General features: G+C 64.5%; 53 protein-coding genes and 1 tRNA gene (2 of these 54 cut by a window edge). 37 read left to right on the top strand and 17 right to left on the bottom strand.

What is annotated here, in order from left to right; all coding sequences use genetic code 11:
- Positions 1-84: the 5' portion of an ROK family transcriptional regulator gene (locus tag ACX80G_RS00530; protein WP_459305018.1), read on the bottom strand. It extends 1,119 nt beyond the left edge of the window; only the first 84 of its 1,203 coding nucleotides appear in the window; it begins with the start codon at positions 82-84; its stop codon lies off the left edge, out of view.
- Positions 85-116: 32 nt separating this feature from the next.
- Complete coding sequence (locus ACX80G_RS00525) at positions 117-638, bottom strand: gamma carbonic anhydrase family protein (RefSeq protein ID WP_459305017.1); 522 nt, start codon at positions 636-638, stop codon at positions 117-119.
- A 242-nt stretch (positions 639-880) separates the two neighbouring features.
- Between ACX80G_RS00525 and ACX80G_RS00520 the strand changes: the two genes are divergently transcribed.
- Positions 881-1,852, top strand: coding sequence for a hypothetical protein (locus ACX80G_RS00520; RefSeq protein ID WP_459305016.1), 972 nt, complete (start codon positions 881-883; stop codon positions 1,850-1,852).
- A 154-nt stretch (positions 1,853-2,006) separates the two neighbouring features.
- On the opposite strand, the gene purU is transcribed toward ACX80G_RS00520, so the two are convergent.
- On the bottom strand, positions 2,007-2,855 hold the full coding sequence (purU, locus tag ACX80G_RS00515; protein WP_459305015.1) for a formyltetrahydrofolate deformylase: 849 nt from the start codon (positions 2,853-2,855) through the stop codon (positions 2,007-2,009).
- Positions 2,856-3,160: 305 nt separating this feature from the next.
- On the opposite strand from purU, the gene glyA reads away from it, so the two are divergent.
- The 6 genes from glyA (at position 3,161) to ACX80G_RS00485 (ending at position 8,295) form a co-directional block, all read left to right on the top strand.
- Entirely contained in the window at positions 3,161-4,468 is a 1,308-nt protein-coding gene (glyA, locus tag ACX80G_RS00510) for a serine hydroxymethyltransferase (RefSeq protein WP_459305014.1), read from the top strand.
- A complete protein-coding gene (locus tag ACX80G_RS00505; protein ID WP_459305013.1) occupies positions 4,462-4,614 on the top strand; it encodes a hypothetical protein in 153 nt (50 codons plus the stop codon). The genes glyA and ACX80G_RS00505 overlap by 7 nt, the downstream gene beginning before the upstream one ends.
- Complete coding sequence (locus ACX80G_RS00500; RefSeq protein WP_459305012.1) at positions 4,611-5,513, top strand: bifunctional methylenetetrahydrofolate dehydrogenase/methenyltetrahydrofolate cyclohydrolase; 903 nt, start codon at positions 4,611-4,613, stop codon at positions 5,511-5,513. The genes ACX80G_RS00505 and ACX80G_RS00500 overlap by 4 nt, the downstream gene beginning before the upstream one ends.
- A gap of 85 nt (positions 5,514-5,598) precedes the next feature.
- Positions 5,599-6,540, top strand: coding sequence for an ABC transporter ATP-binding protein (locus ACX80G_RS00495; protein ID WP_459305011.1), 942 nt, complete (start codon positions 5,599-5,601; stop codon positions 6,538-6,540).
- The gene (locus tag ACX80G_RS00490) at positions 6,533-7,429 is read left to right on the top strand and encodes an ABC transporter permease (protein WP_459305010.1); all 897 of its coding nucleotides are present in this window, start codon (positions 6,533-6,535) and stop codon (positions 7,427-7,429) included. Before ACX80G_RS00495 ends, ACX80G_RS00490 begins: the two co-directional genes overlap by 8 nt.
- A gap of 44 nt (positions 7,430-7,473) precedes the next feature.
- On the top strand, positions 7,474-8,295 hold the full coding sequence (locus ACX80G_RS00485) for an ABC transporter permease (protein ID WP_459305340.1): 822 nt from the start codon (positions 7,474-7,476) through the stop codon (positions 8,293-8,295).
- Between the two features lie 117 nt (positions 8,296-8,412).
- Here ACX80G_RS00485 and ACX80G_RS00480 read toward each other — a convergent pair whose 3' ends face one another.
- Positions 8,413-9,099: a class F sortase gene (locus tag ACX80G_RS00480; protein WP_459305009.1), complete on the bottom strand. Its 687-nt coding sequence runs from the start codon at positions 9,097-9,099 to the stop codon at positions 8,413-8,415.
- Positions 9,100-9,115: 16 nt separating this feature from the next.
- Positions 9,116-9,895, bottom strand: coding sequence for a GVDTG sorting domain-containing protein (locus tag ACX80G_RS00475; RefSeq protein WP_459305008.1), 780 nt, complete (start codon positions 9,893-9,895; stop codon positions 9,116-9,118).
- Between the two features lie 185 nt (positions 9,896-10,080).
- On the opposite strand from ACX80G_RS00475, the gene ACX80G_RS00470 reads away from it, so the two are divergent.
- The 5 genes from ACX80G_RS00470 (at position 10,081) to ACX80G_RS00450 (ending at position 14,273) form a co-directional block, all read left to right on the top strand.
- Positions 10,081-10,617 (top strand): hypothetical protein, encoded by a 537-nt coding sequence (locus ACX80G_RS00470; RefSeq protein ID WP_459305007.1) that lies wholly within the window; start codon positions 10,081-10,083, stop codon positions 10,615-10,617.
- A 96-nt stretch (positions 10,618-10,713) separates the two neighbouring features.
- Positions 10,714-11,529, top strand: coding sequence for an exodeoxyribonuclease III (locus tag ACX80G_RS00465; protein ID WP_459305339.1), 816 nt, complete (start codon positions 10,714-10,716; stop codon positions 11,527-11,529).
- A gap of 18 nt (positions 11,530-11,547) precedes the next feature.
- A complete protein-coding gene (trpS, locus tag ACX80G_RS00460) occupies positions 11,548-12,582 on the top strand; it encodes a tryptophan--tRNA ligase (RefSeq protein ID WP_459305006.1) in 1,035 nt (344 codons plus the stop codon).
- A 4-nt stretch (positions 12,583-12,586) separates the two neighbouring features.
- On the top strand, positions 12,587-13,219 hold the full coding sequence (locus tag ACX80G_RS00455; protein WP_459305005.1) for a 2'-5' RNA ligase family protein: 633 nt from the start codon (positions 12,587-12,589) through the stop codon (positions 13,217-13,219).
- A complete protein-coding gene (locus ACX80G_RS00450; protein ID WP_459305004.1) occupies positions 13,167-14,273 on the top strand; it encodes a YihY/virulence factor BrkB family protein in 1,107 nt (368 codons plus the stop codon). The genes ACX80G_RS00455 and ACX80G_RS00450 overlap by 53 nt, the downstream gene beginning before the upstream one ends.
- 16 nt (positions 14,274-14,289) lie before the next feature.
- Here ACX80G_RS00450 and ACX80G_RS00445 read toward each other — a convergent pair whose 3' ends face one another.
- Genes ACX80G_RS00445 through sdhC form a run of 4 tightly spaced genes read right to left on the bottom strand, consistent with a single transcriptional unit; the run spans position 14,290 to position 17,765 of the window.
- The gene (locus ACX80G_RS00445; protein ID WP_459305003.1) at positions 14,290-15,078 is read right to left on the bottom strand and encodes a succinate dehydrogenase iron-sulfur subunit; all 789 of its coding nucleotides are present in this window, start codon (positions 15,076-15,078) and stop codon (positions 14,290-14,292) included.
- Entirely contained in the window at positions 15,078-16,856 is a 1,779-nt protein-coding gene (sdhA, locus tag ACX80G_RS00440; protein ID WP_459305002.1) for a succinate dehydrogenase flavoprotein subunit, read from the bottom strand. The genes ACX80G_RS00445 and sdhA overlap by 1 nt, the downstream gene beginning before the upstream one ends.
- A 60-nt stretch (positions 16,857-16,916) precedes the next feature.
- Complete coding sequence (locus ACX80G_RS00435; RefSeq protein WP_459305001.1) at positions 16,917-17,384, bottom strand: succinate dehydrogenase hydrophobic membrane anchor subunit; 468 nt, start codon at positions 17,382-17,384, stop codon at positions 16,917-16,919.
- A 3-nt stretch (positions 17,385-17,387) separates the two neighbouring features.
- Entirely contained in the window at positions 17,388-17,765 is a 378-nt protein-coding gene (gene sdhC / locus ACX80G_RS00430; protein ID WP_459305000.1) for a succinate dehydrogenase, cytochrome b556 subunit, read from the bottom strand.
- A gap of 222 nt (positions 17,766-17,987) precedes the next feature.
- Between sdhC and ACX80G_RS00425 the strand changes: the two genes are divergently transcribed.
- The 23 genes from ACX80G_RS00425 to ACX80G_RS00315 all read left to right on the top strand — a co-directional run bounded on the left by ACX80G_RS00425 (position 17,988) and on the right by ACX80G_RS00315 (position 45,810).
- On the top strand, positions 17,988-19,127 hold the full coding sequence (locus ACX80G_RS00425; RefSeq protein ID WP_459304999.1) for a mannose-1-phosphate guanylyltransferase: 1,140 nt from the start codon (positions 17,988-17,990) through the stop codon (positions 19,125-19,127).
- Between the two features lie 184 nt (positions 19,128-19,311).
- Positions 19,312-20,526, top strand: a complete 1,215-nt coding sequence (locus ACX80G_RS00420) for an amidohydrolase (RefSeq protein WP_459304998.1) — start codon at positions 19,312-19,314, stop codon at positions 20,524-20,526.
- Between the two features lie 126 nt (positions 20,527-20,652).
- Positions 20,653-21,687 carry an LLM class flavin-dependent oxidoreductase gene (locus ACX80G_RS00415; protein WP_459304997.1) on the top strand — a complete coding sequence of 345 codons (1,035 nt, stop codon included), beginning with the start codon at positions 20,653-20,655 and terminating at the stop codon, positions 21,685-21,687.
- 190 nt (positions 21,688-21,877) lie between these two features.
- Positions 21,878-23,011, top strand: a complete 1,134-nt coding sequence (locus ACX80G_RS00410; RefSeq protein ID WP_459304996.1) for a BMP family lipoprotein — start codon at positions 21,878-21,880, stop codon at positions 23,009-23,011.
- 163 nt (positions 23,012-23,174) lie between these two features.
- The gene (locus tag ACX80G_RS00405; protein WP_459304995.1) at positions 23,175-24,710 is read left to right on the top strand and encodes an ABC transporter ATP-binding protein; all 1,536 of its coding nucleotides are present in this window, start codon (positions 23,175-23,177) and stop codon (positions 24,708-24,710) included.
- Positions 24,707-25,948: an ABC transporter permease gene (locus ACX80G_RS00400; RefSeq protein ID WP_459304994.1), complete on the top strand. Its 1,242-nt coding sequence runs from the start codon at positions 24,707-24,709 to the stop codon at positions 25,946-25,948. Before ACX80G_RS00405 ends, ACX80G_RS00400 begins: the two co-directional genes overlap by 4 nt.
- A complete protein-coding gene (locus ACX80G_RS00395) occupies positions 25,945-27,231 on the top strand; it encodes an ABC transporter permease (protein WP_459304993.1) in 1,287 nt (428 codons plus the stop codon). Before ACX80G_RS00400 ends, ACX80G_RS00395 begins: the two co-directional genes overlap by 4 nt.
- Before the next feature lie 2 nt (positions 27,232-27,233).
- Positions 27,234-27,653 (top strand): cytidine deaminase, encoded by a 420-nt coding sequence (locus ACX80G_RS00390; RefSeq protein ID WP_459304992.1) that lies wholly within the window; start codon positions 27,234-27,236, stop codon positions 27,651-27,653.
- A 54-nt stretch (positions 27,654-27,707) separates the two neighbouring features.
- Positions 27,708-29,000 carry a thymidine phosphorylase gene (locus ACX80G_RS00385; protein WP_459304991.1) on the top strand — a complete coding sequence of 431 codons (1,293 nt, stop codon included), beginning with the start codon at positions 27,708-27,710 and terminating at the stop codon, positions 28,998-29,000.
- Between the two features lie 303 nt (positions 29,001-29,303).
- Entirely contained in the window at positions 29,304-29,963 is a 660-nt protein-coding gene (locus ACX80G_RS00380; RefSeq protein WP_459304990.1) for a DedA family protein, read from the top strand.
- Between the two features lie 52 nt (positions 29,964-30,015).
- Positions 30,016-31,152, top strand: coding sequence for an adenosine deaminase (locus ACX80G_RS00375; protein WP_459304989.1), 1,137 nt, complete (start codon positions 30,016-30,018; stop codon positions 31,150-31,152).
- Positions 31,145-31,942 carry a MazG nucleotide pyrophosphohydrolase domain-containing protein gene (locus ACX80G_RS00370; RefSeq protein WP_459304988.1) on the top strand — a complete coding sequence of 266 codons (798 nt, stop codon included), beginning with the start codon at positions 31,145-31,147 and terminating at the stop codon, positions 31,940-31,942. The genes ACX80G_RS00375 and ACX80G_RS00370 overlap by 8 nt, the downstream gene beginning before the upstream one ends.
- Positions 31,943-31,988: 46 nt before the next feature.
- A complete protein-coding gene (eno, locus tag ACX80G_RS00365) occupies positions 31,989-33,269 on the top strand; it encodes a phosphopyruvate hydratase (protein ID WP_459304987.1) in 1,281 nt (426 codons plus the stop codon).
- Between the two features lie 82 nt (positions 33,270-33,351).
- Complete coding sequence (locus tag ACX80G_RS00360) at positions 33,352-34,122, top strand: FtsB family cell division protein (RefSeq protein ID WP_459304986.1); 771 nt, start codon at positions 33,352-33,354, stop codon at positions 34,120-34,122.
- 76 nt (positions 34,123-34,198) lie between these two features.
- Positions 34,199-34,888 carry a DUF501 domain-containing protein gene (locus tag ACX80G_RS00355; protein ID WP_459304985.1) on the top strand — a complete coding sequence of 230 codons (690 nt, stop codon included), beginning with the start codon at positions 34,199-34,201 and terminating at the stop codon, positions 34,886-34,888.
- Positions 34,885-35,853, top strand: coding sequence for a Ppx/GppA phosphatase family protein (locus ACX80G_RS00350; protein WP_459305338.1), 969 nt, complete (start codon positions 34,885-34,887; stop codon positions 35,851-35,853). The genes ACX80G_RS00355 and ACX80G_RS00350 overlap by 4 nt, the downstream gene beginning before the upstream one ends.
- Before the next feature lie 56 nt (positions 35,854-35,909).
- A complete protein-coding gene (locus tag ACX80G_RS00345) occupies positions 35,910-37,310 on the top strand; it encodes a S8 family serine peptidase (RefSeq protein ID WP_459305337.1) in 1,401 nt (466 codons plus the stop codon).
- 77 nt (positions 37,311-37,387) lie between these two features.
- Positions 37,388-38,824, top strand: a complete 1,437-nt coding sequence (locus ACX80G_RS00340; RefSeq protein WP_459304984.1) for an NAD(P)/FAD-dependent oxidoreductase — start codon at positions 37,388-37,390, stop codon at positions 38,822-38,824.
- 225 nt (positions 38,825-39,049) lie between these two features.
- Entirely contained in the window at positions 39,050-40,735 is a 1,686-nt protein-coding gene (locus tag ACX80G_RS00335) for an HNH endonuclease (protein ID WP_459304983.1), read from the top strand.
- Positions 40,736-40,963: 228 nt separating this feature from the next.
- A tRNA-Leu gene (locus ACX80G_RS00330) sits at positions 40,964-41,036 on the top strand.
- A 188-nt stretch (positions 41,037-41,224) separates the two neighbouring features.
- Positions 41,225-42,445: a DUF1611 domain-containing protein gene (locus ACX80G_RS00325; protein WP_459304982.1), complete on the top strand. Its 1,221-nt coding sequence runs from the start codon at positions 41,225-41,227 to the stop codon at positions 42,443-42,445.
- On the top strand, positions 42,442-44,148 hold the full coding sequence (locus ACX80G_RS00320; RefSeq protein WP_459304981.1) for an ABC transporter transmembrane domain-containing protein: 1,707 nt from the start codon (positions 42,442-42,444) through the stop codon (positions 44,146-44,148). Before ACX80G_RS00325 ends, ACX80G_RS00320 begins: the two co-directional genes overlap by 4 nt.
- Before the next feature lie 279 nt (positions 44,149-44,427).
- Positions 44,428-45,810: an ABC transporter substrate-binding protein gene (locus ACX80G_RS00315; protein ID WP_459304980.1), complete on the top strand. Its 1,383-nt coding sequence runs from the start codon at positions 44,428-44,430 to the stop codon at positions 45,808-45,810.
- A 327-nt stretch (positions 45,811-46,137) separates the two neighbouring features.
- Here the strand turns inward: ACX80G_RS00315 and ACX80G_RS00310 are convergent, their stop codons facing one another.
- The 5 genes from ACX80G_RS00310 to ACX80G_RS00290 all read right to left on the bottom strand — a co-directional run bounded on the left by ACX80G_RS00310 (position 46,138) and on the right by ACX80G_RS00290 (position 52,029).
- Complete coding sequence (locus ACX80G_RS00310) at positions 46,138-47,559, bottom strand: IS1380 family transposase (protein ID WP_459304979.1); 1,422 nt, start codon at positions 47,557-47,559, stop codon at positions 46,138-46,140.
- A gap of 249 nt (positions 47,560-47,808) precedes the next feature.
- Positions 47,809-48,549 carry an ABC transporter ATP-binding protein gene (locus ACX80G_RS00305; protein ID WP_171586476.1) on the bottom strand — a complete coding sequence of 247 codons (741 nt, stop codon included), beginning with the start codon at positions 48,547-48,549 and terminating at the stop codon, positions 47,809-47,811.
- The gene (locus tag ACX80G_RS00300) at positions 48,546-49,562 is read right to left on the bottom strand and encodes an ABC transporter ATP-binding protein (protein ID WP_459305336.1); all 1,017 of its coding nucleotides are present in this window, start codon (positions 49,560-49,562) and stop codon (positions 48,546-48,548) included. Before ACX80G_RS00300 ends, ACX80G_RS00305 begins: the two co-directional genes overlap by 4 nt.
- Before the next feature lie 119 nt (positions 49,563-49,681).
- On the bottom strand, positions 49,682-50,662 hold the full coding sequence (locus ACX80G_RS00295) for a branched-chain amino acid ABC transporter permease (protein WP_459304978.1): 981 nt from the start codon (positions 50,660-50,662) through the stop codon (positions 49,682-49,684).
- 11 nt (positions 50,663-50,673) lie between these two features.
- Complete coding sequence (locus tag ACX80G_RS00290; RefSeq protein ID WP_459304977.1) at positions 50,674-52,029, bottom strand: branched-chain amino acid ABC transporter permease; 1,356 nt, start codon at positions 52,027-52,029, stop codon at positions 50,674-50,676.
- Positions 52,030-52,281: 252 nt separating this feature from the next.
- Between ACX80G_RS00290 and ACX80G_RS00285 the strand changes: the two genes are divergently transcribed.
- On the top strand, positions 52,282-53,151 hold the full coding sequence (locus ACX80G_RS00285; RefSeq protein WP_459304976.1) for a Bax inhibitor-1/YccA family protein: 870 nt from the start codon (positions 52,282-52,284) through the stop codon (positions 53,149-53,151).
- An 88-nt stretch (positions 53,152-53,239) separates the two neighbouring features.
- On the opposite strand, the gene galK is transcribed toward ACX80G_RS00285, so the two are convergent.
- The 3 genes from galK to ACX80G_RS00270 are packed head-to-tail and all read right to left on the bottom strand — an operon-like array spanning position 53,240 to position 56,438.
- Positions 53,240-54,406 (bottom strand): galactokinase, encoded by a 1,167-nt coding sequence (gene galK / locus ACX80G_RS00280; RefSeq protein ID WP_459304975.1) that lies wholly within the window; start codon positions 54,404-54,406, stop codon positions 53,240-53,242.
- Positions 54,403-55,566 (bottom strand): galactose-1-phosphate uridylyltransferase, encoded by a 1,164-nt coding sequence (galT, locus tag ACX80G_RS00275; RefSeq protein WP_459304974.1) that lies wholly within the window; start codon positions 55,564-55,566, stop codon positions 54,403-54,405. Before galT ends, galK begins: the two co-directional genes overlap by 4 nt.
- Positions 55,563-56,438 carry a DeoR/GlpR family DNA-binding transcription regulator gene (locus ACX80G_RS00270; protein ID WP_459304973.1) on the bottom strand — a complete coding sequence of 292 codons (876 nt, stop codon included), beginning with the start codon at positions 56,436-56,438 and terminating at the stop codon, positions 55,563-55,565. The genes galT and ACX80G_RS00270 overlap by 4 nt, the downstream gene beginning before the upstream one ends.
- A gap of 154 nt (positions 56,439-56,592) precedes the next feature.
- Here ACX80G_RS00270 and ACX80G_RS00265 point away from each other — a divergent pair, with 154 nt between their 5' ends.
- Positions 56,593-57,671: the 5' portion of an AI-2E family transporter gene (locus ACX80G_RS00265; protein WP_459304972.1), read on the top strand. Its footprint extends 175 nt past the window's final position; 1,079 of the gene's 1,254 nt are visible here — the first part of the coding sequence; the start codon lies at positions 56,593-56,595; its stop codon lies off the right edge, out of view.

Genomic DNA, 57,671 nt, shown 5'->3' with positions numbered 1-57,671 from the left:
GCGCTGCCGAAGAGCCGACTGGGAACCCGGGCTGGGAGGATTGCCGTCGAAGTCACGCTTGGTCCTCGGGCGTCCTGCGGGCATGTACTACAGGGTGCTACACAGCCACCTTGTAGTCAAGAAGTTAACGCTTGGCGGTGGGATGTGGCCAACACTTGATAGGACGATGCGTTCTGCCGGACCTTCTCGAACTCGTTGTCGGTCAGTTCGCGCCTGACCTTTGCCGGCACCCCGGCGACGAGCGAGCGGGGTGGGACTTGCATTCCTTCCAACACGAGGGCCCCCGCAGCAACCAGCGACCCGGCACCAATGACCGCGCCGTTCATCACGGTGGCGCTCATGCCGATCAGGCAGTCGTCGCCGATGGTGCAGCCGTGGATCACGGCCGTGTGGCCGACGCTGACCCGGTTGCCGACCGTCGTCGGAAAGTCTGGGTCCGCGTGAAGCACCACGTTATCTTGCAGATTGGTGCCGTCGCCCACGCGGATGGCGGCGGTGTCGCCGCGGACCGACACGCCGTAGAAGGCGCTGGAGTCCTCGCCAAGGACCACATCGCCGATGATCGACGCCGTCGGAGCGATGAAGCAGGAATCACTGATGGTGGGAGTTTTGCCGAAGATCTCGATGATGTGGGCCATGGACCTCAGCCTAGCTGGCTGGGTTGCCGGGGCCACCGCGGTGAGCAACCTGGACTGCGGGGGTCAAGGTGGACGGACGGGACGGAAAAGTTGACCCTGCCGGTCCGGGTTGATCCTGCCGGTCCGGGTTGATCCTGCCGGTCCGGGTTGACCCTGCCGGTCCTGCCGGACGACTGCGCAGTTTATCCACATACCGGGGGAAGGCGCTTCCTCCGGGGGAACGCAACGGATTAGCTGGAGCCATGGCTCTGAGCATCATCTCCATCGCGGACCACCCCTTCGACGAAACCTGGCCCAGGCAGCTGGCGCGCCGGACGGTACAGGGCGAGCTACTACGGATTCGGCACGGGTGTTATGTCGAGGCGAGGAAGTGGGGGGAGCTCGACGACGACGCCCGGTATCGAGTCCGGCTCGACGCGGTCCGGCGGACGGCGAAACTCGCGCCGGTCTTCGGTGGGGAAACCGCAGGACTCCTGTGGGGCCTGCCTAGGCCCGCCCTGCCGGCGACCGTTCAGGTGATGGTGCCGGTCGGAAGCGGACGGAAGAGCTCCAACGGGGTCAAGCGGTTAGCGCGGACCCCTGCGGAGCTTTCACTCGTCAGGTTCGGAGGCCGTTACGTGACCGGGAAGGTTGCCACGGCCGTCGAGCTTGCCCTGTGCTTCGACTTCCCCTGGGCGGTGGCGGTGATGGACCGATTACTCAACCCAAAACCGCTCGCGCCCGAGTCAGGCTCCCGGCCAGTCACTAGGGACGAGGTCGCTCGCCGGATCGGATTGCTTCCATCCGCCCCGCAACGACGTCGCGCAACGGAGGTCCTGAACTTCGCCGATGGGCAGGCGATGTTCCCTGGCGAATCGCTCAGCCGGGTCTATCTGGCCCAGCTCGGTTTCCCGGCGCCTGAGCTTCAGCACGAGGTCATCGACCATAGCGGCCGGTCCGCCTGGGTCGACTTCTATTGGAAGGACCACGGTCTGGTCGGTGAGTTCGACGGCCGGGGTAAGTACCTCAAACCAGAGTATCTGCAGGGCCGGACGCCGGCGCAGGCAGTCATCGACGAGAAGCTGCGCGAGGACCGGATCCGTTCCACCGGGTTGCGGGTGGTGAGGTGGGACTGGCCGACGGCGGTGGCCCCGCTGTTGCTTAAGGCTGAGTTGCTGCAGGCCGGATTACCCTGCCAGCCGCCGAAGACGCGACGGTTGCTTTCCGTCAGCTAAAGCACCGAATGGGGTGAGCAATCCGGGCCGCGGGGGTCAAGGTGGGCACACGGGAGGGAAAGGTTGCCCCCCGATGTCTAGTTTGGTCCCGGGTGCGGGGCGAGGTAACCCGGGGGCGATGCGGGTAACAATGGGAGGGAGGCGACGCCGGGGGTCAGTTGAAGACGATGGTCCGGCCACTGTCGAGCAGCACCCGGTGCTCGGCGTGCCACTGTACGGCCTGAGTGAGGGTGCGGCCTTCGACGTCGCGCCCGATCGCCACGAACTGCTCGGCCGAGCGGGCGTGGTCTACCCGGATGACCTCCTGCTCAATGATCGGCCCCTCATCCAGGGCCGGCGTCACATAGTGGGCAGTTGCCCCGATCAGTTTCACCCCGCGGGCGTGCGCCTGGTGGTACGGCTTGGCCCCTTTGAACGATGGCAGGAAGGAGTGGTGGATGTTGATCGCCCGGCCCACCAGTTCCGAACAGAGCCCGTCGCTGAGGATCTGCATGTAGCGGGCCAGTACCACCAGTTCCACCTCGTGTTCGGCGATGACGTCACGGAGGGCGTCCTCGGCCGACTGCCGGGTGTCGGCGGTCACCGGAATGTGGTGGAACGGGATGCCGTAGAACGCGGCAAGGTCGGCCAACTCCGTATGGTTGGACACGATTGCGGGAATCTCGATCGGCAGGGTCCCCGACCTCTGTTGGAAGAGCAGGTCGTTGAGACAGTGCGCCGACTTCGAGGCGAGGATCAGAGTGCGGGCGGGGGCGCCGTCGTCGTGCAGCGCCCAGGTCATGTTGAACGCTTCGGCGACGGGAGCGAGGTGAGCCTCCAGCGACGTCCGCGGTGCCGCTGTGCTCATGGCCACCCGCATGAAGAATGTCCCGGTGTCGGGGCTCCCATACTGCTGCGATTCGGTGATGTTGCAGCCCGAACTCACCAACGCGCCGGCCACCGCGTGCACAATGCCGGGCTGGTCGCCACAGGAGAGGGTCAGGATGAAGGAGGAGGTAGTCACAAATCAAGCGTACTTCGAATGAACGGCGCCTCGGGATACACTCGGAAGTGCCGCGACTGGCGTCAGATGGGTCACCATCGGGAAGCGGCAGGCATCGTCCTCGCTGGTTGGCTCCGGACCGCAGGTTCCGTTCAGGGGCAGACCGACGACGACGGCGCGCAGCGCCGACCACGGATCGCACGCCTGGGACGTATGGTCAAGTACTTGCTTGCTGACGCTTTCGTGCGGCCGAAATATCAGTGCCGGACGATGGATTCAGCGGGTAGCCTGACCAGAAGAAACGCACACCCACCCAGGAGTTCACTGTGACAACGTCGCCCCTGCACGCCACCGGATCCGCCACCTCAGCGGTCACCAACGCGCCGCTCTCCGAGATTGACCCGGAGATTGCCGCCGTCCTGACCGACGAACTGGCACGCCAACGCGACACCCTCGAAATGATCGCCTCAGAGAACTTCGCGCCGCGGGCAGTGCTCCAGGCCCAGGGGTCGGTCCTGACCAACAAATACGCCGAGGGCTACCCCGGACGCCGCTACTACGGCGGCTGCGAGCATGTTGACGTCGCCGAGAAACTCGCCATCGAGCGGGTCAAGGCCCTGTTCGGCGCGGAGTTCGCCAATGTCCAGCCACACTCCGGCGCCCAGGCCAACGCTGCTGCGCTCGCCGCCATGATCAGGCCCGGCGACAAGATCATGGGTCTTTCCCTGGCCCACGGCGGCCACCTGACCCACGGCATGAAGCTGAACTTTTCCGGCAAGCTCTACGAGGTTGCTGCGTACGGCGTCGAAGAGGACACCCACCGCCTGGACATGGAGCGGGTCCGTGTCCAGGCCATCGCCGAGAGGCCGCAGGTGATCATCGCCGGTTGGTCCGCCTACCCGAGGCAGCTCGACTTCGCCGCGTTCAGGGCCATCGCTGACGAGGTGGGTGCCCTGCTGTGGACCGACATGGCGCACTTCGCCGGACTCGTCGCGGCGGGCCTGCACCCGAGCCCGGTGCCGTACTCCGACGTCGTCACCTCCACCGTGCATAAGACCCTCGCCGGTCCCCGCTCGGGTGTCATCCTGGCGAAGCAGGAATGGGCCAAGAAGCTCAACTCGGCGGTGTTCCCGGGCCAGCAGGGCGGTCCGCTGATGCACGTCATCGCGGCGAAGGCTACCGCGTTCAAGATCGCCGGGTCACCGGAGTTCAAGGAGCGCCAGGAGCGGGTGCTGGAGGGTGCCCGGATCATCGCCGAGCGGTTGACGGCCAGCGACGTCGGCGAACACGGTGTCACAGTGCTGACCGGTGGCACCGACGTGCACCTGGTCCTGGTGGATCTGCGCGCCTCGCAGCTCGACGGTCAGCAAGCCGAGGACCTGCTGCACTCGATCGGCATCACCGTGAACCGCAACGCCGTTCCGTTCGACCCTCGCCCACCCATGGTCACCTCCGGGCTGCGCATTGGCACCCCGGCGCTGGCCACCCGCGGTTTCGGCGCGACGGAATTCACCAAGGTGGCGGACATCATTGCCACCGCGCTGAAGCCCGGCGCCGACGTCGCAGCCCTGCGCGCCCGCGTGCTGACCCTCACCGCCGACTTCCCGCTCTACCCGGATCACGAACAGTGGTAGACGACCTCCCCGAAGGGGCGCTCGCCTCCGCCGCGGCCGCCTCACCCGACTATGACATTCCCACCAACGAATGCTGTTTCACCGGCTGCTGCGACCGCGGCAAGGCATTCGTCCTCGAGCAACTGGAAGCTGGCATCATCGTATGAGCCCCACCGCACAGATCCTTGACGGCAAGAAGACCGCCGCCGCCATCCGCGCCGAGCTGACCACCCGGATCAGCGCACTCAAGGGACACGGCGTCGCCCCCGGCCTCGGCACCGTCCTGGTGGGGGACGACCCCGGCAGTCACTCCTACGTCGCCGGAAAGCACCGCGACTGCGAGCAGGTCGGCATCACCTCGGTCCGCCGGGACCTGCCCGCCGACATCTCGCAGACTGACCTTGAAAAGGTCATCGACGAACTGAACGACGACGACGCCACCACCGGTTACATCGTGCAACTGCCACTCCCGAAACACCTTGACGCGAATGCCATCCTCGAACGAATGGCCCCGGAGAAGGACGCGGACGGTCTCCACCCGGTCAACCTCGGAAAACTGGTGCTGAACGTCGGAGGCCCGCTGGACTCGCCGCTGCCCTGCACACCACACGGCATCGTCGAGTTGCTCCGCCGGCATGGCATCAGCCTGGAGGGAAAGAACGTCCTCGTGGTGGGCCGGGGCATCACCGTCGGCCGCCCGCTCGGGCTGCTCCTGACCCGCCGCGACATCAACGCAACGGTCACCCTGGCCCACACCGGAACGGTGGACCTGCCGGCCCTGCTGCGCCAGGCAGACGTGGTCGTCGCGGCCGCGGGCTTCCCCGGCATGATCAAGGCGGCCGACCTGCGGCCAGAGGCCATCGTGCTCGACGTCGGCGTAACGCGGGTCACAGACCCGGCGACCGGCAAGGCGACGCTGACCGGCGACGTCGAACCGGCCGCCGCCTCTACCGTCGCCTGGCTGTCACCGAATCCGGGCGGCGTGGGCCCGATGACCCGGGCGATGCTACTCTCCAACGTGGTGGAGGCCGCCGAGCGTCAGGCCGGGATCGCCGTCGGGCACTAGACGCCGAGCAGGACGCTGTTTATTCCGCTCCTCAAAAGAGCGCGGTTGGCTTTTCCCAATAGGTTGAATCCTTTAGGCTGGGCAGGTGCCAAACCCAACGACCCGCGACTACGTAATCTCCGCCAGAAATCTCACCAAACACTACGGAGATTTCGCTGCGGTCGACGACATCTCCTTCGATGTCCCGGCCGGCGAATCCTTCGGCCTGCTCGGGCCCAACGGTGCCGGTAAATCCACCACGATGCGAATGATCGGGGGCGTGTCCCAGCGCACCTCGGGGTCGCTGACCATCATGGGCCTCGATCCAGAACAGCACGGGCCTCAGGTCAGGGCGCATTTGGGGGTGGTCCCGCAGCAGGACAACCTCGACGAGGAGCTCCGGGTCAGGGATAACCTCCTGGTCTACGGAAGGTATTTCGGTCTGCCGCTGAGCTACCTGAAGCCCAAGGCCGATGAACTCCTCGAGTTCGCCCAGCTCACCGACAAGGCCAAGTCCAAGGTGGATTCACTGTCCGGGGGGATGAAGCGGCGGCTCACCATCGCCCGGTCCCTCATCAACGAACCGAAGATTCTGCTGCTCGACGAGCCCACCACCGGCCTCGACCCGCAGGCGCGCCACATCCTCTGGGACCGGCTGTTCCGACTGAAGGAATCGGGAGTCACCCTGATCCTGACCACCCATTACATGGACGAGGCGGAGCAACTCTGCGACCGGATCGTCGTGGTGGATAAAGGCAAGATCATGGCCGAGGGTTCGCCCGCCCAGCTGATCCGCGACCACTCCACGAGGGAAGTCCTCGAGCTCCGGTTTGGGTCCGAACGCAACACCACTGTCGCCGCCGAACTGCGGGGCATCGGCGACCGGCTGGAACCCCTGCCCGACCGGGTCCTCATCTACACGCGCGACGGCGAAGCCGCCCTCGAGCAGGTGGCCGCCCGCGGCCTGCACCCCATCACCTCGCTGGTCCGGCGGTCCTCCCTGGAGGACGTCTTCCTGCGCCTGACCGGGAGGAGCCTCGTTGACTGACCCCACCGGCCCACCCGCTACCGTCAGCAGTACCGAAAGGTCGACAACGACGACGACGCCGCTCCCGCCGCTGCGCGCCCACTCACCACAGGTCTCTGCCGAGCGTGCCCGGCGGTTCGGTTCCTGGTACTACGCCGAGCATGCCCTCCGGGTGATGAACGGGTACCGGTGGACCCTAATCGCCTACAGTGTGGGCAACCCGGTGATGTACCTGTTCGCCATGGGGGTCGGCCTGGCCAGCCTCGTGGACCAGAACAGTGCCGACGCCTTCGGCGGGGTCAGCTACCTTGCCTTCATCGCCCCGGCGCTGCTCGCGTCGGCCACCATCATGACCGCAGCGGGCGAGTTCACCTACCCGGTTATGGACGGCTTCAAATGGCGTCGGGTCTACTACGGCCCGCTGGCCTCACCGCTCGGTGTGCACCAGATCGTCAATGGCTACATCATCGCGATCACGTTGCGGCTGATCCTGATGAGCGCCATCTACTTCGGGATCGTCGCCGCGTTCGGCGCCTCGCCGTCACCCTGGGGGTGGGCGGCCGTCCCCGTGGCGGTGCTCTGCGGTCTCTCTTTCGGGCTGCCGTTGATGGCCTATTCGGCCAGTGTGCAGGAGGACAAGGGCCAGTTCGCCCTCGTGATGCGGTTCCTGGTCACGCCGATGTTCCTGTTCTCCGGTACCTTCTTCCCCTTGGAGGCGCTGCCCATCAGCTTGCAGTGGGTCGGCTGGGCCTCACCGCTCTGGCACGGTACCGAGCTGGGCCGTCTGCTCACCTACGGCTACCCGGTTCCGGCCTGGCTGGCAGTGCTTCACCTGATGTACCTGGTGGCGCTTGCCGTCGTTGGCTGGCGCCTCGCCCGCAGGACCTACGCACGGAGGTTGGGAAAGTGACCGAACACCTGACCCACTCCCCGGGCTGGCGCTCAGCCCGGCAGCTGACCGACGAGGACTACCGGATCACCCCGCAGACCCGCCGGTTCAGTGCCCTCTATTCCCGCAACGCGAAGGCTGTGATCGCGCGGGGGTTGCGGGCGACGAAGAGCAGCAACTGGCTGATCATGGTGTCCGGCTTCTTCGAACCGGTGTTGTACCTGGTCTCCATGGGGGTTGGTCTCGGCGCGCTGGTCGGCACCGTCGTCGGGCCCGGCGGCGAGGAGATCAGCTACGCTGCCTACATTGCGCCGGCCCTGCTAGCCGTTTCGGCGATGAACGGTGCGGTGTACGACTCCACCTGGAATGTGTTCTTCAAGATGAACTTCGCGAAGCTCTACCAGGGGATGCTCTACACCTCGCTGGGCCCGCTGGATGTGGCGATCGGGGAAATCTTCCTGGCGCTGCTGCGTGGGGCGATGTATGCCACCGGGTTCACTGCGGTGATGAGCCTGATGGGGCTGATCACCACGCCGTGGGCGCTGCTGATGGTCCCGGCATCGGTGCTGATCGCGTTCGGGTTCGCGTCGTTTGGGATGGGGATCACCAGCTACATGAAGACGTTCCAGCAGATGGACTGGATCAACTTTGTGATGCTGCCGATGTTCCTGTTCTCGGCGACGTTCTACCCGCTGAGCGTGTACCCGCAGGGTATCCAGTGGTTCATTCAGGTGCTGCCTCTTTGGCACGGCGTCGAACTGCTGCGGCAGATTAGCGTGGGGACGTTCACCGCCGCCACCAGCATCCACATCCTTTACTACCTGGTGATGATCCTCGTCGGGATGGTGTTGACCACCAGCCGCCTGCGGAAACTCTTCCTGAAGTAGCACGGTCGTTGGTGTGGCGCGGCGAGGGGTTCAGTCCGCGTCACACCAACGACGACGACGGGCGGATCTCCGTCGGCGGCGCACCAGACCGGCAGGTACCGGTTATGGTGCGTCCGCCTAGGAGACCAGGGTGGCGTACACCACGTAGTTGTCGTCGAACTCGCCAGTATCAGGGTTGTACCCGTCACAGGTGATCAGGCGGAGCTCGGCGGCGTCGGTATTGCCGTAGACCTCGAGGGTGGGGAAGTTGTCCTTCTCGTACTGTTCGCCGCGGTCGACGGCGAACACTGCGGTTGACCCGTCCTCGCGAACCACGTTGATCTCGTCTCCAGATTGCAGCGCCCGCAGGTCAGCAAAGACGCCTGGACCACCATCGGTAGCGTTGACATGGCCAAGCAGAACCGACGGGCCTCGTTCACCGGAGGTGGGCGACTGGTTGTACCAGCTCGCTGGTGCCCCAGGTCCATCGGGCGGCACCTCTAGCGAGCCGTTCTCCCGGAGTCCCAAATGCAGCAGGTCCGATTGGGCATCAATCGTCGGAATGTTGAACGACACCGGAGCGGAAGCCTCCAGCACGGCCGGTAGGTCGGGGGCGGGCGCAGCGCTCGTAGGGGCCGGTTCCTCCGAAGGAGTCGGACTCGGAGCCGGGGCCGAAGTGGGCGCCGGAGCCGAGGAACTCGATGGCGGCGCCGCGATCCCCGTGCTTTCGGGGGATGACTCGGTGCCGCAAGCGGTGAGTATCAAAAGGGCGGTCGCCGCCGAGACCGCAAAGCCTCGACGGCGACCGTTTTTGGTGCTGATCATGAAATCAGACTATTCCTTATGCGCGGGCTGCAGCGTTACGGCGAACAACGTAGGTGCCACCAGCGGCAGCAGCCAGAACGAGGCCACCTCCGAGGACGAGCATACCCATGTCGTTGGAGCCGGTCTGTGCAACACCGGTGTCGGCGCCACCTTCAGGCATTTCGCCCATCTGGGAAGCGGTCACAACGCCACAGAGTGCAGGCGAGGTGGCGCCCAATGGCAATGAAGGCTCCAGGTCGGATGGTGCGTTGAAGGCTTCTTCGCTGCTGGACGTTGCTGGATCCAGGCCGTGGATGACGACGACTGCGGTGCCGGCTTCGAGAGCGTCAAGGGTTGCGTCGTTCATTTCGAACGAGCGCTGGATGGAGTAGCTTCCACCCTGGCCGCCGAGCTCAAGGTTCAGGCCCTCTTCGGGTCCGGTTGCACCGCTGGTGGTCAGCGTGGTCTGGATGCCGCCGTAGGAAGCTGCTCCGTCGGTGGTGGACAGGATGCCGTCACCGTTTTCGTCAGCGTCGGTGGTGGGGCATTCGCCCATCGCACCGCCGTGGATGTGCTGTACGTGGGGGTACGGAGCATCCATGAAGGTTTCGCCGAGGCCGGAGACCTGAAGGTCTACGGTCGCGGTCTTGTCATCGATCTCCAGCGCGAACGTGGCGGAACCGGTGGTGCCGCTGAGCTGGACGAAGTCGGCGGTGTACGAACCATCAGCGTGGGCGGCCATTGCTGGCGCACCAGCCATGGCGACCATACCGAGGGCGAGGGTGGGGACTGCGAGAAGACGCAAGTTCTTGTTCATGGGATTTCCTCCATAGTGCGAGTATTTGCGCGCCGTCGTCAGCACACATACTTTTACTTCGGAGTGGCGCCCATCACGGATGGGTGGCCATTAAAAGAAACTTTTCGACGGAACCCGTTCGCCGACGGTGGAAGGCTCCCCGCGGCGTGCGCCGGTTTGCGAGAAGGTTTGCGAGAATAGGAACCATGATGCCTTTAGGGAACAACTCACCCTCAGCCTCCAGCGTCCCTGCAGGCGCCGGCCGAGGCCTCAGTGTGCGCATGAGCACTATCGGGATGAGCATCATGCTTATCGTCTTCCTCGTGGCAGTGGTTTTCGCAGCCAACCAGAACGACGTCGTCGGCTGGCTCGTCGCGATCATCTCCCTCGGGTGGCTGCTGATTTTCAGTTTCGTCGTGTTCAGCCTCCGTTCCGCCGCGCGCAAGGCAGGCGCCCGGATCACCGAAGCCCACCAGCAATTCAACCGGGCCAACGGCATCCAGGAGGGGACCACCGGTCTGGTCGACGAGGCCACCCTGGCCCGCGACACGAAACTGGACCACAGCTTCAAGATCGTCGAGGTCCAGGCCCGGGTCATCCGTGACCACTTGAACGCCGGGCTGGCCCACGACGACGAAACGGTGACGCGTGCGCTCGAGACGATCGAGATCACCTCCCACAACGCGCGTTCAATGATGAAGAAGAACGACGACGGCCCGGTGGAGGGCACTGTTGTCGACTGACTGTGGCGACCACCACACCACCCTCATCAGACACAGTGCTCCGGTAGGGTGGAACGGGTGAGTTCCACTGCAGCATTGTCCCCCTCCACCGCCGCGTTGGCCCCCGAAATCGGGGGACGGTTGCGGGTCGCCACGGTCAACGTCAACGGCATTCGCGCCGCCTACAAGCGCGGCATGGCCGACTGGCTCGCCGAGCGCGACGTCGACATCCTGTGCCTGCAGGAGGTGCGGGCCCCGGACGACATCCTTCGGGGGCTGCTCGGGGACTCCTGGCATATCCTCCACGCCGAGGCAGCAGCCAAAGGCCGCGCCGGGGTGGCCATCGCGTCACGGATGGCCCCATCAGCAACCCGCACCCACATCGGCGACGGCTACTTCGCCACGTCGGGCCGCTGGGTCGAAGCCGATTTCGAGGTGGCGGGTGCAATCCTCACCGTCGTCAGCGCCTATGTTCACTCGGGTGAAGCCGACAGCCCCAAGCAGGATGACAAGTACCGCTTCCTCGCTGTCATGTCGGAGCGGCTTGCCGAGCTGCGCCTCTCCCGCGATCACACCCTCCTGGTAGGCGACCTGAACGTGGGCCACACCCAGTTGGACATCCGTAACTGGAAAGGCAACCTGAAGAAGGCGGGGTTCCTCCCGCAGGAGCGGGCCTACTTCGACCGCCTCTTTGACGACGAGTTCGGTTTCGTTGACGTGCACCGCCGCCTCGCCGGGGAGATCGACGGCCCCTACACGTGGTGGTCCTGGCGCGGCCAGGCGTTCGACAACGACACCGGTTGGCGCATCGACTACCACCTGGCCACCGAGGGCCTCGCCGCCGCGGCAGCCGACGCCGTCGTCGACCGGGCGTCCTCCTGGGACACGCGTTTCTCAGACCATGCTCCGCTGGTAGTGGATTACCGGCTCTAACGTTCAGGATTTGTGATCATGACTACTCCCACCACCGGTGCACGGCAGCGGGTCCTCTCCGGGATGCAACCCTCGGGCGACTCCCTGCACCTCGGCAACTACCTGGGCGCGCTGGTGCACTGGGTGCGCATGCAGGACGAATACGAAGCGATCTACTTCATCCCCGACCTGCACGCCATCACCGTTCCGCAGGAACCGGGCGAACTCGCCGAACGTACCCGCCGCACCGCCGCCCAGTACATCGCCGGGGGCGTCGACGTCGACAAGTGCACCCTGTTCGTCCAGTCGCATGTGCCCGAACACGCCCAGCTTGGCTGGGTGCTGAATTGCATCACCGGGTTCGGTGAGGCGTCCCGGATGACCCAGTTCAAGGACAAGTCCCAGAAACAGGGCGCGGACGCCGCCAGCGTGGGTCTCTTCACCTACCCGATCCTTCAAGCCGCAGACATTCTGCTGTACCAGCCGGAGGGGGTACCGGTGGGGGAGGACCAGCGCCAGCACGTCGAGCTGAGCCGCGATCTGGCCCAGCGCTTCAACTCCCGCTTCGGTGAAGCTTTCGTTGTGCCCAAGCCCTTCATCCAGAAAGATTCGGCGAAAATCTATGACCTGCAGAACCCGACGGCGAAAATGTCGAAGTCCGCGAGCTCACCGGCCGGGCTGATCAACCTGCTGGACGACCCCAAGGTTACGGCGAAGCGCATCAAATCGGCGGTCACCGACACCGGGACCGAGATCCGGTTCGATAAGGAAACCAAACCCGGCATCTCCAACCTCCTCACCATCTATTCGATGCTCACCGGGAAGAGCATCGACGACGTGGTGGGCGACTTTCAGGGCCGGATGTATGGGCATCTGAAGACCGAACTGGCTGACGTGGTGGTAGCCCACCTCGATCCGATCAGGCTTCGCGCGGGGGAACTGCTCGACGATCCCGCCGAGCTGGATCGCCTCCTCGCCCGTGGCGCGGAGAAGGCGCGCAGCATCGCGTCGGCCACGCTGGCCGACGTGTACACCAAGGTTGGTTTCCTCCCCCCGGTTGGCGGAGCACGCTAACCGCATGGACCAGCCTGTCAGCGCCACCACCAGCAGCCAACCGTCGCCGGTCGGTGGACTCGCCGCGCACCATGGTGAAAGTGCCTGGGAAAGCTGCGTCGGCGTCGTCATCGCGGTCCCCGAACCGCTGGCAGCCGAGCTCGGACGGTGGCGTGCCTCCTTCGGTGACCCGATGGCTGAACTGATTCCGGCGCACATCACCCTGGTGACCACCACGCCCGCGACCGACTGGGACGCGACCGTCAAGCATGTGCGTGACGTGGCCCGCGGGCAGAAGCCCTTTACAGTGACCCTCAAAAGCACCGGGACGTTCCGGCCGGTATCCCCGGTGGTCTTCCTCAACCTTGAGGAAGGCTTCGATGCCTGCGCAGAGCTGCACGCCAGGCTCCAGTGCGGACCCCTGGAGCGGTCGCTCGAATTCCCGTTCCACCCCCATGTGACTGTCGCGCACGACGTCAGCGCAGCGAGTATGGATGGGGCGGAGACCCAACTAGCCGGATTCGAGGCATCCTTCACGGTCCGTACTATGGGATTATACGAGCACGATTCGTGCGGCACCTGGAGACTGAGGGAAGAGCTGAGCTTTGGCGAGGATCAAAACCAGGGCGATCACCCCGGCCCAGATCGACTACTATAACGAGCCCCGACCGGCCGAACTAGCCCACCTCAAACTCAAGGTGATCGACGCTCGCAAGGAGCTGAACAAGGTGCGGCGCCGGGGTACCGGTGGGCTTCCCCTGCTGGAAGCAACGACTACCTATTTCTTGGCCAGGATTTTCGTGCAGCGGCCGGTGCGGGTGTTCCACCTGTACGCGGTCCGCCGGGGACCACTGATGGCCGCAGGCATTGCGTATCGCCTGTTCTTCTCGATGGCGTCGCTGCTGCTGGCGGGGTTCTCGATCCTCGGCCTGGTGGTCGCCGGAAACGTTCCCCTGCAGAACCTCATCGTCGAGGCGGTGAATGCTGCGGCACCGGGAATCCTCAAAATGGAACCGGACGGGCCCGGCCTGGCCACCCCGGCACAGCTGTTCAACGCCAACGACGGCCTGACCCTCACCCTGATCGTCTCCACCATCATCACTGTGATTACCGCCCTGGGCTGGATTGCGGGGGTCAGGCAGGCGATGCGCGGGATTTTTGCCCTCCCTCCGCTGGCTGAACACCCGGTACTGATCCGGGTGAAAGACCTTGGAACCTTGCTGGTGCTGGGGGTTGCCATGGTTCTCACCACCGTGGTGGGGCTGGTTGCCAACACGCTCCTGGACGTGGTGTTCGACTGGCTGGACTTCGGTGACACTGGACGGCCCTTGACCCAGCTCGCCGGGATCGTGATCATGCTGGTCCTCGACTTCGCCGTGGCAGTGATCCTGTTCCGACGCGCGTCGGGGATTGAACAGTCGCGGCGGCTGCTCATCCAGTCGTCGCTCATCACCGCGGTGGGAAGCACTGTGCTGCGGACGTTCAGCACGTTGCTTCTCGCCAGCGTGGGTGGCGGCAACCCGCTGCTGGCCCCGTTCACCGTCGTCGTCGGGCTGTTCGTCTGGTTCTTCCTGCTTAGCCAGGTGTATCTGCTGGCCGCCGCGTGGGGTGCCATCGGCGCCGCCGACGCCGAAGCCAGGCTCGCACCACGCCACGGCCGGTCGCTGAAACAGCGGAGCCGCGTCGCCTCCCGTAGTTCATCTCCGCGCTGAGCGGTAACGAACGAAACTAGATCTTGCGGCTCAGAATGGCCTGCTTGACCTCGGCGATGGCCTTGGTGACCTGGATGCCTCGAGGACAGGCTTCAGTGCAATTGAACGTGGTGCGGCAGCGCCACACACCCTCTTTATCGTTGAGGATCTCCAGGCGCATGTCGCCGGCGTCGTCGCGGGAGTCGAAGATGAACCGGTGCGCGTTCACGATCGCCGCGGGACCAAAGTACTGGCCATCGGTCCAGAAGACGGGGCACGACGACGTGCACGCGGCGCAAAGGATGCACTTGGTGGTGTCGTCGAAGCGTTCCCGCTCCTCCGAAGACTGCAGGCGCTCCTTGGTGGGCTCGTGGCCACGGTTGACCAGGAAGGGCATGACCTCCCGGAAGGACTGGAAGAACGGCTCCATGTCGACGATGAGGTCCTTCTCCACGGGGAGGCCTTTGATGGGCTCCACGAGGATGGGCTTCGACGTGTCGAGGTCCTTCAGCAGGGTTTTGCAGGCCAGCCGGTTGCGGCCGTTGATCCGCATCGCGTCCGACCCGCAGACACCATGGGCGCAGGAACGCCTGAACGTTACAGTGCCGTCGTGCTCCCATTTGACCTTGTGGAGGGCGTCGAGCACGCGGTCGGTGCCATACATGGTCAGCTTCCACTCGTCCCAGTAGACGTCGTCTGAAACTTCCGGGTTGAACCGGCGGACCTTCAGCGTGATGTCGAACGTCGGGATTTCCCCGCCGCCGCCAATCCCCGGTGCGAGGTCAATTTTGGAGGCTGGTTCTCTTTCGACTGTTTCAGTGCTCATCAGTACTTACGCTCCATGGGCTGGTAACGGGTAAACACAACCGGCTTGGTTTTCAGGCGCACCCCGGAAGTATCGGTGGCCGTCGGATCCCGATAGGCCATCGAATGGGTCAGGTAGTTCTCGTCGTCCCGCTCGGGGAAGTCCTCGCGGAAGTGTCCACCGCGGGATTCTTTCCGGTGCAGGGCTGCAGCGGTCATGACCTTGGCCATGTCGAGCAGGAACCCGAGTTCAACGGCTTCGAGCAGGTCAAGGTTGAACCGTTTTCCCTTGTCCTGGACGGTGACGTGCTTGTACCGTTCTTCCAGCCCATCGATCACGCTCAGTGCCTCCAACAGGGTCTGCTCGGTGCGGAACACCTGGACGTTGGCATCCATGATGTCCTGCAGCTCCTTGCGGATCTGCGCCACCCGCTCGCCGCCCTCGGAGCTGCGCATGGTGTCGAGCAGCGACTCGGTCTCGACCAGCGGGTGTTCGGGAATTTCCACGAAGTCGGCGGTCAACGCGTACTCAGCGGCGTAAATCCCGGCCCGCTTACCGAACACGTTGATGTCGAGCAGCGAGTTGGTGCCCAGACGGTTCGACCCGTGAACTGAGACGCAGGCAACCTCGCCTGCGGCGTACAGACCAGGCACCACCGTGTCGTTGTCCTGCAGGACCTCTGCCTTGATATTGGTGGGGATGCCGCCCATGGCGTAGTGGGCGGTAGGGAAGACCGGTACCGGCTCGGTGTACGGCTCAACGCCCAGGTAGGTCCGCGCGAACTCGGTGATGTCGGGTAGCTTGGCGTCGATGTGGGCTGGCTCAAGGTGGGTGAGGTCCAACAGGACGTAATCTTTGTTGGGCCCGCAGCCGCGGCCTTCCCGTACCTCGTTGGCCATTGAGCGGGCAACAATGTCGCGGGGCGCCAGGTCCTTGATGGTCGGAGCGTAGCGCTCCATGAACCGCTCACCCTCCGAGTTACGCAGAATCGCGCCTTCACCGCGAGCTGCCTCGGAGAGCAGGATGCCGAGGCCAGCAAGACCGGTTGGATGGAACTGGAAGAATTCCATGTCTTCAAGCGGGATGCCCCGGCGGAAGGCAATGCCCATGCCATCACCGGTCAAAGTGTGAGCGTTGGAGGTGGTCTTGTACACCTTGCCGACTCCGCCGGAGGCGAAGATGATCGACTTGGCCTGGAACACGTGAAGTTCGCCAGTGGCGAGATCGTACGAGACGACGCCGGCCACCCGGGTCTGCACCTTGGTGACCTCGTCGACTGTGACCTCCTCCTGAACGGTCAGGAGGTCAAGGACGTAGTACTCGTTGTAGAACTCGACATTGTGCTTGACGCAGTTTTGGTACAGGGTCTGCAGGATCATGTGGCCGGTGCGGTCGGCGGCGTAGCAGGAGCGGCGCACCGGAGCCTTGCCATGGTCGCGGGTGTGACCGCCGAACCGGCGCTGGTCGATGCGGCCCTCAGGTGTGCGGTTGAACGGCAGGCCCATCTTCTCGAGGTCCAGGACCGCATCGATGGCCTCCTTGGCCATCACCTCGGCAGCGTCCTGGTCCACCAGATAGTCGCCGCCCTTCACCGTGTCGAAGGTGTGCCATTCCCAGTTGTCTTCCTCGACATTCGCCAGGGCCGCGCACATGCCTCCCTGAGCCGCTCCGGTGTGGGAGCGGGTCGGGTACAGCTTGGTCAGTACTGCCGTCTTCGCGCGCTGACCGGATTCGATGGCTGCGCGCATGCCAGCGCCGCCGGCACCCACGATGACGACGTCGTACTTGTGGACCTGCATACGTGTTGCTCTTTCTGTTGTAACCGGACGGCCGCGCCGGCGGCCGGAAGCGTCGCTAGCCTACGGGGCCGGGCAGTATGGCGCTACGTGCGCCACGCCGTCGATCACTGGGCACGGATCGAAGGTGAAAATCACCAGGGTGCCGAGCACGATGATGACGACGGTCGAGGCGTAGAGCACACTCTTGAGCCAGAACCGGGTCGAGTCCTTCTCGGCGTAGTCGTTGATGATGGTCCGGATGCCGTTGGTGCCGTGCAGCATGGCCAGCCACAGCATCACGAGGTCCCAGATCTGCCAGACAGGCTGGGCCCACTTGCCTGCCACGAAGCCGAAGTCGACGCCCTTAATGCCGTCGCCGTCGACCAATGAGGTCCAGAGGTGCACGAAGATCAGTACCACAAGGATGATGCCCGAGACCCGCATGAACAGCCAGGCGAACATTTCGAAGTTGCCCTTGCTGGCGCCGCTACGCGTGTACTCAGGCGCTACGCGGCCCGAGCGGGGACTTTCAATGACTGGGGTAGCCATGGCTTAACCTCCGAAGACAACCGAGAGATGACGGATGGAGAACGCGACCATGGTGACAAACCACAGTCCGACGACGCCCCACAGAAGTTGGCGCTGATACTTGGGTCCCTTTTTCCAGAAGTCGATCAGGATGACGCGCAGCCCGTTGAACGCATGGAAAACGATGGCTGCCACCAACCCCAGTTCGCCCAAGCCCATGATGGGGTTTTTGTAGGATTCGATCACTGCGTCATACGCCTCCGGAGACACCCGCACCAACGAAGTGTCGAGCACGTGGACCAGGAGGAAGAAGAAGATCACTACTCCGGTAATACGATGTGCTACCCAGGACCACATGCCTTCACGGCCGCGATAAAGGGTGCCTGCTGGTGTCTTCGACACTGAAATAACCTCCCCTGCAACGCCCGGCGTTTGCGTGTCTGCCACGCAGGTAGACCCCGGTGCGAAAGCACTCTTCACTTGATCCTAATGTAGGCTCCGTCACCCGCAGGTTCAATTTAGGCTTCCCTACGCTGTGACATTCTTAACAGCGACATTCTTGACAGCGCCTGAAGCGAGAGGCGTACCAGCGAGTATTCGGCGTTGTGCACTAACGTGGAGGCGATGACTACGCACAGGGCTGGTGCCCAGAACCCAGATGAGGCGCTTGAGCGTTTCTATGGCGTGATCCCCGCCGGGGGGGTAGGAACACGCCTCTGGCCGCTGTCCCGCGCGGCCGCCCCGAAGTTCCTGCATGACCTGACCGGGTCCGGCAGCACGCTGATCCGCGCTACCTATGACCGCCTGGGACCCCTCAGCGGCGACCGCATAATGGTGGTCACCGGGAAGGTGCACCGGCGGGCCGTCCTGAAGCAGATCCCCGAGATCCAGGACTCCAATCTGGTCCTTGAGAGTGAGCCGAAGGACTCGGCGGCTGCCATCGGGCTCGCCGCTGCCATCCTGTACCAGCGGGACCCCGACATCATCATGGGCTCCTTCGCCGCCGACCAGGTCATTACGCCGGTCGAGGTGTTCCAGGACGCGGTCCGGGAGGCCATCCACACCGCGGCGCAGGGATACATTGTCACGATCGGGATCCAGCCCACCCTCCCCGCGACCGGCTTCGGTTACATCCGGGCCGGCGAAACCCTTGACATTGAGGGTGCCCCGAGCGCCCACGCGGTGATTGAGTTCGTCGAAAAGCCCTCCGAGGAAGTGGCCCGCGGTTACCTTGAGACCGGCAACTACAGTTGGAACGCTGGCATGTTCGTTGCGCCGGTGGCGCTGATGCTCCGCCACCTCGAAGCCAACGAACCAGAGCTGTACGCCGGCCTGACCGAGATCGCCACGGCATGGGACACCCCTGCCCGGGTCGAGGTGGCCCGCCGGGTCTGGCCGACCCTGCCCAAGATCGCCATTGACTATGCGGTCGCCGAACCGGCCGCCGCGGCTGGCGATGTCGCAATGATCCCCGGCAACTTCAGCTGGGACGACGTCGGCGACTTCGCCGCCATCGGCCGGCTGAACCCGGCTATCGAAAACAGCAAGCTGACGGTAATGGGGGAGGGTGCGCGGGTGTTCTCCGACAACGCCTCGGGGATCGTCGTGTCCGACACCAAACGGGTGATCGCCCTGATCGGGATCGACGATGTAGTCATTGTCGACACCCCTGACGCGCTCCTCGTGACCACTAAAGAGCACGCCCAGGAAGTCAAGAAGGCGGTCGAGCACCTGCGGGCCAGCGGCGAGATCGACGTCCTCTAGCATTCCCTCCCACCCATCGCCGAAGACACCCTTCCTACCCATCGCCGAAGGGGTAGGTCTGGTGGGTTCGACGGCGCTGAACTCTCCAGATCTCGCGGTGCGCCGGCGGGGTTGAGGGATGCCGGGCAGCTTCATGCTGCCGCACAGTTCTCCGGTGCAGACCCGCGGTGGCTAGGCTGGAGGGGTGCAGACCAATCGCAGTGCGCCAACCGTTCCGTCAGTCGCTCCGCCCATCGGTGTGTTCCTTGCCCCCTTGCTCGAGGAACTGACCCGGTTCAGGAGGGATCTGCACATCCACCCCGAGCTTTCGCACAAGGAATACCGCACCACGGATCGATTGGTTGAGCGCCTCGAAGCGGCGGGTCTGCACCCCCAGCGCCTTCAATACACAGGACTTTTCGTTGACATCGGGGAAGGTCCCATCCGGTTGGGGTTGCGCGCCGACATCGACGCCCTCCCGGTTCTCGAAGAGACCGGCCTTCCCTATGCCTCCGCCTCGACCGGAATCGCCCATGCCTGCGGGCACGATATCCACGCGAGCGTGATGCTCGGTGTGGCGCTGGTGCTCTGCAGGATGAACGACGACGAACCGCTGGGTGGGCGGATCAGGGTAATCTTCCAGCCCGCCGAGGAAATGATGCCCGGCGGTGCCCTCGAAGTGATCGAGCAGGGAGTGCTCGGTGGTGTCCCCCGGATCCTCGCTTTGCACTGCGACCCGCATATCGACGTCGGCCTCGTCGGCACCAGGATCGGCGCGATCACCTCGGCCTCCGACACCGTCAGGGTAGAGCTGACCGGCCGCGGCGGCCACACCTCTCGCCCGCACCTGACCGAGGACCTGGTGTTTGCGCTCGCGAACATTGCGGTGAATGTGCCTGCGGTGTTGTCCCGCCGGATCGACGTCCGCAGCGCCGTATCGGTGGTCTGGGGTCAGATCCACGCCGGCAGCGCCCCCAACGCAATTCCCGGGCATGGGTTCATGTCCGGGACCATGCGCTGCCTTGACGGCGAGGCATGGGAGGCCGCAGGGGACCTCCTTGACAGTACGGTCCGTCAGATTGCTGCACCCTTCGGCGTGGAGGTCCACCTTGAGCACACCCGCGGGGTGCCCCCGGTGATCAACACCGAGGCCGAAACCGGGCTGCTCGAAGCGGCGGCCCGCGCCGAACTGGGCCCCGATGCGGTCGTCCTCACCCCCCAGTCCATGGGCGGGGAGGATTTTGCGTGGATGACCCAGGAAGTTCCGGGCGCCATGATGCGGCTCGGCACCCGAACCCATGGCGGCGAAACGTATGACCTGCACCGGGGCGACTACAACCCCGACGAACACGCCATCAGCTGCGGCGTCAGGGTGATGGCCAACGCTGCGCTGCGCGCCATCCGCGCTGTCAGGCATTAGCCAAAACCCTGGGGCCGACCAAAACCCTGGGACTTGATCCCAGGGGGACGGTGACCCGAATGGAATAGGGAAGGCACCAGGCCGGTTACCTTCCCTGTGAGCACATCAGTAAGCACCCGACCGCCCATGTCAGTCCTCGACCTCGCCACCGTCGGCGTCGGAAAGTCCTCCGGTCAGGCGCTGGCCGACAGCACCACCCTCGCGCAGGCGGCCGACCGGCTAGGGTTCCGGCGTTTCTGGGTCGCCGAACACCACAATATGCCCGCCGTGGCCTCCACCTCACCGCCCGTGCTGATGGCTCACCTGGCGTCACAGACCGAGCGCATCAGGCTCGGCTCGGGCGGTGTGATGCTCCCCAACCACGCACCCTTCGTGGTCGCCGAACAGTTCGCTCTGCTCGAAGCCTTGTACCCGGACCGGATTGACCTGGGCATCGGCAGGGCTCCCGGCACCGATCAAGCCACGGCCATGGCCCTCCGGCGGCAGGCCGGCGGCCTGGGCGTCGAGGAATTCCCGCAGCACGTCCTTCAGGTGATGTCACTCCTCGGCGACCACCGCTCCCCGGACCAGGCCCTTAACCTGGTCGCCACCCCGTCGGCCACGAGTTTCCCTGAGGTCTGGCTGCTGGGCTCCAGCTCCTACTCGGCGCAGCTCGCCGGCATGCTCGGCGTGCGGTACAGCTACGCCCACCACTTCGGCAACGAGGACCCGGCGGCAATCATGAACCTGTACCGGTCCAACTTCCAGCCCTCCCCGGTGCTCGACGAACCGCACGCCATGCTGGCCACTTCGGCCCTTACCGCGGACACCGAGGAGGAAGCCGATTACCTGGCCGGCCCCGCCCGGGTGATGGCGCTGGCCCTCCGCTCGGGGCGGCTGGGTCCCATCGTCTCCCCGGAAGACGCCGCGTCCCGGCAGCTCACCGACCAGGAACTGATGGTGCTGGAGCACCTGCCCGCCATCAAGGCGGTCGGCACTCCGGCCCAGGTAGTGAACCGCCTGGCTGCCCTGGTTCAGCAGACCGGCGTCAACGAAGTGATGATCACCGGAACCACGTACGACGTCGCCTCCCGGGTAGCCTCGCTGGAAGCGTTGGATGCCGCGTGGACCGACGACGTTTCCAACGGAATACCGGTTGGTAACAAATCCCGAACAATGTGATCTTCGTCGCCTGATTTGGTAAGAGCTGGGGCGGTGCGCCGCTAGAGTAAGTTCATATCGTGCCGGCCCACGGCGCGGCCCAGTGCCTACGAAAAATCAGTGAAAACAGAGCCTTGCGCACGCCAGTGCGTCAGTGGCGGTCACTCACTGAGATCTTCAGCCGTGGGGCTCATTTCTTTCTGGAGGAATTTTGAAGAACTCACAGCGCACCACCATGCGCCTCAACAACAAGACGGCCCTGTCAGCCGCAATGCTCGGTGTCTCCGCTCTGCTACTGGCCGGTTGCGGCGCGGCGCCAGAGGAGCCAGCAGGATCAGCCGATGCCAGCGGGGACGCAACAGAAGCGACAGTCGACTACACCGGCTGCATCGTCTCCGACTCCGGTGGCTTCGACGACCAGTCGTTCAACCAGTCCAGCTACGAGGGAATCACCGCGGCTCAGGAGAACCTGGGCATCGAAATTCGTGAAGCGGAATCGAAGGCCGAGACCGACTTCGCCCCCAACGTCAATTCGATGGTCACCAGCGGTTGCGACCTGATCGTCACAGTCGGTTTCTTGCTCTCGGCGACCACCGCCGAAGCCGCCGAAGCGAACCCCGACACGAACTTCGCCATCGTCGATGACAGCCAGATCGTCCTGCCGAACGTCAAGCCCATCATTTACGACACGGCTCAGGCTGCATTCCTGGCCGGTTACGCCGCAGCAGGTACCACCGAGACCGGCTCTGTAGCCACCTACGGCGGCATCCAGATCCCCACCGTGACCATCTTCATGGACGGTTTCGCCGATGGCGTCGCCTACTACAACGAGCAGAAGGACACCGACGTCCAGCTGCTCGGTTGGGACAAAGAAGCCCAGACCGGTACCTTCACCGGTGACTTCGAGTCACTCGCCAACGGCAAAACCAACACCGAGAACTTCATCAACGAGGGCGCCGACATCATCATGCCGGTCGCCGGCCCAGTGGGCGTAGGCACCATCGAAGCGGTCGAGGAAGCCAACGCCGACGGCGCCAACGCCAAGGTCATCTGGGTTGACTCCGATGGCTTCCTGACCGTGGACGCCGGCAACGAATTCATCCTGACCTCGGTCATGAAACTGATGGGTGAAGCGGTCGAAGAGGTCATCAGCACCGACGTCGACGACAAGTTCGACAACGCCCCCTACGTGGGCACCCTGGAAAACGGTGGGGTAGCCCTCGCGCCCTTCCACGACCAGGAGGAGTCGGTCTCCGACGAGCTGAAGGCCGAACTGGAAGAGATCCAGGCCAGCATCATCTCGGGCGACATCACTGTGGAATCTGAAGCCAGCCCACAGCAGTAACAGCTGTGGCATAACGCGCCGCCGCTCCGCGTGAGGGTACATCCGCACGCGGGGCTGGCGGCGCGTTATGCGTTTAGGCTGGTGTCCAGCAGACATCTCATCGACCACCTACCGGCCACCGCCGCAGTGGTGGTCCTGATCCAGAACAGGTGGTTGGAGTCCGTTGTTGCTCGAACTGCAGGGAATAACAAAGAAGTTTGGCACCCTGGTGGCGAACGACTCCATCGACCTCATCGTCAAACCTGGCGAAGTGCACTGTCTGCTCGGCGAGAATGGCGCAGGCAAATCCACTCTCATGAATGTTCTCTATGGACTGTATGAACCCACGGACGGCAGCATCCTGCTCGACGGCAAGGCCGTCACCTTCAGGGGCCCCGGCGACGCCATGGCCGCCGGGATCGGCATGGTGCACCAGCACTTCATGCTTATCCCCGTCTTCACCGTCGCCGAGAATGTTGCGCTGGGCGACGAGTTTACCCGCGCCGGCGGTCTCCTCGACCTCGAGAAAACCCGCGCCAAGATCCGTGACATCTCCGACCGGTACGGGTTCGACGTCGACCCCGACGCCCTGATCGAAGACCTCCCGGTGGGCGTGCAGCAGCGGGTCGAGATCATTAAGGCACTGGTCCGTAACGCCAGCGTCCTGATCCTCGACGAGCCCACTGCTGTCCTGACCCCCCAGGAGACCGACGAACTGATCGAGATCATCGGCCAGCTCAAGGCTGCGGGCACGGCGATCGTCTTTATCTCGCACAAACTGCGCGAGGTCCGGGCCGTCTCCGACGTGATCACCGTGATCCGCCGCGGCGCAGTGGTGGGAACCGTTGACCCTGCCACCAGCACCTCCGACCTGGCCAACATGATGGTCGGCCGTCAGGTGAGCCTGAGCCTGAACAAGGCGCCCGCCCAGCCGGGGGAGCGCACCTTCCAGGTCAAAAATCTTACTGTCCTCTCCGCTACCGGGCAGCGACTGGTCGACGACGTCACCTTCGACATTGCCCAGGGTGAGATCCTCGCCGTCGCCGGTGTCCAGGGCAACGGCCAAACCGAACTCACCGAAGCCATTCTTGGCCTGCAGCCCCACGCCAGCGGATCCATCACGCTGAAGGGCACCGAACTGATCGGGATGAAGGCCAAAGAGGTGATCCGGCAGGGTGTCGGCTTCGTCCCCGAAGACCGGAAGGTTGATGGGCTGGTCGGCACCTTTTCGGTCGCCGAGAACCTGATCCTCAACTGGTACAACGAGCCGCCCTTCGCGAAGGGTCTGGCCATGAAACCCGCGGTGGTCCAGGCCAACGCCACGGCCAAGATCGCCGAATACGACGTGCGCACCCAGTCAGCTGAATCGGCTGTCGGCACCCTCTCGGGCGGTAACCAGCAAAAAGTGGTGCTGGCACGCGAATTATCCCGGCCACTGAACCTGTTCATTGCCTCACAGCCGACCCGCGGCGTCGACGTCGGGTCCATCGAGTTCCTGCACAAGCGCATCGTCCAGGAGCGCGACGGCGGGACCCCGGTGATGATCGTGTCGACCGAACTGGACGAGATCAGCGAACTAGCCGACCGGATTGCTGTCCTGCACCGCGGACAGCTGATGGGCGTGGTCCCCGGTAACACCCCGCGGGACGTCCTTGGATTAATGATGGCCGGAATGACGGCGGACGAGGCCCTGGGCCAGTCCGCGGAGGAGAAACAATGAGCTCACAGCTGCAGCAGGGCGAGGGCTCCCGCAGCGTCCTCCACCGGATCATGGGCGGAAGCACGCTGGTGGCTCTGTTGGCGGTGGTCCTGTCCATCGTGCTGGGCGGCCTCCTGATCGCCGTCACCGACGAGCGTGTCGCCGAGACGTCGTCGTACTTCTTCAGCAGGCCCGGCGACATGTTGTCCGCCGCCTGGGAAGCAGCCAGCGGCGCGTACATTGCCTTGTTCCAGGGCGCCGTCTTCAACCCCGGAGCCGACACCATCGCGCAGGCGTTCCGCCCGCTCACCGAGACGCTCACGGTCGCGACCCCGCTGATCCTGGCGGGCCTCGGCGTCGCCATCGCGTTCCGCACCGGACTCTTCAACATCGGGGCCCAGGGACAGATCATCCTCGGCGCAACTTTCGCAGCCTGGGTCGGTTTCACCCTTGACCTACCGCCGGGCATCCACCTCCTCATTGCTGTGCTCGCCGGTTTTGTTGGCGGTGCGCTCTGGGGCTTCATCCCCGGCATCCTCAAGGCACGCACCGGAGCCCACGAGGTGATCGTGACGATCATGCTCAACTACGTCGCCGTGTACCTGGTGGCGTACCTCCTGTTCACCCCGGCGTTCCAGAACCCCGGCTCGTCCAACCCGATCAGCCCGCGGCTGGACGACTCGGCCCTGTTCCCGCTGCTCCTGGGCTCCGGCTTCCGCCTGCACCTGGGCTTCCTGGTCGCACTCGCGGCAACCTACGGCGTGTGGTGGGTGCTGAACCGTTCGACGACCGGTTTCGAACTCCGGGCCGTCGGCGCCAACCCGAACGCGGCACGCACCGCCGGTATCAGCGTGACCAGGGGGTACGTCGTTGTCATGATGATTGCCGGTGGCCTCGCCGGCCTGGCCGGGGTGGCGCAGGTCGCCGGTACCGAGAAGGTCCTGACCGGTGGTATCGCCGCCAGTTTCGGTTTCGACGCGATCACCGTTGCCCTGCTGGGCCGTTCGCATCCCTGGGGCGTGTTCTTCGCCGGACTGCTGTTCGGTGCCTTCCGCGCCGGTGGGGTCCAGATGCAGACCCAGACCGGCACACCGATCGACATCGTGCTGGTAGTGCAGTCACTGATTGTGCTCTTCATCGCCGCACCGCCCCTGGTCAAGGCCATCTTCAGGATCGACCGGAAAAAGAAAAAGACCAACAAAACCGATCAGTCCTTCCAGGAAATCACCACCACGACGGCAGCTGGAGGAGTGGCGTGAGCGTTGCAACAGACATGCGGCCCAAGGGCCCGTCGCGGACACCGACAGTCAGGAACTGGAAAGCCCCCATCGGCTTCGGCATCGGCGCCTTGGTCGCCCTGCTCGTCTTCGCGCTGGGCGGCCCATCGCAGACCGCTGTCTTCCGGGTCTCCGACGACTCGGACCGGTTCCGGCTGGCCGATGTGGCGCTCCCCGCGGCGGGAGTCGGCTGGTTCACCGCCGTCGTCCTTACCCTGATCGCCGTGTACTCGTTCCTGCAGGTCAGGAACGGTCGCCCGGTGAACCGGTGGATTCCGATCATTTACGGTGCGCTATTCATGGTTGCCTTCCTCACATGGGTGGTGGGCAGCGCAAACACGCCCAGTATTTCTCTCTCTGGTCTGATCGCCGGATCGGTGACCCTCGCGATCCCGCTGATCTTCGGCTCCCTCTCCGGCGTGCTGTGTGAGCGGGTCGGTGTGGTGAACATTGCCATCGAGGGCCAACTGCTTTCCGGTGCGTTCGCCGCAGCCGTAGCGGCCTCGATTTCCGGTAACGCCTACGTCGGTCTGATCGCCGCCGCGTTCGCCGGGACCCTGGTCTCGGTGGTGCTCGCGGTGTTCAGCATCAAGTACTACGTCAACCAGATTATCGTCGGTGTGGTGCTGAATGTGCTGGTTTCCGGGCTGACCGGGTTCCTCGCCTCGACGCTCCTGGACCGCGACTCCGCCACCTTCAACTCTCCACCGAACCTGCCGATCATCAGTATCCCGTTCCTGTCCGACCTGCCGATCATCGGCGGCATCCTGTTCAGGCAGAGCATCGTCGGCTACCTGATGTATGTCGCAGTGATTGTCATCTACGTGGGCCTCTTCCACACCAGGTGGGGGCTACGGGTCAGGGCCGTCGGCGAACACCCGCAGGCGGCAGACACCATGGGGATCAAGGTCAATGCCACCCGGTTCTGGAATGTCCTGCTGGGCGGCGCTGTCGCCGGATTCGGTGGCGCTTTCTTCACCCTCGTCTCAGTGAGCTCCTTCTCCCGGGACATGACCGCCGGTGCAGGCTACATTGCCCTCGCGGCATTGATCTTTGGGCGCTGGAACCCGATCGGAGCGTTCTTCGCGGCCCTCCTGTTCGGCTTCTTCACCAACCTTCAGTATGTGCTCTCCATCATCGGTACCTCGGTGCCGAGCCAGTTCATGGCCATGCTCCCGTACATTGTCACAATCCTCGCCGTCGCCGGGCTGGTCGGCCGTTCGCGGCCACCCGCAGCCGGCGGCACCCCGTACATCAAGGAGTAGCCATGACCGCTGTCCCCACCGCGGGCCACCAGATCCCCTGGGAGCAGCTCACCGCGGCGGCCACCGAGGCGATGCGCCGTGCCTACGTGCCGTACTCGAAGTTCCCGGTCGGCGCCGCGGCACTGACCGACGACGGCCGCGTGGTCTCGGGGTGCAACGTGGAGAACGCCTCCTACGGGCTGACGCTGTGTGCGGAGTGTTCCCTGGTGAGCCAGCTGCAGATGACCGGCGGCGGGAAGCTCGTCGCGTTCAGCTGCGTTGACGGCAACGGCAACACCCTGATGCCCTGCGGCCGGTGCCGCCAGCTGCTGTACGAGTTCCGTGCCCCCGGCATGGTGCTCCTGACGGTGAGCGGCATCAAAACCATGGACGAGGTGCTGCCCGACGCCTTCGGACCTGAGCACCTCACCGCCAACCCCTAGGGCGCACCCTGTGCAGCCCACAACGTAGCCACCGAAGTTAAGGACACCCAGTACATGTCTGATCAGTTCGACGCCGTCGACATCATCCGCATCAAAAGGGACAGCGGTACCCTCAGCCCGGAGCAAATCGACTGGACCATCGACGCGTACACCCGCGGCGCCATCGCCGATGAGCAGATGGCCGCCCTCAACATGGCCATCCTGCTCAACGGGATGGACCGTGCCGAGATCAGCCGATGGACGACGGCGATGATCGCCTCGGGTGAGCGGATGGACTTCTCGTCCCTGGGCAAAGCCACCAGCGACAAGCACTCGACCGGCGGAGTGGGCGACAAGATCACCCTGCCCCTGGCGCCCCTGGTGGCAGTGTTCGGTGTCGCCGTCCCGCAGTTGTCGGGGCGGGGCCTCGGCCACACGGGTGGCACGCTGGACAAGTTGGAGTCCATCCCCGGCTGGCGGGCGGACCTGACCAACGACGAGATGATGCGCCAACTCGCCGACGTCGGCGCAGTGATCTGCGCCGCCGGTGCGGGCCTCGCCCCGGCCGACAAGAAGCTGTACGCGCTCCGGGACGTCACTGGCACCGTCGAAGCCATCCCGCTGATCGCCTCGTCCATCATGAGCAAGAAGATCGCTGAGGGCACCGGCTCACTGGTCCTCGACGTGAAGGTGGGCAGCGGCGCGTTCATGAAAAACCTTGACCAGGCCCGCGAGCTGGCCCGCACCATGGTGGCCCTCGGCCTCGATGCGGGAGTCAACACGGTTGCCCTGCTCACCAACATGGCGACGCCGCTGGGCCTCACCGCCGGCAACGCGATTGAGGTGCAGGAGTCGGTTGAGGTGCTCGCCGGTGGTGGACCGCAGGACGTGGTGGAACTGACCATCAGGCTGGCCGAGGAAATGCTCGCCTGCGCCGGTGTCCGGGACGCCGACCCGGCTGCAGCGCTCAGGGACGGACGGGCCATGGACGTCTGGAACTCAATGATCGAAGCCCAGGGCGGAGACCCACGCGCCGAGCTGCCCGTCGCCAGGGAATCGGAAACCGTCTACGCTCCCGCCGATGGCGTGCTCGTGGAACTCGATGCCCTGTCCGTTGGTATTGCTGCCTGGCGCCTCGGCGCGGGGCGTGCGCGCAAGGAGGACGCCGTTCAGGCGGGGGCGGGAATAAGGATGCACGCCAAGCCGGGTGCGCTGGTGCGCGCGGGGGAGCCACTGATGACCCTGCTCACCGATACGCCGGAGAAATTCGGGCGGGCGCGGGAGGCGCTCGAGGGCGCCGTCGTCATCGCCCCCGAAGGATCCCGGCCGGATTCGCAACTCATCCTGGACCGGATCGCGGAGGCCTAGCCCCCCGAGGTTTTACCCTGACGCCGCGCCGCCGGTACCCGCCCCGTTTTGTCCGCAGGTCCTCCTATGGGTGGACGCGGGCGGCGGGAAGATCAGCCGAACGGTCGACGCGGCGTCGGTCGTGTGCGGGCTAGCGTTGAACTATCACGGGGACCGAACATTCCGGTACCGAGTCAGCCACCCTCCACCTTTGCGGAAACAGGGGTCGTGTCAGGGGATCCACCCATGGCAGTAGTCCCCGGCGGATGACATCGTGATAACTGTCGAACAGTCAGCGAGCGGGAAGAAGGGGGTGGGCCACACATGGACTCGGTCATCACAGTCCTGAACGCGGCCAGCACGTTCATCCTCAGCACCGCGGAGCAGCCCTGGGTCTACCTCCTGGTGTTCATCTGCTGCACGGTCGACGGATTCTTTCCTCCCTTCCCCAGCGAATCGGTGGTGGTGGGCCTCGCCTCTCTCGTCCTCACCCAGGGCGTCCCCAACCCCTGGCTCCTCGTCATCTCCGCCGGTCTCGGAGCGTTCATCGGAGACAACATTGCCTACGCCATGGGCAAAGCAATCGGGACCCAACGGTTCCGGTGGATGCGCTCCGCCCGAATGCAACGATCCTTCGGCTGGGCCGCGTATGAGCTGCAAAAGCGGGCGGCTTCCCTGATACTTGTGGCCCGGTTCATCCCGATCGGACGGGTGGCGGTCAATCTCACCGCCGGAGCCACCGGCTATTCGCGCCGACGCTTCGTCGGGCTCACCGCGCTCTCGGCCGTGGTGTGGGCAACCTACTCGGTGGGAATCGGTGTCCTGGCAGGATCATGGTTTGAAGACAATCACCTGCTCGGAGTACTGGTGGCCATCGGTATCGCCGTGGTTCTGGGGGTCATCGTCGACCGGATCATAGCGGCGGTCCGCGGTTCCACACCCCTGCGCCCCGAGCCTGCCAAAGTTCACTCGGACAGCCAATAATTGCGGCGTCCACCGATAGGCCCGCCACCGCACCTCGCGTAAGGTAAGTGGAGTGACTGAGCCAATCATTTCCCCAGCGACCGACCTCACCTTCGACCTGCGGAGCCTGCCCAAGGTCTCCCTGCATGACCACCTGGATGGGGGTCTGCGCCCGGCCACCATCATCGAGCTTGCCGAGGCAGCGGGCCACCAACTGCCGTCCACCGACGCTGTGGCCCTGGGGGAGTGGTTCCGCGAATCAGCCAACTCCGGTTCCCTGGTCCGGTACCTCGAAACGTTCGACCACACCATTGCTGTAATGCAGACCCGCGACGGTCTGATCCGGGTAGCCCGCGAGTTTGTCGAGGACCTTGCCGACGACGGCGTCGTCTACGGTGAAGTGCGCTGGGCGCCGGAACAGCACCTTACCCAGGGTTTGAGCCTCGATGAGGTAGTCGAGGCGGTCCAGCAGGGCCTCGACGAGGGAGTCGACGCCGTCGTCGCCGGGGGCAGGGCCATCCAGGTGGGCCAGCTCATCACCGCGATGCGGCACGCCGACCGTGGCCAGGAAATCGCCGAACTGGCCGTCAGGCACCGCGACAAGGGCGCCGTTGGCTTCGACATCGCCGGAGCCGAGGACGGGTTCCTGCCCTCCCGGTTCAAGGATGCCTTCACCTACCTGGCCGAACACCAGTTCCCCGTTACCGTCCACGCGGGGGAGGCCGCTGGCCTGGACAGTATTGTTGACGCGCTGGTGCATGGTCACGCTCTCCGCCTCGGCCACGGAGTCCGCATCGCCGAAGACATTGAAATTGAGTACGACGCCGATAGCGACGCGCCGGAACTCGGCGTCGTCTCCCTGGGCCAGGTGGCTTCCTGGGTCCGGGACCGCGGCATCGTCCTCGAGGTTTGCCCCTCCTCCAACCTGCAGACCGGAGCGGTCGCTGCGTTCGGTGGGGACATTGCCAGCCACCCCATCGACCTGCTGTTCCAACTCGGGTTCAAGGTCACCGTCAACACTGACAACCGCCTGATGAGCGGTGTCACCCTGACCGACGAGTTCGACCTTCTCACCGAAACCTTCGACTACGACATGGATGACCTGTTGCAGCTGACCCTCAACGCGGTCGACGCAGCATTCCTGCCGCTTGAGGACCGTGAAGCCCTGGCCGACTACATTACCGAAGGTTTTCTTCGCGCTGATGCCTGAGCTAGTACCGGGCCCCACCTCGCCAGCAGGCCAGCATCCACTGGACCGGCTGGTCGAGGTGGTGGCCCAGCTACGGGAACACTGCCCGTGGATGGCCGCGCTCACGCACGCCTCGCTGGTTGAATACCTGGTGGAGGAGTGCTACGAACTGGTCGACGCACTCGACGCTTTCAACACACGCGCCGGTAATTCCGCAGGATCCGAGGTTTCCGACCACCTGCGCGGGGAGCTGGGTGACGTCCTCCTGCAGGTGGTCCTCCACGCCCAGCTGCAACGCGAACACGGCACCTTCGACCTCGCCGGCGTCGTTGACGGGCTGACCCGGAAGATGATCCGGCGTAACCCGCACGTTTTTACTCCCGACGGGGAGCTGCGGGAAAGTTTCCCCGCCACCATCGAGTCCATCGTTGAGACCTGGCACCAGGTCAAGCGGGTCGAGGAGCCGCAGCGGGTCGACCCGTTCCACGGCATCCCCGTGCACCTGCCGGCCCTGGCCCTGGCGGCAAAAACCCTCCGGCGGACGGCTGAGCCGGCGCCGGAGTCTGCGACGGCCCTGCTCGCTGATGCCCCGCAGACCGAAGCGGAGCTGGGCGACCTGCTGCTGTCGATGGTCCGCCGGGCCACCGCCGATGGGTTGGACCCGGAGCTTGCCCTCCGGGCGGCGGTGCTCCGACTTCAGGAACGGGCCAGGCTGACCGAGGAAGACACGATCGGCGCCGCCCCCGACGTTTCCACTAGGCTGGGGGGAGACCCCGCCGCCGATACCCCAAGCCGGACAGGTCAGCCCTGACCGGACGCACCGCGACTACCTATCCCAGGACCGAAGGAGCATTCCCATGGCCATCATCGATGCCATCCACGCACGTGAAATCCTTGATTCCCGCGGCAACCCCACCGTTGAGGTGGAGGTACTGCTCGACGACGACACGTTCGGCCGTGCAGCGGTCCCCTCAGGCGCCTCCACCGGTGCGTTCGAAGCCAACGAACGCCGTGACGGCGACAAGGCCCGCTACCTCGGCAAGGGAGTCCTGCAGGCAGTCGAAGCAGTGATTGAACAGATCCAGCCGGCACTCCTCGGCTTTGACGCCACCGACCAGCGGGCTATCGACCAGGCCATGATCGACCTCGACGGCACCGAGAACAAGTCGAGCCTGGGCGCCAACTCGATGCTGGGCGTGTCACTGGCCATCGCCCGCGCCGCCGCCGAATCCTCGAAGCTGCCGCTCTACCGTTACCTCGGCGGCCCCAACGCCCACGTCCTTCCCGTCCCCCTGATGAACATCCTCAACGGCGGCTCTCACGCCGATTCCGACGTCGATGTCCAGGAATTCATGATCGTCCCCCTCGGTGCCGAGTCCTTCTCGGAAGGCCTCCGCTGGGGCGTCGAGGTCTACCACGAGCTGAAGTCGGTGCTCAAGGAGCAGGGCCTGGCCACCGGGCTGGGCGACGAGGGCGGCTTCGCCCCGAACCTGCCGTCCAACCGTGCAGCTCTTGACCTGATCACCACGGCCATCGAGCGCGCAGGCTACACGCCGGGCAAGGACATTGCGCTGGCGCTGGATGTCGCCGCATCAGAGTTCTACACCGACGGTGCGTACCACTTCGAGGGTAAGGCTCTGACGACAGCCGAGATGAACACGTACTACGGCGAACTGGTCCGGGATTACCCACTGGTCTCCATCGAGGATCCCCTGGATGAGGAGGACTGGGACGGCTGGAAAGCACTGACCGAGCAGCTCGGGTCCAAGGTCCAGCTCGTTGGTGACGACCTGTTCGTCACCAACCCGGTGCGTCTCGCTCGCGGGATCGACGCCGACACCGCCAACTCGCTGCTCGTGAAGGTCAACCAGATCGGCACGCTCACCGAAACGCTGGACGCGATCTCGCTGGCCCAGCGCTCCGGGTACACCACCATCACCTCACACCGGTCAGGTGAAACCGAAGACACCACTATCGCCGACATCTGCGTGGCAACCAACGCCGGGCAGATCAAGACCGGCGCCCCGGCGCGTTCCGAGCGGGTCGCCAAATACAACCAGCTCCTGCGGATCGAAGAAGAGCTCGACGACGCCGCACGCTATGCCGGACGCGGTGCTTTCCCGCGTTTCACAGCCTAGTTACCAGCAGCGGCGGTTACCCTCGTTAGTAGGGACGGCCCACCGGCCACCTATCCCTGACCCGAGGATCTAGAGGAGTTTGATGTCGACCCGCCGACCCAAGGTGCCGCGCAGCGCCGGTCCCCGGATGCCGTTAACCGCAGCATCCGGGGACCAGTCCGGAGCACCCCGGGCCCGGCCCGCGGTGCGGTCGGCGCCGACCGCTGCAATGCCCGGGGCGGTAAAGGCTGCAGCCCCCGAGGTAGCGAAGGCTGCAGCCCCCCGGGCTGTGAAAGCTGCTCCTCGCGCTACAGGCCCGGCGAGGAAAGCGGCAGGACCCGCGGGAAGCGCAGCGTCCCCAGCGGCTGCCTCACTAACTCCTTCCGAAGCGCGGACCCAGCAGCGGGTACAGCTGGCCGGGGCAATCCGGCGGGCACGTCAGCCGTTCAAGCGGGAGCCGCCCGCCATCATCCCGGCCGAGGATGCCAAGCCGATCCCGGCCAAGTCCTTTTCCGGCCGGCTCCTGGCGTTGGCAGTGGTGCTGGTGACCATCACCGTGCTCCTGGCACCGTCGGTGCGTACTTACCTCCTCCAGCAGGGCGAACTCAATACCCTGCGAGACGAGATCGCAGCACTTGAGGAAACCCAGCTCGAGTCCCAGGAGCAGCTGGCCCGGTGGGAGGATCCGGCCTACATCAAGGCCCAGGCCCGCGAACGGATCTTTTTGGTCATGCCCGGCGAGACCCGGTACGTGGTGGTGGGCGAGACCGTACCCGGCGACGAAGCGGTGGGATCCTCAGGCGAAGCCCCGCAGGACCTGCCGTGGGTCGACGCGCTCTGGGACTCAATCGAACGTTCAGCGACCGATTCCTAGCATTCGTTCTCACCCAGGGACGTGTGCGCCCTGCCACCCACTACACCCCACCCATTCCGAAAGGTAGGACCCCCGCATGGATTCTGCGCCCAGCACCGAGCTGACCGCGTCCGACCTTGACACCCTTAGCCGCCAGTTGGGCCGCCCCGTGCGTGATGTAGTCGAGATCGGTGCCCGCTGCGTCTGCGGCAACCCTCTGGTTGCGACCACCGCCCCCCGGCTTTCCAATGGCATCCCCTTTCCTACCACCTACTACCTGACCCACCCGGTCATCACCGCAGCAGTGTCCCGCCTCGAAGCGTCGGGTCTGATGGCGGAGATGACCGAGCGGCTGGAACATGACCCGGTGCTCGCTGAAAAATACCAGGCGGCCCACCGGCATTACCTGCAGGTCCGGAAGGCCATCGGGGCCCGGTCAGGAACGGGTCCCGTGCCCGAAATTGACGGCGTGTCGGCGGGGGGAATGCCCACCCGGGTCAAGTGCCTGCACGTGCTGGTTGGACATTCACTCGCCGCGGGTCCAGGCGTCAACCCGCTGGGCGACGAGGCCATTGCGGGCATCTCCGAGTGGTGGACCCGCGATACCTGCTACTGCGCGGGAGCCTGGGACTCCGAAGGCTCGGTCCCGGACCGTGAACTGAGCCGCCACGCCCGTACCCAGGGCCTCACCCCCGAGGAACTCGAAACCAAACGAGCCAACCGTCGTATGGCCGCCGACGCGGCCGCCGATCCCACCACGGATCCCACCCCACCGGAGCGCCCCTGATGCGTACAGCCGCCATTGACTGTGGAACCAACTCAATTCGGCTGCTCATCGCCGACGTCGACGACGACGGCCGGACGCTCACCGACGTCGTACGGCTCATGCGGGTGGTCAGGCTGGGCGAAGGCGTCGACACCACTGGACGGCTGTCCGAGGCGGCGCTTGAACGCACCTTCGCCGCTGCCCGCGAGTACGCGGAGCTGATCCGGCGGCACGGCGCGGACCGGGTCCGGTTCGTTGCCACGTCGGCGACCCGTGATGCCGGGAACCGTGAGGAGTTCGCCGCTGGCATCCGTGAGTTGCTGGGCGTGACACCCGAGGTGGTCAGTGGTGACGAGGAAGCAGCCTTATCCTTCGCCGGTGCGTTGAGCGCGTTGCCGCCGGCCGCGCCAGCGAGCGAGGAATCGCTGGTGCTCGTCGTCGACCTGGGCGGCGGGAGCACCGAGTTCGTTGTCGGTAACGCCGGCGGCGTCCTGGCCTCGCGGAGCATGGACATGGGGTGCGTGCGCTTCACCGAGCGGTACCTTGTCTCGGATCCACCGTCTACCGGGGAGATCGCCACCATGGAGGCGGAAGTGCGGCGGCTGATCACCGAGGCGGCACGTGAGGTTCCGTTCGGCAAGGTCACCAGGGTCATCGGCGTGGCGGGCAGTATCACCACCATCACCGCCCATGCGCTGGGGCTGTCGGAGTACCGGGCGGCTGATATCCACGGTTCCGAACTCGCCCACGATCGGGTCTGGAACGCTGCCACCGAGCTGGTGCGGATGAGCCGTGACCAGCGTGCCGCCCTGCCCTACATGCACCCGGGACGCGTTGACGTCATCGGCGCCGGCGCACTGATCTGGCGCACCATTACCGCGCACCTGGTCTCCGCTACAGGTGGCAGGGTCGAAACCTTCATCGCCAGTGAACACGACATTCTCGACGGAATTGCCCTCGGCGAGAACAGGAAAGTAATCCAGTGACCAGCTCTCGCGGCGCGCTCAACTCCTGGCGGCGTGCAACGGCCTGCCTGTTAGGGATGGTCTTTGCCGCTGCCCTTCTACCCGCGGCGCCCGCCCAGGCCGACGACCTGCGGGAACGCGAATATTGGCTTGAGGACTATGGGATTGCCGAAGCCTGGCAGACCACCAAGGGCGAAGGCGTCCGCGTCGCAGTGATCGATAGCGGCGTCGACGGTTCGCACCCCGATCTGGACGGAGTGGTGGTAGGTGGCACTGACGTCTCAGGGTCCGGACAGCCCAACGGTCAGCTCGGCATCGGCGAGGTTGCCGAGCACGGCACCCTGGTCGCTAGCCTGCTTGCCGGGCGGGGCCATCTTCCTGACCCGCCGTCCAGCCCGTCACCGCCTGCTGACGACGACGAGAAGGACCAGGAGTCCGACCGGGAGTCCCCCTCGCCGAAACCCACTGCGACCACCGGGCCCGACAGCTACGGGCGCGGCCCAGAGGGAATCGTGGGTGTCGCTCCGGAGTCGGAGCTCCTCGCCGTCTCAGTCTGGATTGAGGGCGAGACCAAGGGGCCCAACCCGGCGGGGATCAGCATCGACACCCAGATCCCCGACGCCGTGCGCTGGGCGGTGGATAACGGTGCCCAGGTCATCAACATGTCGCTGGGAAGCACCTCGCCCACCTGGCCTGAAAGCTGGGATGACGCGTTCCTGTACGCCGAGCAGAACGATGTAGTCATCGTCGCGGCTGCCGGCAACCGTGCGGGTGGTTCCCTGCAGGTCGGGGCCCCGGCCACCATGCCGGGAGTCCTCGCCGTCGCCGGCCTGGACCGTCAGGGCGAAGCAAGCCGCGAATCTTCCTCCGAGGGAATCAGTATTGGGGTTGCCGCCCCCGCTGAGAACCTGGTGGGAGCCTTGCCCGGCGGAGTGTACGCCGACTGGTCGGGCAGCTCGGGTGCTGCGCCGCTGGTCGCCGGAACCGCGGCGCTGATCCGATCCAAATATCCTGACCTTTCGGCGGCCCAGGTGGTCAACCGGATCCTGCTGACGGCCCAGGACGCCGGGGCCGAAGGTGCCGAAGGTGACACTATCTACGGGTACGGAATTCTCGACGTCGCGGCAGCGGTCAACGCCGATCTCGCCGTTCCCGAGGAGAACCTGCTTGGGAGCATGGCAGAATTCATCGAGATCTACCGGAGGGGGGAACCGGCTCCACCCCCGGAGCCCGATGCGCCTACCAGTGAAGCCACTGCCGTCGACATCCCCGAACCCGAGGTGCCGGTCGCTGAAGACCCCTCAGCTTCGGCTGGCGGACTACCGGCGGCCATCGTGCTGGGATTCGCCGGGCTGATTGTCGTGGTTCTCGCTGCGGGGACTGTAGCGGTCCTGCGCGCCCGGCGAACGGCCCTGGCCAACCCGGAGGATGAAAGCGCGGATACCGGTTCTCTCGATACGGCCGTTCCCCGGCCCTAACTGACCCGTCAGAAGCCCGGCTTTCCACGCGACGTAAAGTTAGTGAAGATTTTCACAAAGTCCGGTACCATCGAGGCATGGCACTGAATCAACAGTTCTCCGACCGTCCGCGCATTCTTGTAGTCGGTGGCGGCTACGTAGGTCTCTATGTGGCACATAAGCTGCAGAAGAAGATCAAGTCCCACGGTGGCATCGTCACCCTGGTGGACCCACTGCCCTACATGACCTATCAACCCTTCCTGCCCGAGGTGGCCGGCGGCAATATTGAGGCCCGCCACGCTGTGGTTTCGCACCGCACGCACCTCAAGCAGACCGAACTGATCACCGGTAAGGTCACCGGCATTGACCACGCCCGCCGCACCGCGGTGGTCGCTCCGGCAGACGGTGGCGAGCCGTTCGAGCTGACCTACCGCGATGTCGTCGTGGCAGCAGGCTCGATCACGCGGACCTTCCCGATTGAGGGTCTCAAGGACCAGGGGATCGGCCTGAAGACCATCGAGGAAGCGGTCGCCCTGCGCAACCAGCTCCTCGAACGTATCGAGACCGCCTCGCTGATGCCCGCCGGCCCCGAGCGGGACCGGGCCCTCACCTTCGTCGTCGTCGGCGGCGGTTTCGCTGGGATCGAGACCATCACCGAAATCGAAGACCTCGCCCGCGCTGCAGTCAAGAAGAACGACCGCCTTGAGCATGCGGATCTGAGGTTCGTCATGGTGGAGGCCATGGGCAGAATCATGCCCGAGGTCACCGAGTCCCAGGCCGTCTGGGTAGTTGCCCACCTGCGGTCCCGGGGCATCCAGGTGTTGCTGAACACCTCGCTGGCCAGCGCGGTGGACGGCAGGCTGAAGCTCATCAATATGCCGGACAAAACTCCGGCAGACGAGTTCGAGACTGACACCCTGATCTGGACCGCGGGCGTGCAGGCGAACCCAATGGTCAGGTCCTCCGACTTCCCCATTGACGAGCGTGGACGGATTCGGGCCAACGCCGAACTGCGCATCACCGGCGACAACGGCCCCCTCGAGAATGCCTGGACCGCGGGAGACGTCTCTGCAGTGCCCGACCTGACCGGCGGCGGCGTCGGCGGGTTCTGCGTCCCCAACGCCCAGCATGCTGTGCGACAGGCCAAACTTCTCGCGAAGAACATCTACGCGCAGAACAACGGGGTGGGCCGGGTCAAGGAATACCGGCACAAAAACCTCGGCGCTGTAGCTGGCTTCGGCCAGTACAAAGGCGTTGCCAACATCATGGGATTCGGCATGCGCGGTCTCCCCGCCTGGCTGGCACACCGCGGCTACCACGGCATGGCAATGCCCATGTTCGAGCGCAAGTTCAGGGTGGTCTTCAGCTGGATTCTGAGCTTCGTGTTCGGTCGCGACACTACTCAGCTGATGGATCTGCAGACCCCAAAGCGTCAGTTCCGCGAGGCAGCGACCCCTCCGCCGAGGAAGGCCGAAGCGCCAGCCGGTGCCGGTGCGGCAAGGAGCGACTCCTACGGTGAGCCCGCCAAGAGCTGACCCCCTCCCACTCCTTCTTCACCCACTCCCTTTCGCCGGATGGTCAGCTCCTGTGCGCTGGCGAGCGTTTGAGTCGCCCGATATCACGGTTCGGCGGAAGGGTTTGGGGCCATGAGTGCCCCAGACATAGGCCTTGGTCTTATCCCGGAAAATAGTTCAAGATTCTTTCCCCGGGGGCCTTCCTGCAGACCTTATTTTGTCAGAGGCGAGTGATGGAATGGGGGTATGAAAAGCAGTAAAGCCGTCGTCACCGGGTCGGTAGTTTCTTCCGGTTCTGGTGTGGCTTCCGGCTTCAAGGGCGGTCCCGCGAATCCGTTCGCGGGGACGCCCGGTAGGACTTCTAGGGGGGCTTGTGGTGGGTACGGTTCTGACGGCCCGTTGAGCGTCGTCGCCGTATGGACGGCACCCGTCGCTGACCCGCGTGAAAGCTCCGCTGGTTCCGGCTCTGCTGGTTCCGGGTTCCCTGACTCTGGCCCTGCTGATTCTGGCTTCAGAGATCCGCATTCCTGGGCGCGCTCCAGCGATGCGCCTCCTGCGTTGACGGGTGGGGTGGGGTTGGTTGCGGTGGGTGGCCTGGATTGTTCTGAGGCGTTGAACGCGTTGAGGGACATCGACGGGTTGAGGTCCTGGGCGGATGCGCAGGAAGCGAAACTTATCACCCGGATTGTGGACCTCCAGGCCGAGTGGATTAATGCTGGCCAATCGGCGTTGGGCTTGTCGAAGACCCTGACGGGGTCGGAGATCGGCGCCGCCCTGCATTTGCCCGAGCGGACCGCGGGACACCTGATCGAGCACAGTACGCTCCTGGCCCGGCATTACCCGGCGACGTTGAACGCGTTGGAGGCCGGTAGGTTCTCGCGCCGGCACGCGTGGGCGGTAGTGGAGGAGGCCGCCAGCGTCCCATTCACCGCTGCTGAACCCTCTGCAGTGTTCGAGAGCCAGCTGATCGAGAAGGCGGCGGTGTTGACGGTGGCGAAGTTCTACCATCAGGCCCAACGACTACGCGAGGCGCTGCACCCCGAGTCCGGTATCACCAGGCGTGTGAAAGCTGTGAGGGAACGCGGAGTTCTCCTCAACCCGGCCTACGACGGGATGGCCTGGCTCGAAGCGTATTTGCCTGTCGAGGATGCCGCGGGGATCTACCACCGGGTGGACACCGCTGCCCGGAACTTGCAGGGCCCCGACGAGCCCCGCACGTTGACCCAACTCCGCGCTGATGTCCTCGTTGATGCCCTCACCGGCGCCGGCCCGGAATCCGCCGGTCAGACTCACCCTGAGAGGGCTGGCGGGGATTCCTTTGCCGGCTCACGGGCCGGAACACCCGGGGAGGGAAACCAGTCGAGGGAGGGAAATCGGTCGAGGGAGGGCATCCAGTGGAGGGATAGCGACTCGTTTTGGGGGGTGCAGGCGAAGGTGTTTGTGACGGTCCCGGTGCTGACCCTATTGGGCGGGGATGCGCCGGGTGAGTTGGAGGGGTACGGGCCGATCGACCCGGACACTGCCCGGAGGCTCGCTGGGCACGCGCCGTCGTTTACGAGGATCCTCACCCACCCCTTCACGGGGGCCAGGTTGGGTGCTGATGCGAGCACGTATCGGGTGCCGAAAGATTTGCAGGACGCGGTCAGGGTGCGGGATGGGACGTGCCGTCATCCGGGGTGTAACCGGTTGGCGGTGTTCTGCGAACTCGACCACACGATCCCCTGGTCTCGGGGCGGGACGACCAGTTACTCAAATCTTGCAGCGCTCTGTAAACGTCACCACATGTTCAAAACAGAGGGTTACTGGCACTACACCCAACCCGAACCTGGGACGATCATCGCGATCTCCCCCGAAGGGGAAACCTACCTCACCCGACCAGACCCACCACCAACACCACCGCCGCGACCAGAACCAGAACCCCCGCCGATCTGAGGTGGAGTCCGTTTCCATGGCCTGAACTGGGACAAAACTATCCCTTCAATTCGACCGGAGACTTCCTGATCAAGGCCCTAAACGGCGCTGGCGCCGCTCAAAGGGACATTCGCTGTCGCCGAGCCGTTCACGCGCCTTTGGCGGTGTGGCGGGGGCCTCGCTGTGGCGTCTGGATCACGCTCTCGCCCGCGATCACGTATTCTGAGGTAGACGATTCAGCCCGTCAGCGCCCCAGTAGCCCAATGGCAGAGGCACCAGACTTAAAATCTGTTCAGTGTCAGTTCGAGTCTGACCTGGGGCACCGCTCACTGTTCTTGCCGTCTACCGGTGAACCGCCCTCTGCTGGGTCGACTACCCGGCGCCAGGTAAGTGAACTTCTCATGAAATGCTGATAAGAAGACTTTCATCTGTGTCTCATGATCATCTTTTCTTAGCATTCTTTACTGGAGTGACTGCCACCCCTCCTACCTCCCGCTAAGGAGCTTCATCATGAGTTCGATTGTTGAGCCAGTAAGTCTGAGTACCTCCGAGTCGCCCACCGTTCTGACCGAGGAATCGGTCAGAGAGCTGGGAAGAGAACCGAACGTAGCGCCCTCGGTGGGGGTGGCAAAAAAGTTGGAAGGTACAGGTAATGACTTCGCAATTCCGGTTGACGCCGAGCGGTTGCAGCAAGCGAAGAGGGCCTACACGACGCGCTTCCTGTCCGCGTCGCTGGATGAGGACGCGAGCGGGTACCTGCTCCGCCAGGATGTTCCCCGTCCGGGGGACATCGTTCTGGCACGTGTAGTGGAGCTCGGGTCACACCTCAAACTGGAAAGCCCGGTCTCACGCCGTCAGGCAATGTTTGTGGGGGATGAAATCCTCGTCGCTTACGGCAACCGATACGCGCCAGACCAGTTCCTTGCCGAGGTCCCGCGGGATCTTGGCGAATGCCAGCTCGTCGCGGGGGGCGGCGTTGCCGGAAGGGTTCTTGAGCAGCACGCCGGGATGAAGGAGGCCACCATCATCCTCCCTATTGGGTTACTCGCGACAACCGAGGGTGTTCTTAACTTGAGAGACTTTGCACCGGCCGAGGTACCCCCCGCGCCGTCTGGTGTCAGGAAACCTACCGTTGTCGCGGTACTCGGTACGTCGATGAACTCGGGGAAGTCCACTACTCTCGGCTGCCTCGTGAACGGTCTGACCAACGCTGGATTGCGCGTATCAGCTGGCAAGGCGACGGGTACGGGATCGGGGAACGACCCCCGGCTGTTTACCGACGCTGGGGCCCGCCTGGTCCTCGATTTCACTGACTTCGGCTACCCGACGACGTTCAGGCTTGAGTACACGGAGGTGCGCAGCCTGCTGTCCAGGCTGGTTGCACGGTTGAGCACTGAAGAGACCGACGTCGTCGTCGTTGAGATCGCCGATGGCGTGTATCAGGGCGAGACGGCGCGGCTGCTCGCGGACCCCATATTTCAGGGCATTGTCGATCATGTGCTGTTTTCCGCAGCCGACGCACTCGGAGCGACAGCGGGCGTCCGGATACTGCGCGAGAGCGGTGTGAAGGTCGCCGCGGTGTCCGGGCTGCTCACGGCCTCCCCGATGGCAGCAGGGGAAGCCGCCTCGGTACTCGACGTCCCGGTCATCAAAACTTTCGATCTCTGTCTGGCTGAGGTTGCGCGGAGCATCGTTCGGGTGGTGCAGCCCACCGCGGCGCAGACATCGTGAGTGCCGGAAGCAAAGCCGGCCGGGTTTCGGCGCGGCTACCGAAACTTGTGGAGCGGGATCGAAGAGGCATTCTGGCCCTGCTCATCGGTACGGGGCTGCTGATGGCGGCACTGGCCGGGCTGACTGCCATTTTCATGACGATGCTGCTCGGAGGGGGCGCGGACCTCCTTGCGGCATTCCTCGCGGGAACAGGTCTCATCACCGTGGCCTGCGGGATCGGTGTTCTCCGATCGGTTGAACGCGTATTGGCTGAGCGTCTCGGTCAGAGTTACATTCAGCAGATCAGGCTCAAACTCGTCGACGCCGCTCTTACCGCCGAGAAGCCCCCGCCTGCCGGCATCACGATCGCCCGGGCCACCAATGATCTCACCAGTGTGCGCAACTGGGTGGCTCTTGGAATAGCGCCGTTGGCAGTCGGCATTCCCATGATTTTGGGGTCAGCCTTGGGTCTGGGGCTTCTCAGCCCTGTCCTCGCCCTTGCCGCTTTGATCCCCCTGACAATCCTGGCGGGGGTCATGGTGATCCTCGCACATACGGCGTTTGACCGAGCGAAAATCGTCCGACGCAAGCGAGGGCGGCTCGCGTCGCTGCTTGCGGATACCGTTGCGGCGGCGCCGGCCATCAAGGCGGCAAGCGGGGAGAGGCGTGAGCTGCGCCGGATTGGCAAGGCCGGTCAGGAGGTCGTAGACGCGGCCGTCGACCGTTCGCGGATTACCGGCTGCATCCGTGGTTCCGCCGCGGCTGCGGCAGCAATCGCCGTTGCGGGGGTCGGCATCGTCGGCGTATGGCAATCGATTGACACGGCCACGATCGCCGGCGCGCTGACCATCGTGGGTCTGATGTCCGCACCTGTCAGCGATCTGGGACGCGTGGTCGAGTACCGGCAGAACTTCAAAGCTGCGCGCCGGATACTGGTCCCGGCACTGAGCAATGTCAAGGAGCTGGACCGGGGCCAGATACCGGCTGGCAAGACAGTGAACATTGTGCGGCAGCTGCCGCAGGCTCTTCCCAGGGGAGAGGGTGTCGTCTCCGTCGTCGGTCCGCTGTCATGTGGTGTCTGCGCAGCTCCGACTTTGCGTGCCGTGCCAGGGGACCTGGTTGTCGTCGAAGCGACCGACCCGGCCCGCGTCGACGCCGTCTTCGCGGCTCTGCTGGGTTTGCGGCAAGAGGAGGCAGTTGCTGTGTGCGTCGACGGCATGGATCTCTTGTCCGCGCACCCCGAGGAGAAACGCCAGCTGGTGGGCTACGCCGCTGCGGGCTCCTATCTGGAGCGGGGAACGGTCGAACGCGCTGTCCGGTATCGCAGGCCTGACCTGCACCCTGATGAAGGGCGACGCGCGCTGGAACGCGTCGGCATAGCGGACACCATTGACGCCTTGCCCAAGGGCTACCGTACTCAACTGCGGCGCGGGGGCGAGCCGCTGACCGTTTCGGAACGGGCCCGGCTGGTCCTGGCCCGGGCGTCCCTCGCCTCACCGCCCCTGCTTGTGCTCAACAGGATCGACACCGAGCTGGACGACGACGGCCTGAACGTTCTGTGGGAACTCATTGACGGCTACCCCGGTGTGGTTCTGCTGTCACCCGGGCAACCCGGCGGAGCGGCTCTGCCCAGCACCGGACGTCGAACGGTGAAGTGGTCTCTTGACTGCCTGCACCTGGGAGCCGGCGCCCGTCAAGACAGCGCTGGCATCCTCGACGGCTAGCTGTCGGCCCACCGCGTACCTGCGCCTGCCCTGAGTTGGCGAGTAGCGCTTGATGGTGGCGGGCCGGGTGATCCCCGCGGGAGGTCATATGGTGGGCAGATTAGCGGTCCCGGGACCTATCGGAAAGGGTGCGGGAGCCTTCCTGTGGCGAGCGTTACAAGGATGTGACCGTATTTGCTTAGTTTCGACACATTTTTGCATTAGCTTTTCTACATACCAGGAACACCTGGTGATCGCATCAAAGGCCGATAATGCCTTTCGGTCGAGGAGAAAACATACATGACTGCAACACGCAACTTCGTGCGGCTCGGCATTGGGGACAATGCACCGCGCGCGGCGAAGGTCGCCGCCCTGGGACTGGGCATCGCGCTCTTCGCATCTGCCTGCGGCGGATCGACTCCTGAAGGAGACGGCGGCGAGAGTTCAACCGCACCCGCCGCATCTGGGCTTAGCTGCCCGGAGAGCCAGGGCGGCGAAGCGCCCGAGGCCAACCCGAAGGGGGACCCGTCCGCTGTCCCAGAGGCCACCACAGTTTCCGACACTCCGCTGGTGCTGGGAACGTTGCTCCCTACCACGGGTGCGCTCGCGTTCCTCGGCCCACCCGAGATCGCCGGCACAAACCTCGCGATCAAGGAGATCAACGAGGCGGGCGGTGTGCTCGGCAAGGACGCCGAAATCGTCCACCGTGACTCCGGTGACACCACCACCGACATCGCCACCCAGTCCGTCACCGACCTGCTGTCGCAGGACGTCAGCGGCATCATCGGTGCCGCTTCGTCCGGTGTTTCACGCACCGTGATCAACCAGATCACCGGCGCTGGTGTCATCCAGATGTCCCCGGCGAACACTGCCCCAGACTTCACTGACTGGGACGACGACGGACTGTACTGGCGAACGGCACCGGCGGATATCCTGCAGGGAGGCATCCTCGGCAACTACATCATGGAATGCGGAGCCCAGACCGTGGGCATGATTGTCCTCAACGACGCCTACGGCACCGGACTGCAGGGGTTCGTCACAGACGCGGTCGAAAGCGCCGGCGGTCAGGTGGTCGCCAACGAGATGTTCAACGAGGGCGATTCACAGTTCAGCAGCCAGGTTGACGCGGTGGTAGCCGCTGACCCGGACGCCATAGTTGTCATCAGCTTCGACCAGGCCGCCAGTATTGTTCCACTGCTCACCGCGCAAGGTGTGGATCCGACAACCATGTTCTTCGTTGACGGCAACACCAGCGACTTTAGCGAGGACCTGGATCCGGGCACGCTCGAGGGAGCCCAGGGTACGATTCCCGGCCCGTTCACCGGTGACGCCTTCCAGAAGGCACTGCTTGAGATTGATCCCGCGCTTACCAGTTGGAGCTACGCAGGCGAAAGCTACGACACCGTCAACTTGATGGCATTGGGGGCTGAAGCAGCGGGCTCGACCGACGGCAAGGCCATCGCTGCCGAGTTGCAGGCAGTGTCACAGGATGGCGAAAAGTGCTTTGACTTCGCGGCCTGCGTGACCCTGCTGCGCGACGGTGAGGATATTGACTACGACGGTATCTCCGGCCCGATTAGCTTCGACGAAAATGGAGATCCTACCGAAGCGTTCATCGGGATCTACGCATTCGACGGGGACAACGTCCCGCAGCCGAGCCGTTCAGAAACAGGAAAGCTCTAAGCCGGCTAGTCAGTTCAACCGATCAAACCAGCACCACACTCGCACCACAAACGGTCGCTGTACCTCCCGAATTGTTTGGGGGGTGCAGCGGCCGTTTTGCTGCGCCGAGAAGTGAGCTCCGGCGGGTCTGGAGGGCTCTATGTCGCTCTAGCCTCGATTTTTCATCGGAGTTTGGGTCGGGTGTTTGAGGTCGATGGGCGGGGCCGCTTGTGCTGTATTGGTTTTGGGGCGTGGTTGGTTGCCCTGTTGGGTCGCTCTGGGTGGGCGCCGGTTCCACGTCCGGTGGGTTTTCGTCTCTGATCGTTGGGGTGATCCCAGGGGTAGGGGTTAGCCGGGCGCGGGGTGTTTGAGTGAGGTGATCGCTGCCAGTATCACGGTCATGAGGGCTCGTTCTGGGACGGTTTCCGAGAACAAGAGTTGTTGCTTGCGGGCCGTGGTGATGAGTTTTCCGGCGGTAGCGAAAACCCGGTAGCGCCAACGCTTGATGTCCCAGCACGCGGCCCGGTGCCCGGCGGGCAGGCAGGTGAGTTGCAGCCAGGAGGTGAGATTCAGAGCCAAGGATGCCAGCGACGCCCAGGCCTGGTTCGCGGCGAAGGAATGAAAGGGCAGTTTCCCCAGGCCGGTGTTCTTCAGGGTCTTGATGCGGTTCTCGCACCGGCCTCGAGCCCGGTGGCGTGCAGCCAGTGCTGGTGCGTGCCAGCGCGGTGAGTTGGTCAAAAACGCGGTGATCCGGTGACCGTCCAGATCGAGCAGGGTGGGTTGAGCTCCAGGGTGAAGGGGTTCGGCCCGCAGATAAATGTTCGTGCCCGGCGGGTAATCGATCAAGGGGATGACGTCGGTGGCGTTGATGACCCACGCATCGGGGCGGTTGTTTCCTGCGGCGTCGAGGGCGGGCTGCCAGTTGGTTTGGTCTTCAAGCCAGTGCACCATGTGGGCTTTGCTGGCTGGCAGCGGGTAAGACGTGGAGAACTGCACGCCAGCATCGTGGAGGTGCCAGAGAAACTTCCGGGACGCTCCGGCACTGTCGGTGCGGATGAGTACTCTGTCCCCGATCAGTGTCCCTGTTTCGTTGAAGAAGCCGTCGGGTAACTGGTTGATGGCGGTGGTGAAGACACGGATATGGTCAGCGGCGTTGTTCGCGCCAGCGTTGCCGGGGCGCAGTAAGCACGCCAGAATCTCTCCGGTACCGTACCCGGTGCCGTGATCGATGGACGCGGTGAATGGCGCGAACCCGTAGCCGCCCTTATAGGTGCCCGCCACGGCTTCCTTGTCCGAGTGGCTGGTCACTAACGTCGCGTCGAGGTCAATGATCAGCGGCTCCGCCGGTGTGGCACGTGCGGCTGGATTCCGGTCTCCGGCCGCTTTCCAGACCCTCGAGCGCAGCGTCCTGGTCAGGGTTTCAAACCCGTGGGCGAAAACCTCAGGATTCGCGGCGGCCCGGTCGAAGAACCTGGACACGGTCGCGTCGGAGGCCACGGGTCCGAAGATGCCAGATTGGCTCCGGAACATGTCTAGATCCGAGACGTATTCACCGCCAGCACAGAGCATCACCGCGAGACGGGCTACCAGCCCGCCGGGGCGGTGGGCGGCACCGGGCGGGGTGAACTGGCGGAGCCGGTCCTCGCACAAATCCTTGAAATCCAGGGCGTCGATGAACCCGGTGAGGATCTTCATTCCGGCGTGGGAGATCAGCGACTGGCCAGTGAAATCCACCGGAACCGGCGGGAAAACATGGGTAGACTTATGCATCGAAAGGGTGCTCCCTCTTGATCAGAAAATAACGGCTTAGACACCACTATTTTCCCAAGTCAGAGCACCCTTTCCCTGCTTAAACACACCTCAAACCACACATCCGATGAAAACACGGGGCTAGGTCGCCTGATCTCACACCTTGGCGAGGATAGCGGTGGTCGGGGACTGACCCGAGCTAAGACGCGCGCCACCGTGCAACGCCCGGCTGGATTCCCAGCCGGGCGTTGTACGATATCACACCGCCTGCTAGGCGGTGTCGGCGAGGGTGCCCAGGTACAACTGGATCACCTTCGGATCCTTCATGAGCTCACGGCCAGTCCCCGTGTACGCGTCCTTGCCCTGATCGAGCACGTACGCCCGGTCGCAGATCTGGAGGCAGCGGCGGGCGTTCTGTTCGACCATGATCACCGATACCCCGGCGCGGTTGATCTCATGGACGCGCAGGAAGGTTTCATCCTGCTTCACCGGAGACAGACCGGCAGAGGGCTCATCAAGCAGGAGAACCGCTGGGTCCATCATGAGCGCACGGCCCATCGCCACCATTTGGCGTTCGCCACCGGAGAGCGACCCGGCCCGCTGCGCCCGCCTCTTCCCCAGTTCGGGGAACAGGTCGGCGACGAACTCGAACCGCTTCTTGAAGTCCTTCGGGCGCTGGTACATGCCCATCTCAAGGTTCTCCTCGATGGTCAGCGAGGCGAACACATTATTATTCTGGGGGACAAACCCAACCCCCTGGCTGACCAGCTTGTTGGCTTTCAACCCGGTGATGTCCTTATCCCTGACCACTACTGTGCCGGAATGCACCTTCACCAAGCCGAACATGGCCTTCAACAGGGTGGACTTGCCGGCCCCGTTGGGTCCAATAATGCCGATCAGCTCACCCGAGCGGGCTTCGATGCTGCACCCGTTGAGAATGTTGACGCCCGGTAGGTAGCCGGCCACCAGGTCGGTGACCTTGACCACCGACGTACTGTTGTCCTCGCTCATGGTCGGGTCTCCCTATTGTCAGGCGCGGTATCCGGTCCGCTGGTTTCCGTTGTGGTGGTGCCCCCCTGCCCCATCTCCGGCTGGCTACCGCCGGGACTGGCGAGGATTCCGGCATCGGCGGTCCCAACGACGGAATCTTCATCCTGGGCAAGCTCAACCTCAAGCAGCTCCACGCCCTTCGAATCCCCGAGGTCGACGTCGTGATGGGCACCGAGATAGGCATCAATCACCGCTTTGTCCTTCATGACCACCTCTGGCGGTCCTTCGGCGACGATCTTCCCCTCAGCCATCACCACCACCCAGTCGGCGATGTGACGGACCATGTGCATATCGTGCTCGACGAACAGCACTGTCATGCCTTCGGCTTTGAGATTCTTGATGTGGTCCAGCAACGACTGGGTGAGAGCCGGATTCACGCCGGCCATCGGTTCATCGAGCATGACAAGGACTGGCTTGACCATCAGGGCCCGCGCCATTTCGAGCAGTTTGCGTTGACCGCCGGATAGCGACGCCGCGTAGTCGTCCTTCTTGGCGTCGAGTTTGAACTTCGTGAGCAGGACGTCCGCCTGTTCGGTGATTTCCTTCTCCCGCTTACCCCACATCCCTTTGAAGAGGGCGCGCGCCAGGCTCTCGCCAGGCTGCTTCGTGGCGCCGAGGCGCATGTTTTCCATGACGCTCAGCTTGCCCATCACCTTGGTGAGCTGGAAGGTGCGGACCATTCCCATCCGCGCCACCTTGTAGGGCGGCACACCAGCGATGCTGTGGTCGTCGAACCGCCACTGCCCACTGTTGGGTGTGTCGAACCCGGTCAGCAGGTTGAACAGGGTCGTCTTTCCTGCGCCGTTGGGGCCGATCAGTGCGGTGATCTTGTTGCGGGGCACTTCCAGATATTCGACGTCGACGGCGTTCATGCCGCCGAAGCTTCGCGTCACTTTCTCGGCCACCAGAATCGGATCCCTTTTCTTGCAGCCGGGACCCGTCTCACCAGCGGCGATGTCGCGTGAATCAGTCATGTAGTCAACCGATGTGGCAGCTCCGCTGACAGCTTCCGCCGACCTCGCTGCGACAGCCGCGCTGTGCTTGGGGGGACGCGGGTCTCCGGCGGTATTCGGCTGCGTTTCCTGTGGTTCGGTCATGCGAACGCCAGCTCCTTCTTGTTACCCAGGACGCCCTGGGGTCTGAACACCATGAGCAGCATCAGGGCAACACCAACAAGGATGTACCGCAGCTGACCGGCCTGCACGTTGGACAGGAAGGTAATGGCTCCAATTTCGATTGCTCCGTACAACAGCCCCTGAGTTAGCGACAGCACCACCCAGAAGATCATCGCGCCGACCACTGGGCCGAGAACGGTTGCCATGCCACCTAGCAGGAGGCAGGTATAGAGGAAAAAGGTCAGCTCGGTGGCGTAGTTAGCAGGTTGCACGGCACCGCGGGGGAGCGTGAAGATCATACCGGCAAGGGAACCGAGCAGGCCACCGATGACCAGGGCCTGCATTTTGTAGGCGTAGACGTTCTTGCCCAGGGCACGGACGGCGTTCTCGTCCTCCCTGATGCCCTTGAGAACCCGGCCCCACGGGCTGCGCATGAGCAACCAGACGGTCAAGCAGGCGAGGGCTACAACGGTCCAGCCCACGATCCTGATCCAGAGGTCACGCTCATTCATCGCGATGGGCCCCACATTGTAGGATCCCGGAGCCAGCGGGTTCAACCCGAAGAAGCCATTCTCGAAGTTGGCAAGTCCGTTGGCTGACCCAGTGACATCGGTGAGTCCGTTGGTGGTCACGATATATCTCACGATCTCTGCTGCGGCAATGGTGACGATCGCTAGATAGTCGGCGCGCAGTCGAAGAGTGGGGATACCCAGGAGGAGAGCGAACAGCACGGAGGCTGTGAGCGCCACCAGGACGGCGACCGGCAAGGGGGCGTTGAACGTGAGCGTCGAGATGGCGTAGCCGTAGGCGCCGACCGCCATGAAGCCGGCCTGGCCAAAGTTCAATAGGCCAGAGTAGCCAAAGTGGACGGCCAGACCGAGGGCGGCCAGTGCATAGGCGGCGGTGGTGGGGCTGATCATTTCGCCGAAGGCGAGTGCAAGAATATTTCCAAAATCCATGGTGTGAGCCCCTAACCGACGCGCTCTTTGCGGCCCAGGATACCCTGCGGCCGGAACAGAAGAACCAGAATCATGATCAGAAGCGCACCCACATATTTGAGGTCGGCCTCCAGCCAAATGGTGGAGATTTCAACGAACAGTCCCACAATGATGGACCCGATGAGGGCGCCGAACACGGTGCCGAGTCCGCCGAGGACGACGCCGGCGAAGATGAGCAACAGGATCTGCTGACCCATGTTGAACGAGACACCGGGACGGTAGTACGCCCAGAGGATGCCTCCGAGCGCAGCCAGGGCACCGCCGACCATCCAGACGATTCGAATCACTCGGTCCACATCAATACCCGACGCGGCCGCGAGGGCAGGGTTATCCGAGACGGCTCGGGTGGCCTTACCGATGCGGGTGCGCAGCAGGAGGAACCCGACGAGCAGGATGATCACCAGTGAGATCAGCAGCGAATTGAGGTTGTTTTGTGAGATGGAGACCGGGCCGAAGTCGAGGCGTGCGCTTTGGGCGCCAGGTAGCTGCTGGGTCGCGCCACCGAAGTTGAACTGGATGATGTACCGAAGGGCCAGCGCGAGTCCAATGCTGACGATCATCATGGGGACCAACCCGGTACCGCGGCGTCGCAGCGGCTTCCACAGGCCGGCGTCCTGTACCCAGCCGAGAAGTGCGCCAGCAACCACCGCCAGCGGTATGGCAACGAAGATGGGCAACCCCAGGGCGGCGAACCCGAAGGCGACGACGGCACCGAAGGTGACCATCTCGCCGTGGGCGAAGTTGGTCAGTCCGGTGGTACCGAAAATCAGGGACAATCCGACGGCGCTCAGCGCGAGGAGCAGGCCGAAACTGAGGCCGGCAAGGGTCCGCTCGGCAAGGGTGTCCCAGAAGCTGGTGGTATTCGTGACAATTCCCTCGCCAAACAGGAACAGCGTCGTCACATTGGAGGTACCGGAGAAGGTGACTGTTCGGGGGTTGGCTTGTCCCTCGGCCAGGGTTGTGCCCTCGGGAAGAGTCTCCTCGACGAGCGTAACCTCGTAGGCGCCCTGTTCCGGGACGCCGACCGACCAGGATCCATTGGCGGCGGAGGTGGCCTCACCCTCGAAGCCGTTACCCGTCACCGAAATGGTGACGTCCGGAAGGGGTCCGTCGGCGTTCCTGAGAACACCACTGATCCGGTCCGTGAACTCCTGGGCCACGACCTGGCCGGCGGGAAGTGAGGACGATGCCAGCGCACCAGGGGAGGTGGCGGGTGTCCCTGGGTGGTAGCCCTGGGCTGCGGGGGCGCTGAGCAGCAGGATGGCTATGAGGCCGGTCGTGAAAACCAGCAGCCTCCTGATCCACGCAGGCGTCGGTCGGGTTATCAAGTTGTGAACCTCACTATGGGCTACCCCGCCGGCGTTCCGGCGGAGTAAGGACGGCTTGTGACACATGTCACCGAGTGTGAGTTCATGTTACCCGTGCAGCGTTTCGCCTGGAGCCCAAATCGCTACGGGCGGGTAGCGATTGGGTAACGACTGCCGTGGGGCGTTGTGCCGTGGGGGAACAAAATGCCCCAGCGGGCGTTGGGATTGGTAAGGTTAAATGTACATTCATCCCCCATTGGAGGACTAGTTAACATGGCACTTGGCGGTAACCCGGTATTCAACGGAAAGAACTTCCGTTCCGCTGCGCGTGGCGACAACCCGGCAGGCAGTGGTTCTGCAGGGTACGGTGCAACGGCACTCGCTGGCCAGAGCGCCCTGAGCACCACCCAGATGGAAGACCTGTACAACCAGCCGTCAGCTGGCCCTTCACAGATGGGACGGATGACCTTCGACGACGTCATCGTCAAGACGGTCCTGTCTATCGGCGTGGTCCTGCTGGGTGCGGCTGTTCCGGCCTTCCTGCTCCCGGGTCTCGCCATGCCACTGATGGTCGTTGGCATGATCGGCGGGTTCGTCCTTGGCCTGGTCAACTCGTTCAAGCGCGAGCCGGTCCCCGCGCTGATCCTCGGCTACGCGTTCCTTGAGGGCCTGTTCCTCGGTGGGCTGACCATGTTCCTTGAGGCGATGTATCCCAACATCGCCCTGCAGGCGCTGCTCGGCACGCTGACCGTCTTCGCCGTCACCCTGGTCCTGTTCAGGAGCGGCAAGGTACGGGCGACACCGAAGGCGATGAAGATTTTCATGATCGCGATCATCGGCTACGCCGCGTTCAGCCTGATCAACCTCGGCCTGATGCTGTTCGGTGTGAGCCAGGACCCGTGGGGCCTGCGCGGCGCGACCATTCCTGGTACTGACATTCCCTTCGGACTGGTCATCGGGATCTTCGCAATCGGCCTCGCCGCCTTCTCCCTGGTCATCGACTTCACCTCGATCAGCGTCGGTGTGCGTAATGGTGCACCCCAGAAATACTCGTGGACTGCGGCCTTCGGCCTCACCGTCACCTTGGTCTGGCTGTACGTCGAGTTCATCCGCGTGATCGCCATCATGCGCGGCAACGACTAGCCTCCCGGCAGCACCCAAACAGCCGCACCAAAAGGACGGCGCCCGCAGCGATTGCTGCGGGCGCCGTCCTTTTGGTGCACCCGGGTGTTCAGGCGATCCGTCCGGCGCCGTCGGCTGGCAGCACGGAGAAGATCGACGGGGCGGTGAATCCGGCAGCGGCGAAGGCATCCTGTACGGCGGCCGTGACGCGGTCGACGTCGTCGTTGGGTGTCAGCGCAATCGCTGCACCGCCGAATCCACCCCCGGTCATCCGTGCCCCCAGGGCACCGTTACTCCGGGCCGACTCGACTGCACGGTCGAGCTCAGGGCAGGAGATTTCGAAGTCGTCCCGCATCGATGAGTGGCTGGCGTCGAGCAGCTGCCCAATCGCCGTCGGGCCTTTGGCGGCCAGCAGCTCCACCATGTCCTCGACCCGCGCATTCTCGGTCACCACGTGCCGGACGCGACGGAACGTCTCCTCGTCGAGAGTCCCGGCGGCCTCCGCAAGGTCCGCTACCCGTAACTCACGCAGCGAGGCTACCCCCATCAGTTCGGCTCCCCGCTCGCAGGATCCGCGCCGGTCGGCGTAGCCGCCGGTTGAATGCGAATGGCTGACCCGCGTATCAATGACCAGGAGGGTCAGTCCCGTCTCGGCGAGGGGGAGTGGCACCAGTTGGGCCTTAAGGCTGCGGCAATCAAGGAACACCGCGTGCCCGGAGCGGCCGAGCAGTGACGCGGACTGGTCCATCACCCCGGTCGGCGCTCCGACCATCTCGTTCTCGGCGCGCTGACCCACCAACGCCAGCTCGGGCGCCGACAGCCCGGCACCCGCCAAATCGTTGGCTGCCACGGCGACGGCGCACTCGATGGCAGCCGACGAGGACAGGCCGGCGCCCACCGGGACGCTCGAGTCGATCAGCAGGTCCAGCCCGGGCAGCCGATGCCCCGCCTGCTCCAGCGCCCACAGGACCCCCACCGGGTAGGCTGCCCAGCCGTCGACGCTGCCCGGGCGCAGCCCGTCGAGCTCGACCGTTACGTCGTCGCCGCCGCTGAAGGTCGACGCCACCCGGACCGTCCGATCCGTCCGGCGGGCCGCGGCGACGCGTGTTGACTGGTTGATGGCAAAGGGCAGCACGAAGCCCAAGTTGTAGTCGGTGTGCTCCCCGATCAGGTTCACCCGGCCGGGCGCCGACCAGACCCCCACCGGGTCGCTGCCGAACCGCCCAGTGAAGGCTGCTACAAGATCGGTTACCGGCGGTGGTACGGGGGGCTTCATGGGGTGTCCTCTGTTGTTGGTTCGCTGGCGGTTGTTGATCCGACGGCGGTTGTTGATCCGACGGCGTCGCGGAGGTTAGCCGCCACCTGTTCGGGCGTGGTGTCGTTGATGAAGGCGCCCATGGCGGCCTCGGATCCCGCGAGGAACTTGAGCTTGTCCTCGGCCCGGCGCGGGGAGGTCAGCTGCAGGTGAAGCCGGCTCGCAGGGCGCAAAGTCGCGTCAAGTGGTGCCTGATGCCAGGCCGCAATGTAGGGGGTAGGGGTGGAATAGAGCCGGTCAACCCGCCCCAATAGATCCAGGTAAATAGTAGTCAGTTCATCGCGTTCATCGTCGGCCAGGCCCGCGAGGTCAGCAACCTGGCGGTGCGGCACCAGGTGGACCTCCAGCGGCCAGCGGGCGGCGAAGGGCACATACGCGCTGAAATGTTCGCCCTCAAGGATCATGCGCTCGCCGGACTCCCGCTCGGCTCCCAGCATCCCCGCCAGCAGCGTTTCCCGCCCGTCGACGGCGTCGTAATGCGCCCGCGCTGCCCTCGCCATCACGGCGGAGCGGGGCGGGATGAAGGGATAGGCGTAGATCTGCCCGTGTGGGTGCAGGAGTGTGACGCCGATGTCCTCGCCCCGGTTCTCAAAACAGAAGACCTGCCGGATCCCGTCGAGCGCCGAGAGAGCCTCCGTCCGGTGCGCCCACGCATCGACGACGGTCCTCGCCCGGTCCGGGGTGAGGGACCCGAAGGAACCCTCGTGGGCGGCGTCGAACGCCACCACCTCGCAGCGCCCGTACGCGGGAGCAGTGGTGCCCCACCCCGCGGCCTCCGGTAGCCCGCCGAGGGATGGACCGAACGATGAGAAACGGTTCTCGAACACCACCACCTCATAGTCCGGCGCCGGGATCTCCGACTGGTTGCGCTCGGTGGTGGGGCACAGGGGGCATTGGTCCGCCGGTGGCAGATGCGTCCGGGACTGGCGGTGCGCCGCGACTGCCACCCACTCACCGGTGAGGGCGTCGAAGCGGGCGTCGCCGGTGCCGCCACGCGCCGGCAGCCCCCGGGTATCGGCGACAGCGGCCGGGTCCCGGTGCAGGGCAGCGGACGTGTCCGTCGCGTCGAAATAGATCAGTTCACGACCATCGGAGAGTCGGGTGGGAGTAACCAGGGTCATGGGTGGGTTTCCTTGGCTGGAGCGGTGTCGGGGGTGATCAGGGTGGTGTGCAAGGCCAGCTCGGCGAGGGGATCAACGAGGTCTGCGTCGCCGGCGTCGGCGTCGTCCATGTCGTCCACGTCGTCTGTGGGATGGACCGCTGGTGAACCGTCGGTGACGATGCAGTTGAGCTCGGCCAGGTCAGCGATACGCGCCAGGCTGATCACTCCTACCTTGGTGGCGTCGGCCAGCACCACCAGTCGCGCGCAGTGCTGCGCGAAGGCGCGGTTGGTGTCCGCCTCGGCCAGATTTGGGGTGGTGATCCCGGCGTCGGGATGGATCCCGTGGACGCCCATGAAGCAGATGTCAACGTTGAGGCTGCGGACCGTGGCCGTGGCGAGCGGCCCCACCAGGGCCTCCGACGGCGATCGTTCACCGCCGGTGAGGAGTACGGTGATCCCGCTCGGCCGTCCAGGGGCGGCGTCAACGGTCAGGCCGTGCAGTAACTCGGCCACCGGCAGGGAATTGGTCAGCACGGTCAATGGGCCACGCTCCGGCAGGAGGGCAGCGAGCTGGTACACGGTAGTGCCGCCCGTGAGGGCGATGGTCATCCCGGGTCGGATCAGCTGGCTGGCCCTTCGTGCGATCAGCTTCTTCGCCGCCGAATGCAGATCCAGATTGGCTGAGAATCCCGGTTCAAGTGCGCTGGACGCAGGTGACCGGGTTGCACCGCCATGCACCCGGATCAGCGCGCCCATCGCGTCGAGCGCATCGATGTCGCGGCGGATCGTCATTTCCGACACCCCGAACAGGTTGGCAAGCCAGGAGACGCGAACAGAATATTTGGACACTAATTCGCTCACGATCGCGTCGCGCCGTTCAGCGGCAAGCATGAATTCCTTCCCAAAGTGACGTTTTCTAACAGTTTCAAACATATCCGAAAATTGCGGTGATCACTAGGGCGAACCGCTGACGGGGTCCCGGGCCGGTCATCCGGCGTCGTTGAGTCAATGTCGTTTGGTCAGTAACGTGTGGAAAGATTGCAGGATGATTCGCCCCGCGCAGCGGAAGCCCCAGGACGTACGTCAGGATGCCCCCGACCAGGCGTCACGGCACGCGCTGGCCCGGAACGTCCCGTACGCGTTGAGCCTGTCGGCTGCGTGGGCCTGGCGGGTCGGCCTGATCCTCCTGGTCGCCGGGGGGCTGATCTGGTTGCTCGGCCACATTTCGCTCCTGATCATTCCCCTCCTCCTGGCCGGCCTGCTGGCGAGCCTGCTGCTGCCCGTGATGGACCTGCTCAGGAAGGCAAAGATTCCCAACGGTCTGGCCGTCGCCGTCACTGTTGTGGTGTTCCTCGGTGTGGTGGGCTCGATGGCGACGCTCGCCGGACGACAGCTGGCGCTCGGGTTCGCTGACCTCTGGGATGAGGCGGTCGAGGGGATCCAGCAGGTCCAGGGTTGGTTGCACGATGGGCCGCTGGGACTCACCACCATCCAGATCGACCAGTTCATTGACGAGGGTGCCGCCGCCGTCCAAAACAACAGTGGCACCATTGTCACCGGGGTAATTTCTCTGGGGAGCAGCGCGGGGAGCTTCGGGGCGGGGGCGCTGCTGACCGTTTTCGCTCTGATCTTTTTCCTGCTGGAAGGTGAGCGGATCTGGCGTTTCGTCGTCGGCCTGATGCCCCGCGACGCCCGAACGGCCGTCGACGGTGCCGGCCGTCGCGGCTGGTCCTCCATGGCGAACTACGTGCGCGTGCAGATGCTCGTCGCCTTCGTGGACGCGGTGGGCATTGGCGCCGGCGCTGCCCTGATCGGCGTTCCCCTGGCGCTGCCGCTCGGTGTCCTGGTGTTCCTCGGATCCTTTATCCCCATTGTGGGAGCCCTGTTCACTGGCCTGGTCGCTGTCCTGCTGGCTCTGGTGGCCAACGGCTGGGTGAATGCGCTGATCATGCTGGTCATTGTCCTCGCGGTGCAGCAACTTGAGGGGCACGTCCTGCAACCGTTGATCATGGGCCCTGCGGTGTCGCTGCATCCCCTGGCGGTCGTGCTCGCCGTCGCCGGCGGGACACTCGTCGCGGGCATCCCGGGTGCACTTTTTTCGGTGCCGCTGCTTGCCGTGGTGAA

It is taken from the genome of Arthrobacter glycogeni, assembly GCF_054510815.1.
The sequence above is the reverse complement of the archived record's forward strand: the minus strand, read 5'-3'. Positions and strand labels throughout refer to the sequence as shown.

What these genes read in the sequence shown, in the direction of transcription:
- ACX80G_RS00470 (WP_459305007.1), top strand. Translation starts at nt 10,081, where the DNA reads ATGATGCCTTTAGGGAACAACTCACCCTCAGCCTCCAGCGTCCCTGCA.
- ACX80G_RS00370 (WP_459304988.1), top strand. Translation starts at nt 31,145, where the DNA reads ATGCCTGAGCTAGTACCGGGCCCCACCTCGCCAGCAGGCCAGCATCCA.
- ACX80G_RS00390 (WP_459304992.1), top strand. Translation starts at nt 27,234, where the DNA reads ATGACCGCTGTCCCCACCGCGGGCCACCAGATCCCCTGGGAGCAGCTC.
- ACX80G_RS00335 (WP_459304983.1), top strand. Translation starts at nt 39,050, where the DNA reads ATGAAAAGCAGTAAAGCCGTCGTCACCGGGTCGGTAGTTTCTTCCGGT.
- ACX80G_RS00520 (WP_459305016.1), top strand. Translation starts at nt 881, where the DNA reads ATGGCTCTGAGCATCATCTCCATCGCGGACCACCCCTTCGACGAAACC.
- ACX80G_RS00475 (WP_459305008.1), bottom strand. Translation starts at nt 9,895, where the DNA reads ATGAACAAGAACTTGCGTCTTCTCGCAGTCCCCACCCTCGCCCTCGGT.
- ACX80G_RS00355 (WP_459304985.1), top strand. Translation starts at nt 34,199, where the DNA reads ATGGATTCTGCGCCCAGCACCGAGCTGACCGCGTCCGACCTTGACACC.
- eno (WP_459304987.1), top strand. Translation starts at nt 31,989, where the DNA reads ATGGCCATCATCGATGCCATCCACGCACGTGAAATCCTTGATTCCCGC.
- ACX80G_RS00385 (WP_459304991.1), top strand. Translation starts at nt 27,708, where the DNA reads ATGTCTGATCAGTTCGACGCCGTCGACATCATCCGCATCAAAAGGGAC.
- ACX80G_RS00525 (WP_459305017.1), bottom strand. Translation starts at nt 638, where the DNA reads ATGGCCCACATCATCGAGATCTTCGGCAAAACTCCCACCATCAGTGAT.
- ACX80G_RS00300 (WP_459305336.1), bottom strand. Translation starts at nt 49,562, where the DNA reads ATGACTGATTCACGCGACATCGCCGCTGGTGAGACGGGTCCCGGCTGC.
- ACX80G_RS00295 (WP_459304978.1), bottom strand. Translation starts at nt 50,662, where the DNA reads ATGGATTTTGGAAATATTCTTGCACTCGCCTTCGGCGAAATGATCAGC.
- ACX80G_RS00345 (WP_459305337.1), top strand. Translation starts at nt 35,910, where the DNA reads ATGGTCTTTGCCGCTGCCCTTCTACCCGCGGCGCCCGCCCAGGCCGAC.
- ACX80G_RS00500 (WP_459305012.1), top strand. Translation starts at nt 4,611, where the DNA reads ATGAGCCCCACCGCACAGATCCTTGACGGCAAGAAGACCGCCGCCGCC.
- ACX80G_RS00425 (WP_459304999.1), top strand. Translation starts at nt 17,988, where the DNA reads ATGACTACGCACAGGGCTGGTGCCCAGAACCCAGATGAGGCGCTTGAG.
- ACX80G_RS00455 (WP_459305005.1), top strand. Translation starts at nt 12,587, where the DNA reads ATGGACCAGCCTGTCAGCGCCACCACCAGCAGCCAACCGTCGCCGGTC.
- ACX80G_RS00380 (WP_459304990.1), top strand. Translation starts at nt 29,304, where the DNA reads ATGGACTCGGTCATCACAGTCCTGAACGCGGCCAGCACGTTCATCCTC.
- ACX80G_RS00445 (WP_459305003.1), bottom strand. Translation starts at nt 15,078, where the DNA reads ATGAGCACTGAAACAGTCGAAAGAGAACCAGCCTCCAAAATTGACCTC.
- ACX80G_RS00435 (WP_459305001.1), bottom strand. Translation starts at nt 17,384, where the DNA reads ATGGCTACCCCAGTCATTGAAAGTCCCCGCTCGGGCCGCGTAGCGCCT.
- galK (WP_459304975.1), bottom strand. Translation starts at nt 54,406, where the DNA reads ATGAAGCCCCCCGTACCACCGCCGGTAACCGATCTTGTAGCAGCCTTC.
- ACX80G_RS00360 (WP_459304986.1), top strand. Translation starts at nt 33,352, where the DNA reads ATGTCGACCCGCCGACCCAAGGTGCCGCGCAGCGCCGGTCCCCGGATG.
- sdhA (WP_459305002.1), bottom strand. Translation starts at nt 16,856, where the DNA reads ATGCAGGTCCACAAGTACGACGTCGTCATCGTGGGTGCCGGCGGCGCT.
- ACX80G_RS00315 (WP_459304980.1), top strand. Translation starts at nt 44,428, where the DNA reads ATGACTGCAACACGCAACTTCGTGCGGCTCGGCATTGGGGACAATGCA.
- ACX80G_RS00285 (WP_459304976.1), top strand. Translation starts at nt 52,282, where the DNA reads ATGGCACTTGGCGGTAACCCGGTATTCAACGGAAAGAACTTCCGTTCC.
- ACX80G_RS00340 (WP_459304984.1), top strand. Translation starts at nt 37,388, where the DNA reads ATGGCACTGAATCAACAGTTCTCCGACCGTCCGCGCATTCTTGTAGTC.
- ACX80G_RS00400 (WP_459304994.1), top strand. Translation starts at nt 24,707, where the DNA reads ATGAGCTCACAGCTGCAGCAGGGCGAGGGCTCCCGCAGCGTCCTCCAC.
- ACX80G_RS00415 (WP_459304997.1), top strand. Translation starts at nt 20,653, where the DNA reads ATGTCAGTCCTCGACCTCGCCACCGTCGGCGTCGGAAAGTCCTCCGGT.
- ACX80G_RS00270 (WP_459304973.1), bottom strand. Translation starts at nt 56,438, where the DNA reads ATGCTTGCCGCTGAACGGCGCGACGCGATCGTGAGCGAATTAGTGTCC.
- ACX80G_RS00480 (WP_459305009.1), bottom strand. Translation starts at nt 9,099, where the DNA reads ATGATCAGCACCAAAAACGGTCGCCGTCGAGGCTTTGCGGTCTCGGCG.
- trpS (WP_459305006.1), top strand. Translation starts at nt 11,548, where the DNA reads ATGACTACTCCCACCACCGGTGCACGGCAGCGGGTCCTCTCCGGGATG.
- galT (WP_459304974.1), bottom strand. Translation starts at nt 55,566, where the DNA reads ATGACCCTGGTTACTCCCACCCGACTCTCCGATGGTCGTGAACTGATC.
- ACX80G_RS00310 (WP_459304979.1), bottom strand. Translation starts at nt 47,559, where the DNA reads ATGCATAAGTCTACCCATGTTTTCCCGCCGGTTCCGGTGGATTTCACT.
- ACX80G_RS00325 (WP_459304982.1), top strand. Translation starts at nt 41,225, where the DNA reads ATGAGTTCGATTGTTGAGCCAGTAAGTCTGAGTACCTCCGAGTCGCCC.
- ACX80G_RS00305 (WP_171586476.1), bottom strand. Translation starts at nt 48,549, where the DNA reads ATGAGCGAGGACAACAGTACGTCGGTGGTCAAGGTCACCGACCTGGTG.